The organism is Bacillus sp. AC266, from assembly GCF_979253805.1.
On sequence record NZ_CEEDEC010000002.1, the window covers coordinates 1 to 57,671 of the forward strand.

Below are 57,671 nucleotides of genomic sequence, written 5' to 3' on the forward strand. Positions count from 1 at the left end.
ATGGGGCCTTAGCTCAGCTGGGAGAGCGCCTGCCTTGCACGCAGGAGGTCAGCGGTTCGATCCCGCTAGGCTCCACTTATTTGAATATAACTTATGGCGGTGTAGCTCAGCTGGCTAGAGCGTACGGTTCATACCCGTGAGGTCGGGGGTTCGATCCCCTCCGCCGCTACCATAAAGGACCTTTAGCTCAGCTGGTTAGAGCAGACGGCTCATAACCGTCCGGTCGTAGGTTCGAGTCCTACAAGGTCCACCACTCAAAGTTCATATCTCGGAGGTATACCCAAGTTCGGCTGAAGGGATCGGTCTTGAAAACCGACAGGCGGCGAGAGTCGCGCGGGGGTTCGAATCCCTCTACCTCCTCCATTTTTTCTAAATTAAATCTTATATCATCGCGGGGTGGAGCAGTACGGTAGCTCGTCGGGCTCATAACCCGAAGGTCGCAGGTTCAAATCCTGTCCCCGCAACCAAATGGTCCCGTGGTGTAGTGGTTAACATGCCTGCCTGTCACGCAGGAGATCGCCGGTTCGACCCCGGTCGGGACCGCCATTTTTTTTACATAAAGGCTCGGTAGCTCAGTCGGTAGAGCAGAGGACTGAAAATCCTCGTGTCGGCGGTTCGATTCCGTCCCGAGCCACCATTTTGAAATCGCAAGCCGGCTTAGCTCAATTGGTAGAGCAACTGACTTGTAATCAGTAGGTTGGGGGTTCAAGTCCTCTAGCCGGCACCACTTTCAAAATGAGCCATTAGCTCAGTTGGTAGAGCATCTGACTTTTAATCAGAGGGTCGAAGGTTCGAATCCTTCATGGCTCACCATTTTTAATTTAATGCGGGTGTAGTTTAGTGGTAAAACAAGAGCCTTCCAAGCTCTGGTCGAGAGTTCGATTCTCTTCACCCGCTTTTTATGGGCCTATAGCTCAGCTGGTTAGAGCGCACGCCTGATAAGCGTGAGGTCGATGGTTCGAGTCCATTTAGGCCCACCATAATTATTCCGCAGTAGCTCAGTGGTAGAGCTATCGGCTGTTAACCGATCGGTCGTAGGTTCGAGTCCTACCTGCGGAGCCATATTATAGAGAAGTACCCAAGTGGCTCAAGGGGCTCCCCTGCTAAGGGAGTAGATCGCGAACGCGGTGCGAGGGTTCGAATCCCTTCTTCTCTGCCAGATTTTGGCCCGTTGGTCAAGTGGTTAAGACACCGCCCTTTCACGGCGGTAACACGGGTTCGAATCCCGTACGGGTCATACTAAAAGAGATAGCATAATCTGCTATCTCTTTTTTGTTGTATATATGTTATCTAAAGCGGACTTTTAGTAGTCTGCTTTAGATAACATATATAGATAGAAGAAGCTGTCTCTAAATAGGTAATCTATTGGAGACAGCTTCTTTATGGTGTTATCCTTGTCGAAACGTCGATATAACCAAAGTTGTGTTCGATATAATTTCACTTACCAAGAAAACTTTAAGAAAAAACCTTTCACAATCTAAAGAAAACGCCTCCATTGAGATGAATTTCACCCGCATTCTAACAACTTTACACTCTATGTGAAAAAGTTCACAAATAGGTCATAATTTGTGAAGGAATTCACAATAATCCGTGCTACAATATGTATGTAAAGAAGTTAAACAACATTAAATTAGTATTTTAATTAATTACTTAAACAATAATAAAAAATAGATGTAAACAATTGAAAGGGGAAATTAACATGAAAAAAGGTATCAATCGCGTAGTATTAGTAGGAACAGGAGCTGTAGGTTGCAGTTACGCTTACTCAATGATCAACCAAGGTGTAGCTGAAGAATTCGTACTAGTAGATGTTAATGAAGCAAAAGCAGAAGGAGAAGCAATGGACTTAAGCCATGCGGTACCATTCTCTCCAGCACCAACAAAAGTTTGGAGCGGTAGCTATGCAGATTGTAAAGATGCAGATTTAGTAGTTATCACTGCTGGATTACCACAAAAGCCAGGCGAAACTCGTTTAGACTTAGTTGAGAAAAATACAAAGATCTTTAAACAAATTGTTCGTGGTATTATGGATAGCGGATTCGATGGAATCTTCTTAATCGCAACTAACCCAGTTGATATTTTAACTTACGTAACTTGGAAAGAATCTGGTTTACCGAAAGAGCGCGTAATCGGTTCTGGTACTACTTTAGACTCTGCTCGTTTCCGTTACATGTTAGGTGACTACTTAGATGTAGATCCACGTAACGTTCATGCTTACATCGTTGGTGAGCATGGTGACACTGAGCTTCCAGTATGGAGCCACGCTACTGTAGGTGTACAAAAACTAGAAACAATCTTAGCGAACAACGAACAGTATAACCAAGAAGATTTAGATAAAATCTTTGAAAATGTACGCGATGCAGCTTACCACATTATTGAGCGTAAAGGCGCAACTTACTACGGAATCGGTATGTCACTACTTCGTGTAACTAAAGCGATCTTAAGCAACGAGAACAGCGTATTAACTGTATCTGCATACCTTGAAGGCCAATATGGTGAGAAAGATGCTTACGTAGGTGTTCCAGCTGTTATTAACCGCGAAGGTGTACGTGAAATCGTAGAACTTGAATTAAACGAAGAAGAAAAAGTGAAGTTCGCTCATTCTGTAAAAGTATTAAAAGAAACAATGGCACCAGTACTATAATAATTGCTAAATAATTCAGAGGCGGGAAACTGCTTCCTACCTCTGAGTTTTTATATAATTTAATATAAATTCCTTTTCCGGTTTCCCTTGTATATCCCCAATATACCCCTTTTGCTGGAGAAGGGTCGTTTATAGAAAAAGCACTCTATTTTTGAATAGAGTGCTTTTGTGCGTTATCCCACTATTTGCGAGCAGAGTTTCACCTTATTCTTTAGGAGTTAACCTTGTGGCGATTTTTCCAAAACGGCATTCATCTCCCGCATACTCATTAGATATTCCTTGAGGTGGGAGTTTTCCGTCGGGAAGTGATAAAATTTGGGACAAAAAATGTTGAGAAATATTTTTAAACAATAGATTATTTCGCATGTATTTTACGTGGAAAGAGCGTGAAATACAGAGAAAAACCAATAAAATAAATATTGAGCAACAATGAAAGGTGAGAAATAGTAAGGGGAATAAAGCGTTTGCAATGAATATTCGTCAAAATTCGATAATTTACACGGAAAATGTGAATATTTTAAGTGAAATTTAAGAAAAAAACGAATATTTTTTAAAAAATAACAAGGATATTTCAGTTTTTCGCAGAAATGATAAAGAGTAAAAAATTTCTGTCATCTTAGTGAGGTGAACATATTGGATGTAATAAATTGTGAAGAAGTGAAACGAGATGAGTTTCATACAGAAAAGTACTATGACAGTTATAACATCTTTGGCGCACATATTGTGACGGAAGATGGGATGCGAGGTGTACGATTCACAGTATGGGCTCCTCATGCGAAAGCAATGAGTGTTGTTGGGGATTTTAATGAATGGGATTATGAGCAACATAAGATGCTACAAGTGACAGAAGAGGGGATTTGGTCCTTGTTTGTACCGCATATTGAAGAGAATGATATATATAAGTATGCGATTGAAACGATGGACGGTGACGTTATTTTAAAAGCGGATCCTTATGCAGTATATGCAGAAGTAAGACCAAATACGGCATCTGTAGTTTTTGATATAGAGGGATATGAATGGAATGATAAAAACTGGATTCGTAAGAGAAAGAAAAAATCGATTTATAAAGAAGCGATGACAGTTTATGAATTACATTTCGGTTCTTGGAAAAAGAAAGAGGATGGCGCTCTGTATTCTTACAGAGAAATGGCCGAGGAGCTCATTCCGTATGTGGTGGAACATCAATTTACACATATTGAAATTATGCCGCTTGTTGAGCATCCATATGATCGTTCTTGGGGATATCAAGGAACAGGATATTATGCGGCGACAAGTAGATTCGGCACGCCACATGATTTGATGTATTTTGTCGATGAATGTCATAAATATGGAATCGGTGTCATTTTAGATTGGGTACCGGGGCATTTTTGTAAAGATGCTCACGGTTTATATTTGTTTGATGGGACACCGACTTATGAATATAAAGATAGAGACGTACAAGAAAACCTGGTATGGGGAACTGTTAATTTTGATTTAGGGAAGAGAGAAGTACGTAATTTCTTAATTTCAAATGCGTTATTTTGGATGAGGCATTTCCATATTGATGGTTTCAGGGTAGATGCAGTTGCGAATATGCTGTACTGGAATAAAGAAGGAAAAGAGCAAAGCAATGAACATGCTGTTTCTTTCTTACGAGAGTTAAATGAAGCCGTGTTTGCAGAAGATGAAGAGTTTCTTATGACAGCGGAAGATTCAACAGCTTGGCCACTTGTAACAGCTCCAACATACGAGGGTGGACTTGGATTCAATTATAAATGGAATATGGGTTGGATGAATGATGTGCTGAAATATATGGAATGTGCGCCAGAGTACCGGAAATACATTCATGAGAAAATGACATTCTCTTTAATATATGCTCACTCTGAAAACTTCATATTGCCGCTTTCTCATGATGAAGTCGTTCATGGGAAAAAGTCGTTATTAAATAAAATGCCGGGAGATTACTGGGATAAGTTTGCTCAGCTTCGTTTATTATATGGATATTTCTTTACTCATCCAGGTAAGAAATTACTCTTTATGGGTGGAGAATTCGGGCAATTTGATGAGTGGAAAGACCTTGAAGATTTAGATTGGAATTTACATGATTTTGAAATGCATCGTAATATGCATGATTACTTTAAAGAGCTCATAGCATTGTATAAGCGCTCAAAACCACTTTGGCAGTTAGATCACTCGCCTGAAGGATTTCAGTGGATTGATGCTAATAATAATGAGCAAAGTATTTTCTCGTTTATCCGCCAAGGGGATAAGCAGGAAGATGCGTTAGTTGTCGTATGTAATTTTACGAAAGCTACATATGAAAACTATAAAGTAGGTGTACCAGATTTCGAGTACTATAACGAAATTTTAAACAGTGACTCGGCGCAATATGGCGGATCGGGGCAAGTTAATAAGAAACGTCTCAAGACGATTCTAGAGCCATATCATAATCAAGCGGCACATGTAGAAATTACAATTCCACCATTTGGCGTATCCATATTACGACCAGTGAAGACGAGAAAGGGGAGCAAAAAACAAGATGGCTCAAAAACAAAAGTGCGTAGCAATGTTACTAGCAGGGGGAAAAGGTAGTCGTTTAAGTGCATTAACAAAAAATTTAGCCAAGCCAGCTGTTCCATTTGGTGGTAAATATCGCATTATTGATTTTACGTTAAGTAACTGTGCAAACTCCGGTATTGAAACGGTGGGGATTTTAACACAATATCAACCGTTAGAACTTCATAATTATATTGGAATCGGAAATGCTTGGGATCTTGATCGTGTAAACGGTGGAGTCACTGTGTTACCTCCTTATGCGGAGTCTTCAGGTGTGAAGTGGTATACAGGTACGGCAAGTGCTATTTATCAAAACTTAAACTATTTAAGTCAGTATGAACCAGAATATGTCCTTATTTTATCAGGCGATCATATTTATAAAATGGATTACAGCAAAATGCTAGATTACCATATTGAGAAAGAAGCGGACGTTTCGATTTCTGTTATTGAAGTGCCGTGGGATGAAGCAAGTCGCTTTGGCATCATGAATACAAATGAAGAGATGGAAGTTGTTGAATTTGAGGAGAAACCGCAATTTCCAAGAAGTAATCTTGCATCAATGGGAATTTATATTTTTAACTGGGCTATTTTAAAAGAATATTTAGAGATGGATGCAAGAAACCCTGAATCTAGTAATGACTTCGGAAAAGATGTACTTCCGCTTTTATTAGATGAAGGGAAGAAGTTGATGGCGTATCCGTTTGAAGGATATTGGAAAGATGTTGGAACGGTGAAAAGCTTATGGGAAGCGAATATGGATTTACTTCGCGATGAAACATCGTTGAACTTGAACGATCGTAATTGGCGCATTTATTCTGTAAATCCAAACGAGCCACCTCAATATATTGCAGAAAAGGCAAAAGTAGAAGAGTCACTTATTAATGAAGGGTGCGTCATTGAAGGGGACGTGAAGCATTCTGTTTTATTCCAAGGAGTGACGGTGGAAGAAGGTAGTATGGTAATCGATTCTGTCGTTATGCCGGGGGCAAAGATTGGTAAAAACGTTGTGATTGAAAGAGCGATCGTTGGATCGGAAATGGTTATTGAAGATGGGACAATAATTCGTCCAGAAAAAAATGTTGATGATGTAGTACTAATTGCTGAAGGAAAATAGAAAAGGGGGATGAAATGAATGGGAGAAAAAATGTTAGGAATTATTAATGCAACGGGAAGTTTTCCTTCCTTAAAGAAAGTAACAGGGCATCGTTCATTAGCGGCGTTACCGTTTGGAGGCCGTTATCGCCTCATTGATTTCATGCTTTCAAATATGGTGAATTCTAATATTCATAGCGTGGCGGTTTTTACAAGTCATAAAAATCGTTCTTTAATGGATCATGTCGGTTCAGGAAAACAGTGGGATTTAGATAGAAAGCGTGATGGACTGTTTTTATTCCCACCGAACTGCCAATGTGATCATGACGAATTTGGATCTTTTGCACATTTTAGAAGACATATTGATTATTTTCTAAGAAGCAGAGAAGAATATGTTGTTATTACGAATAGCCATCTTGTAACAGCGTTAAACTTTCAAGCGGTGTTAGGGCGACATATACATACGTCTGCAGATATTACTGAAGTTTGTCATGAAGGGGTTTCGCTTCAAACATATGTGTTAAAGAAACAATTATTGCTAGACTTATTTGAGACATATAAAGATGTAGAGCAATACAGTTTATTTGATGTAGTGAGAGAAAAGAGCGGGAAATCACTGCATATTACTACGTACGAACATACAGGATATGTAGCTATTATTGATTCTATTGAAAGTTACTATAAACATAGCCTAGAAATTTTGCAGCCTTCTATTTGGAAGCAATTATTTAAGAAAGAAGCACCAATCTTTACGAAAGTAAAAGATGAGCCACCAACTCGTTATGTGAAGGGTGCAGTAGTGAAAAATACGATGATTGCAAACGGCAGTATTATTGAGGGTGAAGTAGAAAATAGTGTTGTCTCCCGTTCTGTTAAAATTGGAAAAGGTTCAATTGTTCGTAATAGTATTATTATGCAAAAGAGCCAAATTGGAGATAATTGCATAATAGACGGTGTTATTATTGATAAAGACGTGAAAATTGGTGACGGTGTTGTACTAAAAGGAAACGCCGATGAGCCATATGTTGTAGAAAAAGGAAGCATTCAAAACAGTACGATTAATAGTTATTCTTAAAAGAATCAGTGGGGGTTTTTCCTCCACTGATTAAAGCATTCATTCAAATGAAAACTCGAAGGGAGGAAGCTGCAAGGGAAGTTGTATAAGCTTTTCGTGCAGTGGGACAACAAGTGAATATTTTATTTGCAGTATCAGAATGTGTACCATTTGTTAAATCGGGAGGATTAGCTGATGTAGCAGGTGCGCTCCCAAAAGAGCTAAAAAAATTAGGCGTGGACGTTCGCATTATACTTCCAAATTATAGTCTTATTCCGCAAAAATTAAGGGATGGATGTACGTTACATAAAGTAATTAACGTCCCGCTTGGGTGGAGAAATCAATATTGCGGAATTTTAAAAGGTGAGCAAGACGGGATTACGTATTACTTAATAGATAATGAATATTATTTTAAGAGAGATTCTCTATATGGTCATTATGATGACGGAGAGCGTTTTTCTTATTTTTCGAAAGCAGTTTTAGAGTGTATTCCGCATCTTGATTTCGAAGTGGATGTTCTTCATAGCCACGATTGGCATACAGCTATGGTGAATTTCTTACTGCGTGAAAAGTATCAAGATAATCCATTATATGAGCATATTAAAACGGTGTATACGATTCATAACTTGCAGTTCCAAGGTGTATTTCCTCCTGAAGTGATGTACGACTTGTTAGAACTTGGTGATGAATATTTTCATAGTGAGCAGCTAGAGTTTTATGGAAATGTGAACTTTATGAAGGGCGGAATTATCGCTTCTGATCAAATTACAGCAGTTAGCCCGACATACAAAGAGGAAATTCAATATGAGTTTTTCGGTGAGAAGTTAGATGGGTTGTTACGAAAAAATAATGGTAAGCTTAGCGGCATCGTAAATGGAATTGATACGAGCGTATATAATCCAGAAACAGATTCGTATATTACTGCTCAGTATGATGCAGAGTCATTAGAGGAAAAGAATGAAAATAAACGCGCCTTGCAGCGTTATTTTGGTTTGCCAGAAAAAGAAGATACACCAATTATTTCGATGGTAACGAGATTAACGAAGCAAAAAGGTCTTGATTTAGTACGTACTGTATTCCGCGAAATAATGGAGGAAGATGTGCAATGTATTATTTTAGGATCAGGTGATTCTGAATATGAACAATTCTTTGAGTGGATGGCATACGAGTATCCTGAGAAGGTAAAAGTGTATATCGGATTTAATGAAGAACTAGCCCACCAAGTGTATGCGGGAAGTGATTTATTCTTAATGCCATCACTATTTGAACCGTGTGGACTTGGACAACTTATCGCATTAGCGTACGGTACAATTCCGATTGTAAGAGAGACAGGCGGATTAAATGATACTGTACAATCTTATGACGAAGAAACTGGAGAAGGAAATGGTTTCAGTTTCACGAACTTTAATGCGCATGACATGTTGCACACGGTTCTTCGTGCGATTGAATTTTATCATGATAAACCGGTATGGGAGCAGCTTGTAAAACAAGCGATGACTGAAGATTATAGCTGGGAGAAATCAGCTCTTGCCTATAAGAAATTGTATAAAAGTCTCATGGAATAACATGTAGGTGGTGAAGAAATGTTTACTCATGTTGAAAGTTTCAAATCAGCTTTTCTAGAAAAGTTAGAGACGATGTATGGTAAAAGTTTTAAAGACTCTACAACTCGTGATCAATACAATACGCTTGGGTACATGGTACGTGAGTATATGAATAGTCAATGGATTGCAACGAACGAAAGTTATCGGTCTGGAGAGCAAAAGCAAATGTATTACTTATCCATTGAGTTTTTACTTGGGCGTTTGCTTGGAAGTAACATATTAAATTTAGGCATCAGGGATGTATGTGAACAAGGACTTTCTGAGCTTGGGATTTCTTTGCAACAATTAGAAGAGGTGGAAGCAGATGCAGGTCTTGGAAATGGTGGACTTGGACGATTAGCAGCCTGTTTCCTTGATTCACTTGCATCTTTAAACTTACCAGGTCATGGCTGTGGAATTCGTTACAAACACGGCTTATTTGATCAAAAAATTGTTGATGGTTATCAAGTTGAATTTCCAGAACAGTGGCTTCTTCATGAAAACGTATGGGAAGTAAGAAGGCATGATCAAGCTGTAGAAGTAAGTTATTTCGGCAATGTTGAACCGCTATACATTGATGGGCGTTTAGAGTTCAGGCATACGAATGCAGAAGTGATTATGGCAGTACCATATGACGTTCCAGTAGTAGGTTATGAGACGAGTACTGTAAATACACTCAGACTTTGGAATGCTGAACCAGTTCCTTTCCCGCAAAATTGCAAAGATATTTTGAAATATAAGCGTGAAACAGAGGCTGTATCGGAGTTTTTATATCCAGATGATACGCATGATGAGGGGAAAATACTTCGTTTGAAGCAACAGTATTTCCTCGTATCAGCAAGTTTGCAAAATATCGTTCGTATGCATAGAGAAAGATATGGTGACCTTCGTCAATTACATGAGAAAATTGCGATTCACATTAATGATACACATCCAGTTTTGGCGATTCCAGAACTAATGCGTATTTTATTAGATGAAGAAAAACTAGCATGGGAAGAAGCATGGCACATAACGACACAAACGATTTCTTATACGAATCATACGACGTTATCAGAAGCGCTTGAGAAGTGGCCAATTCACATTTTTAAACCGTTATTACCGAGAATTTATATGATTATTGAAGAGATTAATGAACGTTTCTGTCATGAACTTTGGGAACGTTATCCATATGAATGGCATCGTATTGAAGAGATGGCGATTATTGCGCATGATCTTGTGAAAATGGCTCATTTAGCAATTGTCGGTAGCCATAGCGTAAATGGTGTAGCAAAAATTCATACGGAAATTTTAAAGCAACGTGAAATGCGATTGTTTTATGAGTTTTATCCAGATAAGTTTAATAATAAAACGAATGGAATCGCTCATAGACGTTGGTTAATGAAGGCGAATCCGCAGCTGACAAACCTGATTTCAGAGGCGATTGGAACAGAGTGGAAGAAAGAACCGATTAAGCTTCAAGCGCTGCAAACAGTTCAACACGATGCGAGTTTCCAAGAGAAATTTGCAGAGGTAAAACAAGAGCGTAAAGAGATTTTAGCGGAGCGTATTCATAATAAAATGGGGATTATAATTGATCCTAATTCTATTTTTGATGTGCAAGTAAAAAGACTACATGCTTACAAACGACAACTATTAAACGTTCTTCATATTTTATATTTGTATAACCGTTTGAAAGAGGATGCTAGTTTTACATTTTATCCGCGTACTTTTATCTTTGGAGCGAAAGCATCACCTGGCTATTACTATGCGAAAAAAATTATTAAATTAATCAATGAACTCGCAAGGAAAGTAAATAATGATCCGTACGTAAGCCAATATATGAAAGTTATCTTTCTAGAAAACTATCGAGTGTCTTTAGCGGAAGATATATTCCCAGCTGCGGATGTGAGTGAGCAAATTTCAACTGCGAGTAAAGAAGCATCAGGAACAGGGAATATGAAATTTATGATGAATGGTGCGATTACACTCGGAACGTTAGACGGAGCTAATGTTGAAATAAAAGACCGGGTCGGTGATGATAACTGTTTCATTTTTGGTTTAACAGCGGAAGAGGTTCTTCATTACTATCAAAATGGTGGATATCGTGCAAGTGATTATTATCACCACAATATGCATATTAAAAAAGTAGTAGATCAGTTAACGAATGGTTTCTTTGCACATTCGGGAGCTGAATTTGAAGCGATTTATGATTCTCTCGTAATTCAAAATGATGAATACTTCGTTCTGCGAGATTTTGGTCCATATGCGGAAAGGCAAGAAGCTGTTGGTAGAGCGTATGAAAACCGGACGAAGTGGCTAGAAATGTCGATTTTAAATATTGCACAGTCTGGTCATTTTGCGAGTGATCGAACGATTTTACAGTATAGTAATGAGATTTGGAGTATTGGTAATGCGGTTACACAGTATTAAGTGAAAGTCCCTTTTGAAGGGACTTTTATTCATGGAGACAAAGTGTAAAAATGAATAATACGTATAGGGACGCTAAAGTGTATTCACTTTTAAAAGAGGAATATAATCACTTAAAAAACCGAGCTTAATCTCATTAAGCTCGGTTTTCTTTTTTTGCTTAAGAAAGAAATGGGATAGCGGTATATATGATACCTGTTCCATCATATTCTCCCGTCGCAAAGTATGAAAATGTAAAGAAACCTGTAAACGTAAAAATTACAATGAGAAAAAGTGCAAAGATAAATTTTAGCATGTAAGGTCCCCTCATCCAAAAATAACTTCATATATTATTATAGTATAAGGATATAGGGTTTCCAATCATTACCTGGTTAAAAATGAGAAGTCAGACATGTTTTGTATGTTGTCATGGCATGATTATTTGTAATAGATTTTGTGTTTTTTGTAAAAGTCATGTTGTGATGAACATGTGCATATTCCCAGTCTTGTTCATTAAAATGGACATTGCGCGGAGGGAGAAGAGGAACGACATCAAATAAATTAACAAAGCGAAAGCTACTAGCTACTTGTAGTTTATAATAATTACGAAATACAATATCGCCCACTTTGGGAGAGGCAAATGTATAAAGACCGTACTGTGCGAAGGCGGTGTTGATACGCGCATCGAGTATATGTAGTGTGGCGAGCGCGCCGCCTAAGCTATGGCCTGTTGCAAGAAGTTTCTTATGGGCTGGTAATGACACGAGCATATCCATAATAGAATCCCGGCAAGATTCATAAATTGAAAGAAAGCCGTTATGAACATTTCCGCTATTTAAAGCGTATGGGTATGGTCTTTGGTTGACGAGTGAATCGATAATCCAATCTGTATCTGTTTGTGTGCCTCTAAAAGCTACAATAATCGTATCTTCAGATTCTAATATGAACCCAAACCATTCCATCGTTTGAATCGCTTTTCCTTGAAAGCCTTGTACATATTGGAATCCATCAGGTATTTCAAAAATCCCATTTTGTTTATATTGTTCATACGTTAACTCACAACAAGATGCTAACAATATGGCAGTATCTTTATCAAAGGATAAAGGAGTACGCATCAAGCAAGCCCTCCTTAAGAAAAGGTATAGTTCAATATATGCAGTGAGGGACTTGATTCATTCTTTTTTGAAAAAAGGCTTGAACCTACAGTTACGTGAGGGAGTATGATTTTTGTAAACATATTGTTAGGAGGAGTGTAGGATGAGCAAAAAGGAAGGGTATTCAATTGGTGAGTTTTCAAAGAGAACAGGTATATCAATAAGGACACTACAGTATTACGATGAACTTGGCCTGCTTAAACCTGAAAAAAATATAAGTTCAGGACACCGTGTATATAAAGATAGAGATATATTAGCGCTCCAAAAAATAGTGAGTCTTAAAGTATTAGGATATAGTTTAGAAGAAATTCGTGTCATGCTCAATGTGAAAAGTTTGAATATAAGCTTAAAAGAAACATTACAAAATCAAAGAGTAGCCTTTGAAGAAAAGAAAAAACAACTTGAAGTTTCGATAAAGGCGATTGAACGAACAATGGTATACCTTGAGGAAGATGAAGAGGTAGATAGTAACATATTAATGAGCTTAATTAATAGTATCCAAAAAGAAAATGAACAACGTTTATGGCTTGAAGAATATGTATCAAAAGAAGTGGCTGATGGATTATATAATAAGCCGGAAGAAGAGGACATAGCACTTGATAAAGAGTTTATGCGTTTAGCAAAAGAAGTGAAAAGGTTATTTGGAAGACAAATTGAAGATTCAGAAGTGCAAAAATTGGTTGATGAACATATGAAAGCGACTCTTAAGTATGTCGGTGAAGAGACAATGTATTCTCTAGGTAAATTAGAGAATGTAGAAGAACAATATAATAATACGATGCCTTCTCCTTATACAGAGGAAGAAGAGTTATGGCTTAATGAAGCGATGGAATGTTATATGGTTAAAAATGGTTTGTATAGTCCACCTAAATAAAAAAGCCGATTTCAATCTCAAGGAATCGACTTTTTTAGTTATACTTAATGAACTAACGCATGCGTTAGTTCATTAAGTAAGAGGTTTGAAAAATAGCCTGTATATATTTGAACGATGAATAACTTACCTATTTTCTTGTGTTTGTTTGCACCATATACAGAAAATTAGGGAAAATGTAACGTGTTATTTATCTGTTTGTTTTTGCTTTTTTTTCAAATACTCCGCACGCAATTTTTCAAGTTGCTGCTTTTTATCAAATTTGGCAGGCGTCTGTTTTTCATGAAACTTTGCCACAGCTACCTGACTTTTGTAATCCAATTGATATTTTCCCACTTTGTTCACCTACTTTTCTTGTCTTTAAAGAGAATCTATTCAACCAATATAATATACCTTATTTTACTGAAGTAAACCTTATTAATTTTTTACTTATATCTATCTTAATCCAAATATTACCTTATTAAACTAACCTGCCCGTTAGCTTAAGGCAGATTTTATCTAAATAATGCGAGGTGAACCAAAATGGAGAAAAAACGAGGACAGCATTATGTCTGGACATATTATCTAACCTCATGGACTGATGATTTGGAAAATTCATTTCGGAATTTTTCACCTAGTATGCGTAACTCCTCAACCAACGTGTTGTTGTTTGTAGACGTAAATTAAAACACCCTTTCATGCAGTACTATGAAAGGGTGTTTTAATTTTATTCATTCTCTTAAGTTGATGGCTAAGGCCCCAGAAGGACACTATTTATTCTTTCCCATCTAAAAGGCGACCAAGTCCGCCTAAAACGCTGCCTTCACCGCTGCTTTGAGCTGCTGGGCTTGTAAGGCGTGCTGCTAAGCGGCTAAGTGTTAAGGACTGAATCCAAACCGTTCCAGGACCTTCTAGCGTTGCGAAGAATAAACCTTCGCCGCCAAATAGAGCTGTTTTTACTTTTCCAACGAATTGAACATCGTAGTTAACATCTTTCGTCATTGCAACGAGACAACCTGTATCAATGCGAAGTTTCTCGCCAGGTTTTAATTCGCGCTTATATACAGTTCCGCCTGCATGCATGAAAGCTAGACCATCACCTTCAAGTTTCTGCATGATGAAACCTTCACCACCGAAGAAACCAGTTCCTATTTTTTTAGTAAACTCAATTCCGATAGAAACACCTTTTGCGGCACAAAGAAATGCATCTTTTTGGCAGACTACTTTTCCTTGATATTCTGTTAAATCAACAGGAATAATTTTTCCAGGATAAGGAGCGGCGAATGATACGTGTCGTTTGCCATGACCTGTATTTGTAAATACAGTCATAAACATACTTTCACCCGTAACGAGACGTTTACCTGCGCCCATTAATTTACCGAATAGACCACTAGATGGTCCAGAACCATCACCGAAAATCGTTTCCATTTCGATATGATCTTCCATCATCATCATTGCGCCAGCCTCTGCGACAACGCTTTCTTCTGGATCCAATTCAATTTCAACAAACTGCATATCATCGCCATATAACTTATACTCGATTTCATGTGCTTGCATTTTTTCACCTCATCATATGTAGTAATTATATTGTACAAAAATTAAAGAAATTAGAATACTGTAGTTTTGTTAATTTTTGAATAAAAATAGAATGAGAATTTAAGGTTATACTAGGATTATAAAAAACGATGGGAAGAAAGTGTTCTCATTTGACGTTTTTGATATAGCATGATATAGTGAGAACACTATTGAGCTACATAATGTGGTACGGAAATAAAGCACGTTGTATTAAAGGCTGTAAGCTTGTTATACATTCATGTCCTTTATATCCACCTTTTCATGTGGATTCATAGTTTCATTTTTATTTAGGAGGTACATGACATGCAAACAGGTAAAGTTAAATGGTTTAACGGCGAAAAAGGTTTTGGCTTCATCGAAGTTGAAGGCGGAGAAGACGTATTCGTACATTTCTCAGCTATTCAAGGCGACGGCTTCAAAACTTTAGAAGAAGGTCAAGAAGTTTCTTTCGAAATCGTTGATGGAAACCGCGGACCACAAGCAGCTAACGTTACAAAAAACTAATTAGCTAGCGAAAAAAAGCATTCCGAATTTCGGAATGCTTTTTTTATGCTTTAGAACCAGACTCATCTGAAGATAATTCACCTTTAAAGGTTCGTTCTTCAGAGTCATCAAGCAATTGTTCATATTCTTCATGTTCTTCTGTTGCGAAAACTTGTGGGTTTTTTCCATACATATCTGTTCCAATAAAGTTTTCGAAATCCTCTACATACCCAACATTTTCTTCACTATTTACGTACATGCCATTATAGTTTTTTGAATCCTGTCTTTCTAAATCGGATGGTGTTTCTGATGTTCCGTAATTTGCGACGTCTTGCCAAGCATCTTCAGCATCGTACTCTACAGAATGATCTTCGTCGTGCTTATGAAAAGAAGAATTTAGCACCTCTTCTTCAACTGGGCGCGCCTTCATATCTAATTTATTTGTAGTGTGCTGAATACACGTTGTAGCAGTTGGCATTGCTTCTAATCTTTCAAATGGAATTTCCTCACCAGACACTTCGCAAATTCCGTACGTACCAGCTTCAATTTTTTGCAGAGCATGTTTCGTATCTTCTAACTGTTTATGCCAAAATTCGATGAGTCCGAAATCTTTCTCACGTTCGTACAATTCTGTAGCCATATCACCTGGATGGTTGTCATAGCTAGACAATTCTCCTACTGAATCACGTTCAGATGCACGGTTTTCATCTTCATGAGTTTGTATCGTTTGTTCAACTTCTTGCTGTTGTTTTTCTAGAATAGATTTAAATTGATTTATTTGTTGTGGAGTTAACATAGTCGTCCACCTTCCTACAATTCAGTTTCTTTACATAGTATGAGCGTTGAGAGTAGGAATTATGAGATGAATTTCAGCCGGGAAGTCGGTATATGAAAAAAGGAGCCGCATAAGCAGCTCCTTTCTATCCCGCTATTTGCTGGGCAGTAAAACTCCCACCTTAGAATTTGGCTGGAGCAAAGAAGTTAGGTGGGAGTCGGGCTACCCGTAAACGCCCGATTGGTGAGGGCTAATAATCAGTGGGTGATGAACAAAACCCCCACTGATTAAAGTTTCACTTTATAGGAAGTATCCAAGCAATAATCCGATTCCCATTAGGAGACCGAAAATTGTATTTGTTTTTGCTGTTGAAATCATCGCAGGTACCATTTCCATTGGAATGCTTTTGCCGATAAAGCCTTTCGTCGCTTTAAATGCTTTCGGTACACTTAAGAATACGATAAGCATCCATGGTGATACGATGTTAACGATGATTAAAGCGATTGTCCAAATGTAGGCAACGATAAACATAGAAGCAAGTACACCAACGGCTCTTTCGCGTCCAACGAGAATTGCTAACGTTTTACGACCATTTTCTTTATCACCATCTAAATCACGAATATTGTTAGATAGTAAAATTGCACCAATTAAAATGGAGCTTGGAATAGATAATAAAATCACTTCTGATGTTACTGCCCCTGTTTGGATAAAGAATGAAATACCAATAATAATGACACCCATAAATAATCCTGCTGTTAGCTCTCCAAATGGTGTGTACGCAATTGGAATGGGGCCACCAGTGTAAAGGTAAGCAACGGCCATACAAACAAGACCGATTGCAGCAAGCCACCAGCTAGAGTTCATACAAATATAAACACCTAATAGCGTTGCGATGCCTAAAAATCCGAATGCTAAGTTAAGCACGGTTTTTGGTTTAATGCCATCGCGGACGATAGCACCTCCGATTCCAACTGAACCTTCATGATCGAGTCCTCTTTTATAATCAAAGTATTCATTAAACATGTTCGTTGCTGCTTGAATGAGAAGGCAAGCAAGAAGCATCATAAAGAAAAGAGGAAGATGTATTTGATTTATACCTCCGACCTGCATTGCAAAAGCTGTTCCGATGAAAACAGGAACGAAAGCTGCTGTTAATGTATGGGGACGTAATAAACTCCACCAAATTCGCCAGCCTGTTTGTTTACTTGGCTTTGGCGCCGTAGGAGAGGAATTCGTTTCGACGTTCATTTCCATGTTGAATCCTCCTTGGTCACATATTGTACACAATTAAGTGTAGAAAAAGCATCATTTAGTGTCAACGTTTATTTTCTAGGAAGAGAAGGTGAATTTCTCAGAAATGCTAAACGTTGACAGGCCTTTCCTTTGAGGTGTATCTTAAAATCAAGCGTAATTATGACTATTTTTCGCCCATAGGGGGGAGACAATTGTGATTCAAACGAAACGAAAAGGCTTACAAGAAGTTCTTGTTACAGCTATTAAGCGTACGACTGATGAAAAAACATTAGTTAGTTTTGTAAAACAAATAGATTGGGTGGATCCACTTCTGTTTTATGCAGCAGGAAAAAGGATCGCATTCGAAAATAGATGTTATTTTGCAGACCCAGCTCAGCATGTAATATTTGCTGGAATTGGCTCTGTTTTCACTATAGCAAATTCTTCTCACAAACGCTTTCAAACTGCTCGTGACGAGTGGGATAAAGTAAAAGAGAAAGCATTCGTACAAAGAGAAGGATACGAATTTGGAACAGGTCCTCTTTTATTTGGTGGATTTTCATTTGACCAAGAAAAAGAAAAAACGAATCTTTGGAAAGAATTTGATGATACCACATTTTCACTACCAGCATTTTTATTAACTGTAAAAAATGAAAAGGCGTGGTTAACGATTAATCAGTTCGTTTCAGCTGAAGATTGTGCAGAAACTCTTTATAACGAAATTATTTCTGTAGAAGAGAGAATTTTACAAGAGAGTAAATGTGCACTAGTAGGATCAAAATTAACAGTTACTTCTAAAGTAGAAGTTGATCCGATTGGCTGGATGAACGCGATTGGAAAAGTGCAAGATGAAATGAAGCAAGGGAACGTGCAGAAGGTTGTATTAGCAAGGGAGCTAAAATTAACGATGGATCAGCATATTGATTCCGTTCTTGTTTTAGAAGCGCTTCGCATTGGGCAACCGGATTGTTACGTATTTTCTTTTGATTATAAAGGAGCATGCTTCTTAGGGGCGACACCTGAGCGATTGATTCGAAAAGAAGGCGAGAAGTTCACATCGATGTGCCTTGCTGGTTCAATTGGTCATGGCAATTCTATAGAAGAAAGTAAACAAAATGGTGAGACGCTTCTTCATGATGAAAAGAATTTGGCTGAACACGGTTATGTAGTTAACATGATTCGAGGTGTGCTAAGTGAGCATTGCGAATCTGTTAATATTCCGGAGAGCCCAGGCTTATTAACGACGAAAAATTTAATCCATTTATATACGCCAGTAGAAGCAAATGGTGATGCAAGTCTTTTAACGATGGTAGAAGAATTACATCCAACACCAGCTCTTGGTGGTACACCTCGTCATGAGGCGTTGAAATTAATTCGTGATGTAGAGCTTTTAGATAGAGGATTATATGGTGCACCAATTGGCTTTATAGATGATGAAGGAAATGGTGAATTTGCGGTTGCACTTCGCTGCGGATTATTAAATGGCGAGAAGGCATCCTTGTTTGCCGGCTGTGGTATCGTAATTGATTCAGTAGCGCAGCTTGAATATGAAGAAACAAGTTTGAAGTTTAGACCGATGCTTGGTGCTTTGGAGGAATTAATGAAATGAACAATCATATAGAAGCATTATCATATTATTTAGGCGCGTTCGTGGACGAACTGACGCGTCTAAATGTATGTGATGTTGTCATTAGTCCTGGCTCACGGTCAACGCCGATTGCCTTACTAATGGAACAACATGAGGGAATGAAAACATATTTACATGTAGACGAAAGATCAGCAGGATTTTTTGCGCTCGGTATTGCGAAAGCAAAAAAACGTCCTGTTGCGCTATTATGTACGTCAGGGACGGCAGCAGCGAACTATTATCCAGCTGTATGTGAAGCGTTTCATTCACGAGTGCCGCTTATCGTATTAACAGCGGATAGACCGCATGAATTAAGAGATGTGGGTGCACCACAGGCGATGAATCAATTTAATTTATACGGTACTTTTGTGAAGCAATTTACAGAGATGGCACTTCCTGAAGCGAGTGAAGCAATGTATCATTACGCTCGAATGACAACGCAGCGTACGATAGCAAGCGCACTTCTAGCGCCGCAAGGACCTGTTCATCTTAATTTTCCAGTTCGCGAGCCGCTTATACCGGATTTCTCATTAGAAAGTTTATGGGATAAAGGGCGTGGTGAATATACAGGAGTAGTTCAGCAAGGGAACGTGACGATGCCGAGTGAATATGTAGATTCTCTTGTAGGGCGCCTTTCACATATGGAAAAGGGGCTTATTATTTGTGGAGACGGCAGTCATCCAGAAATAACAGAAGTTGTTATGAAGGTAGCTGAGAAAACAGGGTATCCAATTTTAGCAGATCCACTTTCTAACCTCCGTAGTGGTAATCATGATAAAACGATGGTTATAGATTGTTACGATACATTTTTACGAAATGAATTGTTAAAAGAAACGTGGAAGCCGAATGTTTTAATTCGTTTCGGAGGAATGCCTGTCTCTAAAGCATTAACGCAGTTCATCAAAAAACAAACGAAAGCTGTTCATATCGTTGTCGATGAATCTGGACAATGGAGAGATCCAGCTCTAGTTGCGACAGAAGTTGTACAAGCTAGTGACAGTGAATTTTGCAGAGCATTATTAGAGAAAATGCCAGTTATGAAAAAGAATGATTGGTTCGGAACGTGGAAACATATAAACGAGAAAACGAGAGAAACGCTTCGTGAGATGGAAACATATGAAACGGCATTTGAAGGAAAAGTAATTACGGATATTGTAAGTGTATTACCAGAAGGGGCAACGTTATTTGCGAGTAATAGTATGCCAATTCGCGATACCGATTCATTTTTCTTCACATCGGATAAAAACATTCAAGTAATGGCGAACCGCGGTGTAAATGGTATTGATGGAATCATTTCAACAGCTTTAGGAGCGAGTATTATTTGTGATCCGCTCGTATTAGTAATCGGTGATTTATCATTTTATCACGATTTAAACGGACTATTAGCCGCGAAACTACATGAGTTAAATATAACGATTGTTGTTGTAAATAATGATGGTGGAGGTATTTTCTCATTCTTACCACAATACGAGAAAAAGGAACATTTCGAATCATTATTTGGAACACCAATTGGGCTTGATTATGAACATGTTGTCAAAATGTATGGTGGTTCATTTAGCCGTGTAAATGGTTGGGAAAACTTCCGAGAAGAAGTACAAACTGGAACGAAAACGAATGGATTACACGTTGTGGAAATTTGTACGAATCGCGAAGAAAACTTGAAATTACATCGTGAACTATGGGCAAAAACAATGGACGTTATTACTACATCTTTGCAAGGTGAATCAAAATGAAAGTAAAATTGCAAGGTGTATCGTATGAATATGAAGTAGCCGGAAGCGGGGAACCACTTCTACTTCTTCATGGTTTTACGGGAAGCATGGAAACGTGGGGTTCCTTTATTCCTTCTTGGAGCGAGCAGTTTCAAGTCATTCTAGTAGACATCGTTGGACACGGGAAAACGGAAAGTCCTGGAGATGTGACGCATTATGATATTCAAAATGTGGCACTGCAAATGAAAGAACTACTGGATCATCTTCATATTGAAAATGCGCACATACTTGGCTATTCAATGGGTGGTAGACTTGCGATTACGATGGCATGCTTATATCCAGAATATGTGCGTTCGCTTCTTTTAGAAAACTGTACAGCTGGACTTGAGAGTGCAAAGGAGCGAAAAGAACGCAAGGAAAAAGATGAACGACTTGCCGATAAAATTGAGCAAGAAGGTATCCGAAGTTTTGTATCGATGTGGGGAAATATTCCGCTATTTGAAACGCAAAAACGTTTAGTGCAAAGCGTAAAAGAAGCGGTGCGAAAAGAACGACTTGCTAATAATCCAAAAGGACTTGCAAATAGTCTTCGCGGCATGGGAACAGGGGCTCAGCCTTCATGGTGGAACGAATTGCAAAACCTAAAAATGCCTGTCCTTTTACTGAATGGAGAAAGCGATGAAAAGTTCTTTCGCATATTAAAAAACATCGAAAAATGCATCCCTCATGCGAAATTTGTCAAAATTGATGGGGCTGGCCATGCAATTCATGTGGAACAACCGGAAAAGTTTGATACAATAGTAAAGGGATTTCTAAAAACTATGCAGTGATACTTTTTTCAGCAAGAAGGAAGTTGCACTTATAGCGGAGATCAGAAATATAAAAGGAGGTAATAGTAATGACTATTGAATGGGTAAAAGAAGGCAATTACGAAGATATTATTTATTCAACATACAATGGCATCGCAAAGATTTCGATTAACCGCCCTGAAGTACATAATGCATTCCGTCCTAAAACGGTAATGGAGTTAATCAATGCTTTTGCACACGCTCGTGATGATGCAAATGTTGGCGTTATCATTTTAACAGGTGAAGGTGGACGTGCATTCTGTTCTGGCGGCGACCAAAAAGTTCGCGGTCATGGTGGCTATGTAGGTGACGACCAAATCCCACGTTTAAACGTATTAGACTTACAACGTCTAATTCGCGCAATCCCTAAACCGGTTATCGCAATGGTAGCAGGTTATGCAATCGGTGGTGGACACGTACTTCATATCGTATGTGACTTAACAATCGCTGCAGACAACGCTGTATTCGGACAAACAGGTCCTAAAGTAGGAAGCTTTGACGGTGGATACGGAGCTGGTTATTTAGCTCGTATGGTAGGCCATAAGAAAGCTCGTGAAATTTGGTACCTATGCCGTCAATATAGTGCACAAGAAGCACTTGATATGGGCTTAGTAAACACAGTAGTACCATTAGAAGAACTTGAAGCAGAAACAGTACAATGGTCACAAGAAATTTTAGCAAACAGCCCAATGGCACTTCGTTTCCTAAAAGCTGCATTCAACGCAGACACAGACGGTTTAGCTGGTATTCAACAACTAGCTGGAGATGCAACGTTATTGTATTACACAACTGACGAAGCAAAAGAAGGCCGCGACGCGTTCAAAGAAAAACGCAGTCCCGACTTCGGTCAATTCCCTCGTTTCCCGTGATCAAACCAAAAGCGGAAGCGGCTCGCTTAGAATGTGAGGGGGATGCAACTTCTGACAAAGAGGCGCTTTTTGCCTCGTAGGAAGAAGTGAAGCCACCGAACATTCTAGCCGCTGTAGCTGGATGAAACCAAAAGCGGAAGCGGCTCGCTTAGAACAAGAGGGCGTTGGAACTCCTGACGTAGAGGCGCTTTTTGCCTCGTAGGAAGGCGTGAAACGACCGACTGTTCTAGCCGCTGTAGCTGGATGTTTTAAAAGCGGAGCCGACTGTTTAGCCCCGTAGGCTAAGGTTCTTTCGCACAGAAAGTGTTTTTTACTTTCTCGTGCGGAAGGTTCTTAGACGGAAGGGGCTAGGAGGCGCAGCTGGATGAGATCAAAAGCGGAAGCAGCTCGCACACAATGTGAGATGCTCCCAAAAGATCACACCGGAAACAAAACAACTAAGAGACTTGATGTCATATCAGGTCTCTTTCTTTCATGAAAGGAGAATGAGTGATGGAGACGATGCCGAATTGGTTAATGCAACGTGCATTTTTAACACCTGATCGCACTGCAATTGAAATTGAAGAGGAGAAGGTTACTTTCGTGCAGCTGCATGAAAAAGTAGTATCTGTTTGTGAATACCTCACGCATGTAGGAGTGAAGCGGGCGCAAAAGGTGGCTGTTCTGATGAAAAATGGTATGGAGATGATTACAGTTATTCACGCCCTATCTTACATAGGTGCAGTAGCTGTGCTTTTAAATACGCGTCTTTCAAGAGAAGAGCTACTTTGGCAAATGGGTGATGCGGAAGTTGTTTGTTTAGTGACGGATCAAGAGTTTGAGACGGAAAATGTTCCAGTACGTTCATTTGCTGAAGTGATGCAAGGACCGAAGGCGGAAGCATTTATACAAGAAGAATTCTCTTTAGAAGAAGCGATGACAATTATTTATACGTCAGGGACGACAGGGAAACCGAAAGGCGTTATTTTAACGTACGGTAACCACTGGGCAAGTGCAGTCGGTTCTTCGTTTAATTTAGGGCTTCGTGATGATGATTGTTGGTTAGCTTGTATGCCAATGTTCCACGTTGGCGGGTTATCTCTTTTAATGAAAAATATTATGTACGGTATGCGCATTTTACTCGTTCCAAAATATGATGCTAATTTTATTCATAAAGCACTTCAAACGAGAGGCGTTACGATTATTTCTGTCGTTTCTAAAATGCTAACAGATTTATTAGAACGACTTGGCGAAGGTATATATCCATCTTCTTTACGATGCATGTTACTTGGGGGAGGACCAGCACCGAAGCCGTTATTAGAAACATGTGTGGAAAAAGGAATTCCTGTGTATCAAACGTACGGTATGACAGAAACATCATCGCAAATTTGTACGTTAACAGCAGATTACATGTTAACGAAAGTAGGATCAGCCGGAAAACCACTATTTCAGTGTCAGCTTCGTATTGAAAAAGACGGCGTAGTTGTGCCGCCACGTGCTGAAGGAGAAATTGTAGTAAAAGGACCGAACGTAACAGGTGGCTACTTTAACCGTGAAGATGCGACGAGTGAGACAATTAAAAACGGATGGCTTCATACTGGTGACCTCGGTTATTTAGATGAAGAAGGATTTTTATACGTATTAGATCGCCGCAGTGATTTAATTATTTCTGGCGGGGAAAATATATATCCAGCTCAAATTGAAGAAGTATTGCTCTCTCATCCGGCGGTAGTAGAAGCGGGTGTTGTCGGTATGGCTGACGAAAGTTGGGGACAAGTACCAGCTGCTTTTGTTGTAAAAAGTGGAGACGTAACAGAAGAAGAAATTATTCGTTTTTGCGAAGAGAAATTAGCGAAATATAAAGTGCCGAAGAAAGCATGTTTCTTAGAGGAATTACCACGAAATGCTTCGAAGAAATTGTTAAGACGAGAGTTAAGACAATTAGTGGAGGAGATGTAGGTGGAAATAAAAAAAGCGACACTTTATATAACGGAAATGCCGCTCATTATCCCGTTTGCGGCAAGTTACGGGACTTATGAAAAGCGTGAAAGTATCGTCATTGAATTAGAAGATACAGATGGATACATTGGTTTTGGTGAAGTCGTTGCATTTTCTGAACCGTGGTATACGGAAGAAACGGTGAAGACAGCGCTGCATGTACTTCAGGATTTTTTATTACTAGATTTATTGAAAGCTGAAATCTCTCATCCGAATGAAGTACCGTCTTTGTTCAAACATATAAAGAGAAACCGAATGGCAAAGGCCGGAATTGAAGGTGCTGTTTGGGATTTATATGCGAAGCGTCAAAAGCAGTCGTTAGCGATATTGCTTGGCGGAAATAGGTCTGAAATTGAAGTCGGCGTTGTGATTGGGATCAATACAATTCCCGTTATGTTAAAACAAATCGAGAAGTACGCGGAAGAAGGATACGAGCGCTTTAAAGTGAAAATAAAGCCAGAACATGATTACGAATTACTGAAAGAAATTCGCAAAGAGTTTCCGAACATCCCGTTAATGGCTGATGCAAATTCAGCTTATACATTAGCGGATACGGAGAAGTTGAAACGACTAGATGAATTTAGGCTTATGATGATTGAACAACCTTTAGCGGATTACGATTTTCTGGATCATGCACAACTGCAAAAGAAAATTGAAACACCGATTTGTTTAGATGAAAGCATCCATAGTTTAGAAGACGCACGTGTTGCGATTACGCTTGGCAGTTGCCGCGTCGTTAATATTAAACCAGGGCGAGTGGGCGGATTAACAGAGTCCGTTCAAATCCATAATTATTGTATGGAGCATAACATACCAGTTTGGTGCGGTGGAATGGTAGAAATGGGGATTTCACGAGCTCAAAATGTTGCACTCGCTTCATTGCCAAACTTTACGATTCCTGGAGATATATCTGCTTCTAGTAGACATTGGGAGAGGGATATTATTTCACCAGAAGTGATGCTTGAAGGCGGAAAAGTAAGGGTACCGCAAAGTATTGAACGTGAGTATGAAGTAGATCGAGGCAGGTTGGAAGAAATAACAAAGCAGCGGATTATTTTTGAGCGATGAATGGGAGCTTTTATTAGTACTGACTACCTGCAAATAGCGGGATGATTTTGTCGTTAATTTTCGGTAAGTCGATATATTTAAAAAATCGCCGATATAATTTCATTTATCAAGGTTACTCTTACGGGTAGCCTTTTCTTAGTGTACAAATTGGATAGACTAGTTTAAAATCGAGCGTATGAAAACAGAATAAAGTAGGGGGACTAAAATGAAGCGCATTTCAATTTTAATAGCTGATGATGAAGCGGAAATTGCTGATTTAATTGAGATACATTTAGAAAAAGAGGGTTACCACGTCGTTAAAGCAGCTGATGGAGAAGAAGCCATGCATATTATTCAAACGCAGCCAATTGACTTAGTGGTTTTAGATATTATGATGCCGAAAATGGATGGATATGAAGTGACGAGGCAGATTCGCGGCAAGCACCACATGCCAATCATTTTCTTAAGTGCGAAAACATCTGATTTTGATAAAGTGACAGGTCTTGTATTAGGCGCAGATGATTATATGACGAAACCTTTTACACCGATTGAATTAGTTGCACGTGTAAATGCACAACTGCGTAGATTTCTTACGTTAAATCAGCCAAAAGTAGCGGAGAATAAATCTGCTTTAGAAATAGGCGGAGTCGCTATTGATCCTGAGCGAAGAACAGTAAATGTGTACGGAGAGCCGATTGAATTAACACCAAAAGAATTTGATATTTTATATGTATTAGCAAGTCATCCGAAGAAAGTGTACAGTGTGGAAAATATTTTTCAGCAAGTATGGGCTGAAGGGTATTACGAAAGTGGAAATACAGTTATGGTACATATCCGTACTTTGCGAAAAAAGCTTGGGGAAGATAAAAGAAAGGATAAGTTAATAAAAACAGTGTGGGGGGTAGGTTATACTTTCAATGGCTAAAACGATGAGAAGCTTTCGCTCGAAGATGATTATGCTATTTGCGTTAAGTATGATATTAGCTGGTGGCGTAACGTATTTAATTTATGAGGGGCTACGTCTCTATTATAAATTAGCAGTTCGTTATGAGGATCCTTTAGCCCAATTTCGTTCAATGGTAAGACAAATTGGGGACATTAATTTCTTTTTAATTGTATTTATTCCTCTGTCCATTATGTTTTTCTTCTTCCTTACTAGACCGTATTTAAAATATTTTGATGAGATTTCGAACGGGATTCATCATCTTGCGAACGGAGATTTTTCAAATCAAGTTCGTGTTTCATCAAATGATGAGTTTGGATATATCGCACGCGAAATTAATGTAGCGAGTGAAAAATTAAAAGAAGCGGTTGAACGAGGAGACTTTGCGGAAAGTAGTAAAGATCAGCTCATTGTCAACTTAGCTCATGATTTAAGAACGCCGCTAACATCTGTTTTAGGGTATTTAGATTTAATTCTTAAAGATGAGAATTTGACGAAGGAACAAATTAAACATTTTTCCACAATTGCTTTTACGAAATCCGAAAGGCTTGAAATCTTAATTGATGAATTATTTGAAATAACGAGAATGAATTATGGCATGTTGCAAATTGAAAAAAGACCAATTGATATAAGTGAATTACTTATACAGTTAGATGAAGAATTATATCCGTTATTAGAAAAAAAAGGTTTAGAAGCGAGATTGAATATGGATTCGCATTTACCTATTAACGGTGACGGGAAATTGTTAGCTCGAGTATTTGAAAATCTTTTAACGAATGCGATTCGCTATGGATACGATGGAAAGTTTGTTGATGTGAACGGATATATTGAGAGTGAAGAGATAGTAGTACAAATTATAAATTACGGAGATAGTATCCCAGAAGAAGATTTACCGTATCTTTTTGATATGTTTTATACAGGTGATAAGGCAAGATCAGAGCAGCAAGGTGGTACAGGCCTTGGGTTATTTATTGCGAAAAATATTGTCGAGCAGCATGATGGGACCATCTCTGCTGAAAGTAACGTAATTAGAACGATATTTGAAGTGAGATTACCAAAAGAAGAGAGCAAAGCAATTTAATAAAAATTTAAACTTTACCCCACTTTTTATTTTAATAGTTTTTTCTATTCTATACGTAAGTTACGTTAAGGAGGAACTAGAAATGAAAAAGTGGGTATTTATTTCTCTTTTTATAGTATGTACAGCATGTGTAGGCTTTTATATATCACCAGTATTTCAAAAGGAGATTGATGTTAAAATTGCAGAAAAAGATTACAAAGTAAAAGCCGTGAACACTGAAAAGATAGAGGTTACAGAGGAACAAATTTATAAAGGTGATCTATTATTAGTTAATAAAGATTATCCGGTTAAAAAAGATAGTGTTAGGTCCGATATTGTCAATGTAAATCACAATAGTGAATTAGTAAGAGGCTATGTAATATTTGATAGAAATCTTCGCTTATCAGAGGGTGTTGTAAAAAAGTTTTTGAACGTTGTCGATGCAGCTGGGAAAGATGGAGTACAGCATTTCTTAATGAGTAGCGGTTACCGAGATTTTCAAGAACAAAGTAAATTATATAAAGAAATGGGATCGGATTATGCACTTCCAGCAGGATATAGTGAACATAATTTAGGGTTATCACTCGACGTTGGGTCTACTCAAAAGAAAATGGAGAAAGCTCCTGAAGGAAAATGGATTGAAGAGAACGTATGGAAGCACGGATTTGTTTTACGTTATCCGAAAAATAAAAGTGATATTACGGGCATTCAATATGAGCCGTGGCACATACGTTATGTCGGCTTACCACATAGCGCAATTATGCAAAAAAAGAAGATTACGTTAGAGGAATATTTGGACTTCTTAAAAGAGGAAAAAGAAGTTTCAACTGAGGTTGAAGGTAAGAAATATACGGTTTCTTATTATAAAGTTTCAGATCGTATGAACGTGAATGTTCCAGTAAATAAGCAGTATGAAATTTCCGGGAACAATATGGATGGGGTTATTGTGACTGTTCAGGAATAGAGAAAAAGGCTGGTCCGTTTTGGGTCAGTCTTTTGGCATATAAGAAATAGATTGCCGTTTTTTGTCGGTAAATCGATATTCCTTGTCGAATCATTGATATAATTTCCTGTACTATCAACATTTTGTGGATTGTTTTTTTATTTACCATTAAACATTATAACGTTATATTTACTTTTCTTTTTTTTCGTGATACTCTAAATATGTGAAAGAGATATAAAATGAAACTTTAATGTAAGCGTATTCTTATGGCTTCTTATAGAAAAGGGTGGAAATACAATGACAGAACGATTCGTGCTACGTAATGTGAAGCGTGTGAACGGGGAAGAGATTGACATTGTAGTTGAAAATAATAAAATCGCACAGGTGACGAAAGCTGGTGCTGGCGAGGGTGGAAAGGTTCTTGATTACTCAGGTACTTACGTATCGAGTGGCTGGATTGATTTGCACGTTCATGCTTTTCCAGAGTTTGATCCGTATGGCGATGAGGTAGATGAAATTGGCGTTAAGCAAGGGGTAACGACAATTGTTGATGCGGGAAGCTGCGGGGCTGATCGCATTGCGGATTTAGTATTAAGTAGAGAACAGGCAAAAACGAATTTATTTGCCTTTTTAAATATTTCTCGCATCGGTTTGAAACGAATTGATGAATTATCCAATATGGAATGGATAGATAAAGAGAAAGTAATAGATGCAGTAGAAAAGTATAAAGATGTAATCGTTGGATTAAAAGCGAGAATGAGTAAAAGTGTCGTTTGTGATAGCGGAATTGAACCGCTGCACGTAGCGCGCTCTTTATCTCGTGAAACATCATTGCCGATTATGGTACATATCGGTTCAGCTCCTCCACGTATAGAGGAAGTTGTACCTCTTTTAGAAAAAGATGATGTCATTACACATTACTTAAACGGGAAAGAAAATAATTTATTTGATGAAGAAGGAAAACCGATATCTGTGTTATTAGATGCATTGAAACGCGGTGTGCATTTAGATGTTGGTCACGGTAATGCTAGTTTTTCTTTTAAAGTAGCAGAGGCAGCGAAGCGTTACGGTATTGCCTTTAATACAATTAGTACAGATATTTACCGGAAGAATCGTATACACGGTCCAGTTTACAGTATGGCTAACGTTCTTTCGAAATTCCTTTACTTAGGGTATCCGCTAGAAGAAGTAATTGATGCAGTTACGAAAAATGCGGCAGAGTGGCTGAAGAAACCAGAGCTTGGCCGTATTCAAGTAGGGGATATTGCAAACTTAACTTTGTTTACGGTGAAAGATGAACCGATTACGTTAATTGATTCAGAAGGGGATCAGCGCATTGCTGAAAGAAGAATTGATACGAAAGGGGTTGTAATTAATGGGTCATTCATTGAATGCTAAGTACGGATTAAAAAGAGTTATTAATGCGAGCGGTAGAATGAGTATTTTAGGTGTATCCGCTCCGACAAATACAGTCATGGATGCGATGAAACATGGTGGACAAAATTATGTGGAAATTGCCGATTTAGTAGATAAAGCGGGAGACCATATTGCGAGAATTTTAGATTCAGAGGCAGCGGTCGTTGTGAACTCAGCATCGAGTGGAATTGCGCTTTCTATTGCTGGTATTGTTACAGAAGGAAATCGTCGTAAGAGTGAACGACTTCATCAAGAGGTAATCCTGAAAAACGAAGTGATTATGTTAAAAGGTCATAACGTTCAATACGGTGCTCCTGTTGAAACGATGATTTATTTAGGCGGCGGTAAGCTCGTTGAAGTAGGTTACGCAAATGAAGGGAAAGCGGAACATATTGAAGATGCAATCGGCGAAAATACAGCTGCGATTCTGTATGTAAAATCCCATCATGCAGTACAAAAAAATATGATTTCTGTTGAAGAAGCGTGGGAAGTAGCACAGCGAAATAATGTACCACTTATCGTTGATGCAGCAGCTGAAGAAGACATTCAAAAATACGTGAAGTATTCAGACCTAGCCATTTATAGCGGTTCAAAGGCAATTGAAGGACCTACTTCTGGTATTGTCGGAGGGAAACAAAAATATATTGAGTGGCTGAAAGTGCAATTACATTGCAGCGGTAGAAGTATGAAAGTTGGGAAAGAAACAACTTTCGGTTTACTTCAAGCGCTTGATGAGTACGGAGTAAAAGAAGATAAGAGTGAACAAGAAAAAGAGTTATTACAAGTACTTATGCCGCTAAAAGAATTAAACGGTATAAATGTAACGATCGTTCAAGATGAGGCAGGAAGAGCGATTTTTAGAGCGCGTATTCATATTAACGAGAAAGAGTTAAATAAATCAGCAAAAGATGTTGTGACGGCATTACGCGAAGGGGAAATCGCAATTTACACACGTGATTACGGAGTAAGACAAGGGTTCTTTGATATTGATCCACGTCCACTTCAAGATGATGACATACATGTGATTGAAGAAAAAATGAGAGGAATTATAGGGGGAAATTAAAATGACAAACATTCAAAAACGTTTTTATAAAGGCCGCGTAGCATTAAATGTATTAGCGAACAATACCCGAAATGCGAAAAACATTTTTGAAGCAGCAGAAGGTTATGTAGTCGTTGGAGTGTTATCAAAAGATTATCCAACAGTAGAAGAAGCAGTAACTGCGATGAAAGCATACGGAAAAGAAATTGATGACGCTGTATCAATCGGACTTGGAGCAGGAGATAATCGCCAAGCGGCAGTTGTAGCTGAAATTGCGAAGCATTATCCTGGTAGTCATATTAACCAAGTGTTCCCTTCAGTAGGAGCGACGCGCGCAAATCTTGGCGGCAAAGATAGCTGGATTAATAGTTTAGTATCACCAACAGGAAAAGTAGGTTACGTAAATATTTCTACTGGCCCAATTAGTGCGGCTGGGGAAGAAAAAGCAATCGTTCCAATTAAAACAGCAATCGCACTTGTACGTGATATGGGCGGGAATTCATTGAAATACTTCCCAATGAAAGGCTTGGCTCATGAAGAAGAATATCGCGCTGTTGCGAAAGCATGTGCGGAAGAAGGATTTGCATTAGAGCCAACAGGCGGAATTGATAAAGAGAACTTTGAAACAATTGTACGTATTGCATTAGAGGCAAATGTAGAGCAAGTTATCCCGCACGTGTACTCTTCTATTATTGATAAAGAAACTGGCAATACGAAAACAGAAGATGTTCGTGAATTACTAGCGGTCGTGAAGAAGTTAGTTGATCAATATGCGTAAGAAAATTGCAGCATTCGGTGAAGTAATGATGCGCCTGCAAGTGCCAGGGTATGAATTGCTGTCGCAAGCAAACTCATTAAATTACTCATTTTCAGGTACAGGTGTGAACGTTGCAGCAGCACTTTCTCATCTAGGTCATGAAGGTTTTCTTATTTCAACTTTACCGGAAAATTCGGTTGGAGATGCGGCGGTATCGCACATTCAAAAACTAGGGATTCAAGCACCGTTTATTTCAAGAGGCGGTAAATATGTGGGCATGTACTTTTTGGAAAATGGATTTGGCGCACGTGCAAGCCGCGTTACGTATTCTAACCGATTAGAAAGTAGTTTCAATACGGCGTCTGAAGAGATGTACCAGTTTGAAAAAATAGCTAAAGAAATTGATATCGTTCATTTTTGCGGAATTACCCTTGCGATGAATGATACTGTGCGCCATCATATGAAATCTTTGGCGAAGGCAGTTAAAGAAAATGGAGGCACTGTCGTTTTCGATTGCAACTATCGTCCATCGCTTTGGGGAGAAGATGGGTATGAACAGGCGAAACCTCATTATGAAGAAATGCTAGGCTTTGCCGATATTGTAATGATGAATGAAAAAGATGCGATGTTTGTTCTCGGAATGAAAACGGAAGAGACAGAGCGAGAAGCACAGCTTGTTGATCTTATTCCAAAAGTCGCTGAAATATATAATATCGCTACAATTGCTGGTACACATCGTTCTATTAATAGCGATAATACACACTCACTTCGCGGATTCATATGTAAAGATGGAACGTTCACTTTTGCCAAAACACTTACGTTTTCTGTATATGATAGAATAGGTGCTGGAGATGCTTATACGAGCGGAATTATTCATGGCGAGATAGAAGAGTTTGCACCAGAGAAAGCTGTTTCATTTGCGTCAGCAGCTGGAATGCTTGCACATACAATCGTCGGTGATACGCCAATGTCATCAGAGAAAGATATACTTCGGGCAATGACGGCATCAGTAGGTGATGTAGAAAGGTAGTGGGTGTAACGGTGAACGTAACGAGAAAAAGAGGTCCATTATATTTACAAATTAAAAATATTATTCGTGATCGAATATTACATGGTGTTTATGCCATTCATACAAATATTCCTTCTGAACCACAATTAGAAGAAGAGTTCAAAGTGAGTAAAATTACAGTGCGAAATGCAATTAAAGAACTCGTTCAAGAAGGATATTTAGAAAAGAAAAGTGGTAAAGGAACGAAAGTCATTCGAAATACTTCTGCGACAAAGCTTTCAAAGGGAAAGAAATTTACAGAAGTGTTAGTGGAAGAAGGCTATAAAGTACAAAAGAAATTGCTAAAGGCAGAAGTGGTTCATAATGAAGAAGGAACAGTACCATTTCGTTTGTTTGGTAAAGAGAGTTTTCGTATTGAGCGTCTATATGCTTTAAATGATACTCCGTACATTCATTATACGCACTATTTCTCAGCACAAATGGCAAGTACAGACTTAGCGGACTTTGACTTACAATCGCTTTATGATCTAGTCGAGGACCGTGGTATACATTTAGAAAACTTCAGAGATGAATTCGCTGTTGGATTTGCGCCTAATTTCGTTGCAGAAGTGTTAGGAGAAAAAGAGGGAACAGCGTTATTAAAACGTATGCGCTATTCTTACGATGAAGTTGGCGAAGTAATTGAATATAGTGAAGGCTACTACAATACGGAAATGCAGCATTACGTTGTAAATTATGATGTGTAAAAAATGAAGAGGGACCAATTCCCTCTTTTTTTGTAAAAAAATTTCATATCGAAGGGGAATGGGATATGGATATATACTTATTAATCGTCACGTTAATTGCGATCGCAATTGTTATTTTAGGAGTATCATGGTGGAAATGGCATGCGTTTATTAGTTTAACAGTTGCTAGTCTATTTTTAGCTATTATGTCTGGGTTGAACTTGACCAAAATTGTTACTGCCTATGAAACTGGTGTTGGTAGTGTACTAGGGCATTTAGTTGGTATTTTGGCTCTCGGAACAATTTTAGGGAAAATGATGTCTGATTCAGGGGCTGGCATGCAAGTAGCAGATTTCTTCATTCGATTCTTCGGGGTGAAAAAATTACCTTGGGCTATGTTATTCGCCGGATTTGTTATAGGTATTCCAGTGTTTTTTGAAGTGGGAATCGTCATTTTATTACCACTTGTTATTTCAATTCGAAAAACGACGAAGCAAAATATATTATTAATTGCGTTACCTGTTATTGCTGGATTATCGATTGTACATGGGCTAGTGCCACCGCATCCAGGTGCGATGACAGCAATCGGTATTTATAATGCGAATTTAGGAAAGGTACTATTGTATTCATTAATTATCGCGTTACCAACAGCAATTATCGCAGGACCGGTATTTGCAAAGTGGGTACATAAGAGGGTTATACCTGAAAATGAACCGGAGCTTGTTCGAGTTACGACAGTATCAACTGATTTACCGAGTCGTAAAGTTTCATTTTTTATTATTTTACTGCCAGTAGTTTTAATGATTTTATCAGTAGTCGCACCATATATTTCATTACCGAAAAAAATAACTGAATTTTTAGTATTTGTGGGAAGTCCGGTAATCGCTTTACTTATTTCATGTTTCGCAGCGTTTTATTTGCTTGGTATAAAACAAGGAATTAATAAAAAGATGATTAAAAAATTAACAGATGAAAGTTTACTACCTGTCGGTTCCATTATTTTAATAATTGGTGCAGGCGGTGGATTTAAACAAATATTAATTGAAAGCGGCGTTGGAACAGCCATCGCTCAAATGGCAGAACACATTTCATTATCACCAATCGTCTTAGCGTTCATGGTAGCGGGATTAATCCGAATTGCAACAGGTTCAGCTACTGTAGCATTAACGACAGCAGCTGGAATTGTTTCACCGGTTATTCAGCACATGTCTGGTGTAAATTTAGAATTACTCGTTATTGCAACCGGTGCAGGTTCATTAATGTTTTCTCACGTAAATGATGCAGGATTCTGGCTTGTAAAAGAGTATTTAGGTTTGACAGTAAAAGAAACGTTTAAAACGTGGACGGTGCTGGAGACATTGTTATCATTTATTGCATTCGGCTTTGCGCTTTTACTTAATATGTTTGTTTAGAAGAAGGGGGTGCCTATTTAAAGGTATCCTCTTTTTGTGTTGGGGCTCTTTTCATGAAACAAGCCCGTTTTTAGGAGTGCCAAGCTTCCTATTTGCCCTGAAAACATAATATAAATGGAATCCCCTCATTTAGAGCAAGACGATCTTGTTATGAATGATACTAAAGGAGGAATAGAGTAATGAGCGAAAAGTGTGAACACAGACATGATGATTGTAACCGCAGGCATGATGATTGCGACCGTAGACGTGGCTGCGGCGGCGGTTTTGCGCTTCTAATCGTATTGTTTATTTTATTAATCATTATCGGTGCTAGCTGCTTCGGCGGAGGCGGCGGCGGTTATGGTGGTTACGGCGGTTATGGCGGCGGCTATGGTGGATATTGCTGCTAATTATTTAAAAACTATTGAAAATAGCCTTGTGCAATATGCACAAGGCTATTTTATTCATATTTTTATATGCTGTGATAATTTATTAATGTACAGAGAGCGGATTAAGAAAAAGAAAATAATCTCGATAATCCCGAAAAAGGTGAGTACAATCAGTAACTCTTTTAGTAACGAGAAAGAAAACATGCTTTGTAAAAACTTAACCGCAAATAACGTGTGAACACCAGCAACGATGTAAGGAACGAAAAATAAAATTCCTAATTGAATCGTTGCGGAGCGAAACATTTCTGATTCAGTTAAGCCCAGTTTTGTAATCGTAATGTACTTTTGTTTTTCATTCGTTAAGTCGTTATACATACGGAAGTATAAAACGCTAGCCGCACCGATAAAGAAGATAAAGCCAAGAAATGCCCAAATAAAGAATTGAGCAACTGCATTTCCTTTATTATGGAGTAACTCATCAGTAGCTGTATAAATATTAAAAGGGACGGGAGATGCATGCTTATCGTCTTTATGTGCCTCATAATATTTTTCGGTGTCATTACTAATACTTTTTAATATATTTTTCGTTGGAATAATTGCATTTTCCCAATTATCCACGAAGTAATTATAAACTGTAATGGTTTCAATATGAGGAATCATAGTATCGATTGCATAATCTTGCATAATAACTAAATTTGCTAATGCAAATGGTGGTGCTATTCCTTTGTTAATAAATCCCTTTATATAAAACTCCTTTTTATTGGATTCAAGCGTAATTGTATTTTGTTTTACAAATGGATTTGATACAAGGTTTAATAGCTCTGGTGAATAGCCAGAAATAATGTAAACTTCTTTTGAATCAAGGGTGATTGTAGGTCTCTTTAACTGCTTAGCAATTTCGTTATAATCACTCATTTTCATAATTACAATCTCTTCTTTTGAAGCATTATCTTTTAAAAGCGTAAATTTATATTTTTTATATTGAAAATGAGCATTGGAAAGTTCGGATTCAATAGTATTAACGTGCTTTCGTTCAAGGGAATGATCCCCTTCTAATTTGTATGTGAAGGGAATAGGATATCGCTCTAGTATCGACGCTTTTGTATTATTATTCGCAGCAAATAGTCCGATAATAATCGTAAATGCAAGCGCAGATAGCATAGAAACGATAAAGAGTACATTAATATTACTACGGGTACGAGCAACTAAGTCTGAAATCCATAACATGTTTATTTGTTTCAAATAAAACTTTCTACGCTTCTTTAAAATATAGATAAAAAGAAGAAATGTTTGTGAAAAGAAAAAATATGTTCCGACTACTACGAGTGGCAAAATAGATAATATAATAAAGAAGACAGATCCGTTTTGCACATTTTTTTCGGTTACGTAGCCTTGTGGATAACCAGCAATATAATAACATAACCCTAAACAAGTTAAAGCAAATATCGAAATGAGTATAGACGGCCTTTTTTCGGCTGTCACTTTCTTGTTCCCTTTAATAAGATGGACTGTTTTACGAGTCCGAATAAACATAGGTGTAAATGTAGAAACGATTAAAAATAAAATGATAAACGTTACGGTTGTCACGATAATCGCTTCTGTTGGCCAATATAAATAGAGACCTTTCGCACTTGTTAATTTTGAAGTGACTAATAAGAAAAAATTAGAGAACACTAGGCCACCTTGTATACCGATAAAGATGGACAATATCCCGATTATCATGTTTTCAGTAAATAACAGTCTTTTTAATTGTTTCTGTGAGATACCGAGAATCGTGAGTATCCCGAATTGCTGCTTCCGTACATTTAAAAATGTTCCAATTGAATATAAGAGAAAGAAGAACGAGAACATAACAATCACAAGCTGTGCTGTACTAGCTAAGTTCATTAGAGGATCTCGATCTTGAAAGCTTTGTACATTTTGTAAGCGTGGATGATACGCGTATACAGTAAATGAAAAGAAAACCATGATAGAAAAAGCACTACTTACAAAATAAGCAAAATATGCTTTAGAATTACGCGAGACATTTTTAAATGCAAATTGCCAAAACGTCATCCACGCCTTCCTCCTAATAATGCTAAAACATCTAATATTTCTTGATAAAATTTCTCGCGATATAGTCCGCGGTGTAATTCATTGTAAAGCCCACCATCTTTAATGAAAATAACGCGGTTACAATAACTTGCTGCAAACGGATCGTGAGTAACCATTAAAATTGTGGCATCCTCTTCTTTATTTAATTTCGTAAATAGCTCCATTACATCAATTGCTGCTTTAGAATCTAAGTTTCCTGTCGGTTCATCCGCAAGTAGAAGTGACGGATGATGAATAACAGCGCGTGCTACCGCGGTACGCTGTGCTTGTCCTCCAGAAACTTCAAAAATACGCTTGTCCAAAATATGATCAATTCCAAGTTTCTTTGAAATGTTATCGAGTTTTTCGTCCATCTCTTTTAAAGGAACATTATCTAAAGTTAAAGGCAGTACGATATTTTCACCGATTGTTAGTGTATCTAATAGGTTAAAGTTTTGGAAAACAAACCCTAACTCTTGGCGACGGAAAATAGCTAGTTTCTCTCTACGAAATGTGTGCGGTTTTTTTCCATTAATCACGACATCACCAGAAGTAGGGGAGTCAATTGTAGAGATAACGTTTAAAAATGTAGATTTACCGCTACCAGATGGTCCCATGATAGCAACAAATTCTCCTTTATCTACATGTAAATTTATATTTTTTAAAGCAGTATGAGGGACCTTTCCTTCATACACTTTTGAGACGTTTTTTATGTGTAATACTTCTTCCATAATAATCACCTTTCTATTTTTAAAACTTAATATGTTGTGATAATTTTTGCATATAAAAGGAACGAATTAAAAGGAAAAAGATAATTTCAACCGTTCCAAAGATTACAAGTACAACTGTAATCTCAGCGAATAATGATAGATGTAATATCTCTTGTAACATCTTTGTCGCAAACATCGTATGGATCGATGCCATAATGTAAGGAACAAAGAAAAGAATCGCAAGTTGAATTGTAGCGGATTGCTTCATTTCGACTTCTGTTAAACCGATTTTTGTAATCGTTATATACTTTTCTTGCTCATTTGTTAAATCTGTATACATACGGAAGTAAAGAACACTGCCAGCTCCGATAAAGAAAATAACACCTAGGAAAGTACCAATTAAGAAAAACGAAGCAACATTTAATTTTGTTTTGTATAGAGAATCGCTTGCTTCACTTGCATGAAACGGTGGATGTTCTGCCTGAATAGCTGCATTGTCAGTATCAATTTTTGTTATAAATGCTGAACCGATATTATGTGCCTTTTCCCAATCTGGAACTTTGAAGCTATATACACTCATCTGTTTTGAAGCGGTTGATAAGGCTTCTACATTTTCATCAGATAATACGAGAAGTTGGTATATTAAGCTGTTTGGGAAGGGGTTATAACTTTTATATTCTTTCACTTGTAGTTGTAAATTGTTTTGAGTAAGTGGAAGAATATTTTTCTTTTCTTTAGTATGAATTGTTCCAATAACTTGATCGTCTAAGTCTTTCATAAGAATATAAGATTCATTCTTATTCACCGTGAGAGTTTCCCAGCTTAATGCTTTAGCAAGTACATTATAGTCACTTTGTTTAATGGCATAATAGAGCTGTGAGTTATCCTCAGCTGAAGATACTTCATATATGTCGGTTTTAAATTTTGTATAAGTAAAGTGCTCTTCGTTAAATTTTTGTTCTAACCAATTTAAATGTTCATCGGCAAGCGTATTTTCAGTATGTGATAAATAAGTAAACGGGAAAGGATTTTGCCTTATTTCATCAAACTTTGTGAATTTCCCAAACCCATATAAGAATGTAATCATTGTAAAAGCGAGTGTCGATAACATCGTCACGATAAAGAGCATGTTAATATTTGTCCGAATCCGAGTTGCTAAATCAGAAACCCAAAGCATATTAATACGTTTCATATAAAATTTTCTTCTCGTCTTTAATATACGAATGAGTAAGAAGCTAATTTGTGAGAAGAAAAAATATGTCCCAGCTGCAGCAAGTGATGGGATGACAAATATACAGGAGGCAGCGTACAAAAGCCCAGCGATATCTCCTAGTGACATAAAATATAGTGGGTTTGCTGCTAAAACATATCCAGATATTAAACATATCGCACCAAAGAGAGAGATGAGTACAGATGCTTTTCTTTCTTTTTGTTTTGTTCCTTCTTTTAAAAGACGTACAGCTTTTCTCGTACGGATTAGCATCGGTGTAAAAGATGATACGAGAATGAAGAGTCCAAGAAAGATAATTATAGTTAAAACGATAGCAGCTGTAGGCCACCAATATAAATATAAACCAGGCACATGCGTAATTTTGGCGGTAACTAATAAAAAGAACTGTGAAAAGACAAGGCCAAATTGAATGCCGAAAAATATGGATAGGCCACCAATTAGCATGTTTTCTAGAAATACGAGCCTCTTTAATTGCTTTGGAGATATGCCAAGTACTGTTAAAATCCCGAACTGTTTTTTTCGTACTTTTAAGAAAGTACCGATTGAATATAGTAAAAAGAAAAATGAAAAGAATACAATGACAACTTCTGAGATTGTCATTAATATGTTCAGAGCAGCATTCACGCCTGTCATATGCAATTTAGGATGAAATAAATAAACTGCAAACGAGAAGAAAATTGCAATGGAAAACGCACTACTTACAAAATAGGCGAAATAAGCTCTGGCGTTCCGCGTCACGTTTTTAAATGCAAACTGCCAAAATGTCATGCGCCTAAACCTCCTAATAGAGTTAATGTGAAAGGAGTATGAGGGGGTCCGCATACTCTTTTCATAAAGCTCACCTTTTGCTTATTTAAAACTTAATATGTTGCGATAATTTTTGCATATAAAGTGAACGAATTAATAGGAAAAAGATAATCTCAACTGTTCCAAAAATCACAAGTACAACCGTAATTTCAGCGAACAATGATAAGTTAATAATATCTTGCAACATCTTTGTCGCAAACATCGTATGAATAGAAGCCATAATGTATGGAACGAAAAATAAGATTCCAAGTTGAATGGTCGCTGAACGCTTCATTTCTGATTCTGTTAAGCCAATCTTCGTAATCGTTACATATTTTTCTTGCTCGTTTGTTAAATCTGTATACATACGGAAGTACAGTACACTACCAGCTCCAATAAAGAAAATGATCCCAAGGAATGTACCAATAAGGAAGTAGGAAGCACTTCCGGATTTGATTCTGTATAAAGAGTTACCTGATTCAAAAATACGAACGAGAGATCCTTCGTGCTTGATACTCGCGCGGTCTTTATCTGCTCGTTTTACAAACTCATCAGCAATAGCATATGTATTCTCCCAGTTTTCTACGTTGTAATTATAGACTGTCACATGTTTAGTGTTAGTTGGTAAATTGTTAACGGCAGAATCAGATAATACTAATGTTTCATAAGCAAAAGTAGACGGGAGGGTATTATCTATTTTGATCCCTTTTATTTGTAGCTTATAATTTGTATTAGCGAGTGTAATATGTGTTCTATTGTAATTTGGATCGAATGCACTAAACAATGGGACATATGCCGCTCCAGATAATATATATGTTTCATTCTCATTTATAAATAGTTTTTGTAATTGTAATGACGTAGCGAGTTTATTATAGTCACTTTGCTTTATGGCATATGTGTCATAATAAATTTCTGTATTATTTTTCGCTTCTACAGGCGTAGCGTATAAATCTACTTTAATTTTGTCGTAAGAGAATTGCCCATCTTCTAATTGTTTTTCTAGCCAATTTAAGTGCTGGGAAGTAAATGGATTCTCATCAAATGAGAAATATGAAAATGCGAATGGTGAATTTCGTTCAACATCAAGCTTCATAAATTTCCCGAACCCATATAAAAATGTAATCATCGTAAAAGCAATTGTAGATAGCATTGCCACAACGAAAAGCATATTAATATTTGAGCGAATGCGGCTAGCTAAATCAGAAATCCAGAGCATATTAATACGCTTCATATAAAAATTCCGTCTCTTTTTCAACAGGTGAATGAGCAAGAAACTAATTTGCGAAAAGAAGAAATATGTTCCGATTGAAACGAGTGCCGGAATGACGAAAATACTTGAAAGCATATAAACCATTCCTATTTGTGGGCTTATTGATACGAAATATATTGGTTTGCTCGCTAAAGCGTAGCCACCTATTAAACAGATAGCGCCAAATAGAGAGATAAATATGGATGGTTTTCTTTCCTTTTGTTTCCCAGCATTAGTTTTTAAAAGGTTTACCGTCTTTTTCGTACGAATTAGCAGGGGTGTAAATGAAGATACAGCGATAAAGAGACCAAGAAACACAATCGTCGTTAAAATGAAAGCATTCGTAGGGATATATAAATATATCCCTGGTAGATGTGTAATTTTCGCTGTTACTAATAAGAAAAACTGCGAAAAGACAAGTCCAAACTGCATACCGAAAAAGATAGATAAAATACCAATTAACATATTTTCAGTGAAAACGAGACGGTGTAATTGTTTTCTTGATATTCCTAAAACGGTCAAAACGCCGAATTGTTTTTTACGTACTTTTAAAAACGATCCGATTGAATATAGTAAAAAGAAAAAAGAGAACAAGACAATGACAACTTCTGAAAAAATCATTAATCCTGAAACTTCAGAGATCATACTGGAATTTTGTAATTTCGGATGAAATAAATAAACAGCAAACGAAAAGAAAACAGCAATGGAAAAGGAACTGCTTAAAAAATAGGCAAAATAAGCTCTTGAGTTGCGCGTTACATTTTTAAATGCAAACTGCCAAAATGTCATAATATATGCCTCCCGTTAGCAGGCCGATATGTAGTCTTATTGCAAAAAATGTATGAGAGTAAATTCTCATACATTTTGCTAGCATATGTTATGGTCATGCTTCGGGCACCTTCTCTGTATTTTCTGCTTGATTATTTGCAGCGTTGTGGAAGATGATTTTAATCGTCGTTCCTTTACCAACTTCAGAGTCTAGTTTCACAGAGTGACCTAAATAATCACAAATTTTACTTACAATATAAAGCCCCATACCAGTAGATTCTCCGAATGCACGACCGTTTTTTCCAGTGTAAAAAGGTTCAAATACTCTTCGAATATCTTCTTGCGGAATACCAACGCCTTCGTCACGAACTTCCAAAATAATATCTTTACCATTGCGATAAGCTGATAAGAAAACTTTCTTTCCGCGCTCACCAGAGTAGCGAACTGCATTTGTCATTAACTGATAAATGATGAACTTTAGCCACTTCGCATCAGAAGCAACCTTTAAATCTGAATGAACTTCTAAAACGGGGAAGACCCCGTTTCGAATGAATAATTCTTTCAATCCGTTAATATTTTTTGTCACAGCATCTTTTAATGAAATCGTCTCAACATGGAAGTCTTCATGGAAGTTATTTAGCCTTGCCATATATAAAGCCATATCGAGTCCTTGATTTAATCGTTCTAATTCTTTTTTGAATTTCGGGATTAAATGTTCATCTTCCATTTCAAGCACCATAAGCTGCATAACAGAAACAGGCGTTTTCATTTGATGCACCCAATGGTTAATAAATAATTGGTGTTCTTGCTGTTTTACTTCGAATGTTTGTAGGTCTTTTTGGAATAGACGATATTGCGTACGAACGAGCTCGTTTACACCGTGTGGCATAGGAGCAGTCGCTCTTTCAATAAATGCATCTTCCAGTTTCTCTGGTGGTTCACTTAATCTGTGATACATTCTACGGTTACGAACGTAACGATAAGCGAGGAAACAGATGAATAAATATAAACTTAAAACGATGAAGTAAAACTTATTATTTTGAAATCCGTCTACTGCATCATAAAGAACGAAAATGATTCCGAAGTTTAATACATATAGTAGGAAAAATGCAAAATGATCACGTAAAAATAGTTTCATGCTTATTCACTCCAAGTTGCGTTAAAACGATACCCAAGTCCACGTACTGTTTCAATAGCATTTTCAATACCAAGCTCATTGAACTTTTTACGAAGACGCGTGATGTTTACGTTTAATGTATTTTCCTCAACGAAGCTTTCGTCGTCCCAAAGAGCGGCTAGTAAATCTTCACGACTCGCTGTACGAGGAAATTTAGATAATAACATTTCTGCTAAAATTGCTTCTTTCTTCGTTAAAAGAACTTGCTCAGCGCCGAAATGAATTTCTGGACGCTCAGGGAATAGTTTTAGTCCTTCAACTTCAACGATACGCTCAGAAATATTTGGTGCATAATCACCGTAAATACGGCGTAATTGCCCTTTAATTTTTGCCATTACAACGTCGTAGTGGAACGGTTTTGTAATGTAATCATCCGCACCGCTTTCAATCGCCATAATTTGCTCCATTTCACCTGCGCGTGCCGAAATGAAAATAATTGGACAAGTAGATTCATGGCGAATTTGACGGCACCAGTAGAATCCATCGAATTTCGGTAAGTTTACATCAAGTAAAACAAGATGTGGTTTCACAGCGTTAAACGATTCCATAATATCATCGAAGTTCTCCGCAACAACAGCATCATAGCCATATTTTTGAATGTGAGATTGTAGTAATGATGAAATATTTGGATCGTCTTCAACGATTAAAATTTTATACATATGTATATTCCTCCTAAAAAAACAATTGTAGCTATAGTGTATCATGTGTTTCTCGTCTTTTCATTATGTTGAAATATAAGCTAGTAAACAATATAGGTCAAAAGTGGAAAAAGTAAAAAGGGCTAGGGATACAATTGACAATTAACTGAAAATATTTTAACATTTAGATAAATATCTAAATGTCTAATTATCGAAAGGAAGAAAGACATTGAATCAAGCATTTAAAGCATTAGCAGACCCGACAAGGCGAAAAATTTTAGATTTATTAAAAGAAGGCGATTTAACAGCTGGCGAAATTGCTGAACAGTTCAATATGACAAAGCCAAGTATTTCTCATCACCTAAATGCGCTTAAAAATGCTGAACTTATCCAAGATGAAAAAAGAGGACAATTCGTTATGTACTCTTTAAACACAACTGTATTCCAAGATTTATTGACTTGGGTGTTTACGTTTACGAATAAGGGGGAAGAGGGGAAATGAAGAAGCATATATTTCCGTTATTATTAATTGCTTTAACGATTATTGCATGGTGCATCGCGTGGCCTTATTTACCGGGAGAAGTTCCAAGTCATTGGAATATTAATGGTGAGGTAGATGGACATATGTCAAAAATGGGAATGTTGATTTTTGATGTAGCAATTATGGTTTTCATATATGCACTAGTTACTGTATTGCCTAAGATAGATCCGAAGTACGACAACTACAAAAGATTTCCTAAAGCACTTGGAATGATAAATGGAGCAATTTTATTTTTCTTATTTACTATTAATATGATGACACTAGCAAATGCTTTAGGGTATAACATTCCAATTGGAATCGTTGTGAACATAATGGTCGGTATCCTTTTCATCGTACTCGGCAATTATATGCAGCAATGTAAACCAAATTTCTTCATAGGTATTAAGACGCCATGGACGTTAAGTAGTGAAAATGTATGGAGAAAAACGCATAGGATAGGATCAAAGATCATGATGATTGGCGGTATTGTAATCATATTTTCCTCGTTTCTACCAGGAATGTGGAAGATGATTTGTTTGTTAAGTGTTGTTGTTGTACTGGTTGTTGGTACGATGGTGTATTCCTATGTTGCTTATAAGAAAGAGATAGGAGCTTAATAGAAATTTTATGGGGGAGAGAGGATGAAAAGACACGTATTACCATGGAGTTTAATTATTGCAATTGCAATGGGATGGTACATTGTATGGCCATATTTACCGGAACAAATTCCGCGTCATTATAATGCTGCGGGAATAGTAGATGGATATTTTTCTAAAGTAGAGGCAAGTTCATTTTCAATAGGTAGTATGGTGTTGCTGTATTTGATATGGCTAGCTATGGGGTATATTGATGTAACAAAAGATAAGTATAAACAGCATGCTAAAGTCCTTTCTGCAATTAACTATGCCATTCTTTTTATAGGATTCGGCTGTAACATATTTGCGTTATTAGCAGCGTCTAATTATATTGCTTCAGGCTCAATCGCCTTTAATTTCGGAATTGGAACGTTGTTTCTTGTACTAGGTAATCACATGCAACAAACGAAGCCAAATGGTTTAGTAGGCATTCGAATGGACTGGACCTTAGAAAATCCTGTAGTTTGGAGAAAAACACACAGATTTGCTTCGAAGGTATTTGTAATAGGTGCACTTTGTATATATGCGGGAGCGTTACTTCCAGATCCATTCAATATCTTTGTGGGGATTGGAATAATATTAGTATGCATCTTCATATCAACGATAAAGTCATATGTTATTTATAAAAAAGAAATGCAATTGTGAGCAATAAGGGATTGAACTGTACTAGTCAAATTTTATATTTATAGTTTCTATGTGTTAAGAAATTTTAATACTCAGTGGGGATAACGAAAAAGCTCGCTGAGTAAATTTTTTGCTTTCAGGTCTGAAAATTCAGTTAAAAAGATAGTTTGGGGGAAATCACATGTTAGAAATTATAAATTTTAGCAAGACATACAAAGGTGGCAAAAAAGCAGTAGATCAGTTAAATATTACTGTTCAAGCAGGAGATATCTTTGGATTTATTGGGCATAACGGTGCGGGGAAAAGTACAACAATTAAGTCGTTAGTTGGAGTTATAGATTTTGAAGAGGGTGAAATTTTTGTTGATGGATATTCAGTAAAAAAGGATCCGATTGTATGTAAGAGAGTAATGGCGTATATTCCCGATAATCCAGATTTATATGAGCAATTAACAGGAATTCAATATTTAAACTTTGTTGCGGATGTGTTTAAAGTGTCTGCAAAAGATCGGGAAAAGGAGATACAAAAGTATGGAGATGCTTTTGAGATTACACCGTACCTAGGTGATTTAATATCTTCTTATTCACATGGTATGAAACAAAAAGTGGCGATTATATCAGCGGTTTTGCATAAACCGAAATTATTAGTTTTAGATGAACCCTTCGTCGGTCTTGATCCAAAGGCTGCTGTAGTGTTGAAAGGTATTATGAAGGAGCTTTGTGAAAAGGGAAGTGCGATTTTCTTTTCTACGCATGTTTTAGATGTGGCGGAGAAGTTATGTAATAAAATAGCGATGATTAATAGAGGGAAATTAGCACTTTCAGGGGAAGTGAATTCTTTAATAAAGGAAGGCTCATTGGAAGAGCTCTTTATGAAGGAGCTTGCTAATGAATATTAGTAGTCTAGGTCTTTTAAAAATCCGCTTGATAACGCAGCTTGGTTTAAATACTTTTAAATACGAAAAAGATAAAAAGAAGAAGCAGAATAAGATGTTACTGTCAGCATCTATTGCCTTAGTTGGTGTCATGTTAATGCTATATTGTGGGGCCTCGGCATATGGGTTGGTGAAGCTAGGAATAAGTGAAATTATCCCAGTTTATGCACTAGTTATTAGCAGTGTATTGACGTTGTTTTTCACTATATTTAAGGCAAATGGAGAGATTTTTGCTTTTAAGGATTACGATCTTTTAATGTCATTACCGATTCGTGTAAGTACAGTTATTACAAGTAGGTTTTTGTATTTATATTTGCTGAATACGATCTTTTCAATCATAATCATGCTACCAATGGGAGTTGTTTATGGCATACATGAGAGGCCATCAGTTTCTTTTTACTTTATGTGGTCCATCAGTATGTTTATAGCATCTTTAATTCCAACAACAATAGCAGCGATTTTTGGAGCTGCGATTACGGCAATCGCTTCTAAATTTAAAAATACGAATAAAATAACTACGACTTTAAGTTTTATAGTAATTATTACATTCGGTTTCTTTATGCTAAAAAGCGGAAATGCTCAATATAGTCTTAATGATATGAACGGAATAGGTGCAATTATTTCAGAGCAACTAACTAAAGTGTATCCATTAGCTAACATGTTTCAAAAAGCAATTGTTCATGCTGATATTGTAGCTTTCATCCTGTTTGTTGGGATATCGGTTATTTGGTATTATCTTTTTGTAAAAATCCTTTCGTTAAAATATAAGCAAATAAATACAGAGATTACCACTTATCATATGCTTTCAAATTATGAGATTCATAGCATGAGAAAAGAAAGTGTATTGGCCGCATTGTATAAAAAAGAACTGAAGCGTTTCTTTTCTTCTACAGTGTATGTGGTAAATAGCGGAATGGGAGTTGTGATGGCGCTAGCTTTCGCACTAGCTATAGTTGTAGTAGGGCCAAGTCAATTAATAGCGTATCCTGGAATTGAGGCCCTGTTGCAAAAGATTGCTCCATTTGCTATTTCAGCAGCGATTTCGATGACGTGTACAACATGTGTGTCATTGTCTTTAGAAGGAAAAAATGTATGGATTATTAAGTCGTTGCCTATAGCGCCAAAGATGATTTATGACAGTAAAATTCTTATGAATCTTTCATTAAGTATACCTGCATCACTTATTAGTGCTGTATTACTGATAATAGGGTTAAAACTAGATGTTTGGAGTTCTCTTTTCATCGTAATAACACCGATAACATATTCATTATTTTCGGCAGTATGGGGGATTTTTATTAATAATCGATTTGGTTATTATGATTGGGTATCAGAAACTCAAGTAGTAAAACAAAGTATAGGATCGTTTGTCGGTATGTTCGGTGGCTTAATTATGGCTGTTATACCTGCCTTGTTAATCGGTACTGCTACGATCTCGAACTACAGAGTGTTTACTTTTGGAGTTGTTATAGTACTTACGATTGTTACTATTTTCTTGTATAAGAACGAGTCGAGAAGAAGTATAAAATAAAGTTAATGTCATATTCGTATTTTGTTTGTAAAGGAGAAGTTAAAATAAAAAAGCTACTGCTCCTTTGAAAGGAGCAGTAGCTTTTTTATTTTAGGGAAATTTGGATCTAGACATTATTTCTTCAAAACCGGTATCCAAATTTCACTTTTGAAGTTTGGAGAAGTTACATCTTTCTGTTCATTCCACAATATTTCCGGTCCTTCTGCTAGTTCATAGTTCGAAGAAGGGAACCATTCGGAATAAATACGTCCCCACACATTTTGTAATGCATCAGGAAATGGACCGACAGCTTCAAATATAGCCCATGTTGAAGCTGCGACTTCAAGTTGCGCAAATTGCTCTGGGCAATCTTTCGTTGTGGCTACTCCAATATAGTGATCGAGTTCGCCTTTTTCTTCCATTCTTCCTTCAGAAAAGTTAGTAGAGGCACTAATGATTCCATTTGGGTTCACATTTGAAAGCATCTTTAATGTTTGAATGGACTGTGGGGTTAAACTTTTCCACATAGAAGCAATTTCTTTGTTTACACCGTTAAAAACAATCGGTACTCGTTTTTGTATGCCAATGATTTGAAATGGCTCTTTTTCTTCAATTCGATAGTTCATTTCATTTCCTCCTTGAATGGATAGTTGGAAGGTCATTGGTGAATAAGCCTTCAAAGAACGAATTGTATTTCGAGCTTCTGAAGGCGTTATTCCGTGCAAATTTTGAAATGCACGTGTAAATGAATCTGGTGAGTTGTATCCATATTTTATAGCGACATCAATGACTTTTGCATTGCTATCTTTTAGTTCAAAGGCAGCAAGGGTAAGACGTCTACAGCGAATATATTCTGATAGTGATATGCCAGCTAAAAAAGAAAACATTCTTTTGAAATGATATTCGGAGCAGAAAGCTATTTTTGCGACTTCTTTAAAATCAATTTCGTGTGTAAGGTTGTCTTCAATATACTGCATTGCCGCATTCATATTTTTAAGTGAATCCATTATATGACCTCCTTTGTATATAGAATATCAGGAACGAAATAGCTCCATCCGACATTTCATGCACAACTTTGTGGGGGTATTTTTAACCTTACAAAATTGTAATGTTCCTGTAAGGAGAATGAATGGATGGCATGATATCCCAATGTTATAGTAACAAAGTACTTTAGTACATTAGGTTAAATTCTGATGTCTTTACTTATGTGCCTTACATAACTGTCATGTTTGTGTAAGAAACATCGATAGTGGCAAGAGTAGAGAGTGTATATAGTTGAAAATAGAGAATAGAAGAAATGAGGGATGTCGAGATGAAAACAGTGTTAGAAGCAAAAAATATTGAAAAAGTATATGACACAGGTGGGAATAAATTTGCAGCTTTAAAAGGTATTAACTTACAAGTAAAAGAAGGTGAGTTCGTTGGAATTATGGGACCTTCTGGTTCGGGTAAGACGACTCTTTTAAATGTTCTTTCTACAATTGATAATGCGACGAACGGTGAGATTTTAATTGATGGAAAAGACATCGTGAAGATGAACGATGATAAGCTAGCGTTATTCCGCCGTGATCATTTAGGGTTCATTTTCCAAGATTATAACTTATTAGATACGTTAACGGTGAAAGAGAATATTGCGTTACCTCTTGCGTTATCGAAGGTGAAAGCGAGTGAGATTGATCGCCGCGTTCTTGAAATCTCAAAGAAATTCGGTATTGATCATATTTTAAGTCAGTTCCCATATCAAGTATCCGGTGGACAGAAGCAGCGCTGCGCAGCATCGCGCGCGATTGTTACAAGTCCTAGTATGATATTTGGGGACGAGCCGACTGGAGCACTTGATTCTAAATCAGCGACAGATTTATTAGAAAGTATGAAGTCGTTAAATGAATATGATAACTCTACAATTTTAATGGTAACGCACGATGCATTTGCGGCGAGTTATTGTAAACGAGTTATTTTCATTAAAGATGGTGAGTTATATAAAGAATTACACCGTGGTGAATCAACACGTAAACAGTTCTTCCAAAAAGTCGTTGACGTAATGTCTTCTATTTCTGGAGGTATGGCTGATGACCTTATCTAGCATTGCCCTCCGCAACATACAGCGGAACTTTAAAGACTACTTTGTATATTTTGCATCTATGATCTTTAGCATCGTCATCTATTTTACATTTAAGGCGTTGCAGTATAATTCACAAATGGAAAAAGCTGCGGAAGGTTCTAAAAAAATTAGCGGTGCATTTCAAGTTTCAAGTGTCATGCTAATCATCTTCGTAGCGGTGTTCATTATATATTCGAACGGTTTCTTTACACGAAAACGTAAAAAAGAAGTTGGACTATATTCGTTACTAGGTATTCGTAAAAGACAAATTGGTAAAATGCTCTTTTATGAAAATATGTTAATGGGATTAATGTCTTTAATTATAGGGATTGCGATTGGTAGCGTCCTTTCAAAATTATTCCTTGAACTACTAGTAAGTATGATGGGGTTAAACTTAAATGTTCATTTTGAAGTACCGATGGCTGCAATTGTGGATACAGCAATTATTTTCTTTGTGATTATATTGTATACATCACTTCAAGGGTATCGTTTAATTTATCGATTTAAGCTAATTGAACTTTTCCGCGCAGAACGTGAAGGCGAAGCAATGCCAAAAGGATCAGTTATTATGGCATTAATTTCAGTTTTCTTAATCGGTTCAGGTTATTTCTTAGCGTTAATGTATGTGAAAGCACTTAAGTATGCCGACTTTATGGTAGTCGCACTTTACATTTTACTGGCGACAGTAGTAGGTACTTACTTACTATTTATGTTCTTTACAGTATTCGTATTGAAACGTGCAAGAAATAATAAATCATCGTTTTATAACGGTATGAATATGGTAACGACGTCACAGTTACTATATCGTATTAAAGGAAATGCAAAGTCACTTGCGACAATTTCTATTTTAAGTGCAGTGACATTAACAGCGGTTGGTACGTCAGTTACGATGTATTACAACACATTTACGCAATCAAAAGTAGCTGCGCCGTACAGTTATTCTTATGAGAAAAAAGATGAAGAGCTTGATAAGAAAGTAAATGCGATTTTTGCTGAAGAGAAGGCGAATCACCCTGTCAAAGATCAATTTGAAATTGAGACGGTTCCTGTAAAAGGGAAGTTTGAAGGGGATAAAGTGGACTTCATTCTTAATCTAAACTACACGATTTCAGAGAAATATCAGTTTATGTCTCAGTCCGAATTTAATAAACTTGCAAAAAAAATCGATGCAGAAACAGTGAATGTAGCTACTGGTGAAGCATTTATATATGATAGCTCTTATATTGAAGGGTATGAGTTTAGCCCTGGGTATAAAGGAAGTGAAGCAGTATTCCAAATTGGCAATGAAACGAAGACATTAACGATTCAAGGTGCAAATAATACAGCAATTACGAACTTAGGTGAATTAGTGATTGTCGTTTCAGATGAAATGTATGAACAGGCGAAGCAAGCATTTGGAACACGTACTGTAAAAAATATTGATGTAAAAGATGAAAGAAACAGTAAAGTATTAACAGAAAAGTTAGCAAAAGTGATGCCAGCTGGTGAATCAGAAATGGTACCACTATTTAGAGATTTCTATACTGGTTTCCAGACGGGGCTTGAAGGAACGGGACTCATGATGTTCATCGGAATGTTCTTAGGACTTGTATTCTTACTAGCAACAGGCTCTATTATTTACTTTAAGCAATTAACTGAAGCAAATGCAGATCGTGAGCGTTACGTTGTACTTCGTAAAGTTGGTGTAACGAAACAAGAAATGAAAAAAGCTATTGCAAAACAAGTAAGCTTTATCTTTGCGATTCCGTTAGTAATTGGAATCCTGCACAGCTTATTTGCACTAAAAGGTTTAGCAAACTTATTACCATTCGAAATTATGATTCCGCTTCTAATTAGTATCGGAGTATATGGCGTCATTTACATCGGATATTACTTCTTAACAGTTCGATCTTATTATAAGATTGTGAGCGCGAAGTAATAAGGAGACAGCTATCGCTACAAGTGATAGCTGTTTTTTTATTCTTCATAAACTCTTAAGAACTCTTCTCAATATTTGTTAAGTAACGATCAAACTTTGGATGTAGTAGTATATAATAATTTTAAATTTTTTTATAAAGAAGATAAAAAATAGTAAGGAGTAACAAGATGATCATGCAGGTTTCTAAGAAGAAAATATTATTATTTCTTTCAATTATTCTTTTGGCTTTATTGATGGTGTATGTACAAATAATAAGCATGTCCAAAATATTGTTCATAATGTTGAATTAGAGCCAACCGATCACCCTTTAGCGATAGAACAAAGAAATGGAATTACTTTAGAGAGAGTTAAAAAAATACAAGAAATTATACAACGACATAATTAGATTAGAAGAAAAAAACGAGTGATATCACTCGTTTTTTTCTTTACACAACATTAGGATTATAAATCATCGTAAAGTGCGCTTGTAACAACTCAATATGACACGGTGTATGTAGAGAGCTTTCACCATCTGTATCTACTTCTTTTTCTTCTTCTGTTTCAATATGAATGGATTTAGCTTTGACGTGGAAGATGTCATTTTCATTTGAGTCTTCAAATAGTTTCTTTCCGATATAATCTTTAAACGCTTGAATGCCTGTTGATTTGACTACGAAAATATCAAGTGTTCCGTCATCACATTTTACGTTCGGAATAAAGGATGGGATACCCCCGAGATATTCACCGTTTCCAACCATAACAAGGACAGCTTCATCTTCATACACTTGTCCGTCGTAAGTAATTTTTACTGGGAATGGTTCAGCATTTTTTACAGTTCGAATGGTGCTTAAATAGTAACCAATTTTACCAAGCTTTGCTTTCTCTTCTGCATCAATATTATTTGATACTTCAGATACGAGTCCAATGCCCCAGAAGTTTAAGAAGTGTTGTCCGTTTGCTTTTGCGACATCAATTGGTTTTACATGTCCTTTTGTAATGAGTTTCGCTGCTTCTGCAATATTTTGCGGAACACCAAGTGTGCGAGAGAAGTCGTTGCAAGTTCCACCTGGAATGATTGCAAGTGTAGGTCTAGTTTCAAGAGGGGCTAAGCCGTTTGTGCATTCAAATACAGTTCCATCACCACCAAAGACGATAATTAAATCTACTTTACTAGCAAACTCTTGGCAATATTTTGTTGCATCACCTTGTTTTTTCGTATGAAGGATATGTAGGTCAGGAAAAGCTGTGGCAAGTGGTGGTACGATTTTTGTTAAGTTCGTATGTAAATCGCCTTGTCCTGCTTTCGGATTTACGATGAGGAGTACTTTTTCAAATTTTGTTTTTGTCATTCTTCATCTCTCCCTTTGTTTTTATAAATTACGGTAGAAATAAAACTTCCACCAATAATGCATGGAAGCTTATTTGATCCCGCTATTTGCGGGCCAATAATCATTGGGAATGGACAAAAATCCCACTGATTAAGGTTTCACTTTATTATATTATTCCGTTACAACTGAAGCGATAAATGGTAAGTTACGATATTTTTCTGCGCAGTCGATACCGTAGCCAACGATAAATTCGTCTGGAATTTGGAAGCCAACATACTCAGCTTTTAAGTCCACTTTACGGCGTTCAGGTTTATCAAGTAACGTACAGAATTTCAATGCTTTTGGTTTATGCATGAAGAAGTGATCTTTTAAGAAGTGAAGTGTTAAACCAGAATCGATAATGTCTTCTACGACAATTACGTTTTTTCCAGTAATGTTTACATCGATATCTTTTAATAGTTTTACTTTTCCAGTTGTTTCTGTTTGATTTCCGTAGCTAGATGCAGAGATAAAGTCGATAGTTAATTCGTTTTTAATATGACGAATTAAATCAGCAGCGAATACGAAAGATCCTTTTAATACAGCGATTACAACGATTTCTTCTCCTTCAAAATCACGTTCGATTTGAAGCGCTAGTTCTTTTACTTTTTCTTGTAATTGTTCTTCAGAAATTAAAGTGTCTTTTATTTCAATTTTCATTTGAATCCTCCTACAGTGTAAAACTTGTGAACATTTCGACTGTAAAGGATAGAAAGAAAAAAGTCAAAGAAGATATAAGGTTTTTACAGAAATCCCCACAAAATAGTCAGATGATATGATATACTGATAGCATTAAGAAAACGCTTCCAAAAAGGGTGATTATGATGAAAAAGAAACAGTATACAAGTGTAACATTTATAAAAGCATTGCTTTTAACAATTGTTCTTGGTATGTTGGCTTACATAATTGATGTACCTGCAATTCGCATTTCACTAATTGGAATGACTTTAGTATTAGGCGCAATTTCCCACGGTATGATGTCGCAGCTGCAAGAGGCTAGACTTGATGATATGAAAGATTCTATAGATAAGAAATGAGAAACCTTCACGTATATAGAGTGAAGGTTTTTCTTTTCTTACAAAAATGTAAGGTGATTTGTAAGACAAATCGATAGTTGCATAGTAGTGTTTTGGATAAACTATAAGTGTAAGGTAAAAGGCAAGCATATTTTAGGTAAATTAAGTTTTAGGCACTCTATATGTGAAAAAGGAGTAGGAGGGCATGGAGAAACATTGGACGACCTTTTCTTTTTTAGCAACTAGTAACACCGTAATGCTAGCTGGAGAAATGGATTTTTTGCATACGTTTGATCGAGAAGACGATCATTCTTCTTCTAAATTTACAATGAAATGGAGTAAGTGGAGCGATAGTTGTAAATTGGAAGAAGAGGCCCCTAACGAAAGGCAAAAAATTATTTTAACAAATCCTATTAAAGCATGGGTCGTTCAATGTCGTAAGTGTAACGTCAAAAATCACTTCAAGAAAACTGAGCCGAGACAATTAGTTATCACTCCGGCCCTTTCTACTTCTCAATCACGCGAAAGTAACAAATAAATATCGAGACACACACCCGAAAAAACATCGTATATATTACGGTGTTTTTTTATTTTTCTAAAATGAAATCTTTAACAGAATTCCATTTCATCTGCATCTTATATTTACATCTCTTGTTTATTCTAATAATACATCCGGTGCGACGTGATGTGTTACTAGAATAAAGTATAAAAGGAGAGAAATAAAATGAAAAAAAAACTATTACCAATTTGTGCAATGGCACTTTTAACAGTAGGATATTCTTCAGTAGCGAGCGCTTCTACTGGAACATTAACAAAAGAAGAATCAGCGCAAATGCAGCAAGATAAAGCTAAAAAAGAAGAAGCAATTAAGGAACAGCAAAAGAGCGAAGTAGAGAAAAAAGAAGCGGCACAAGTACAAGAAAAAAGTGATATGGCTAAAAAAGAGGAAGCAATAAAAGCAGGGCAAAAGAATGATACAGCGAAAAAAGAAGTAACACCACAAGTTCAAGAAAAGGAAGCTCTTGCAAAAAAAGAAGAAGCAATTAAGGCCGGGCAAAAGAATGATGCAGCGAAAAAGGAAGTAGCAAAGCCAGCTGTACAAGGTGAAAAATTACCAAACACAGCATCAAATAATGTAGCAATGATGGCACTAAGCGCATGTCTTGTAGGGATAGGGACATTATTTGGTTTGAAGCGTCGTAATAAAGTTAAGGCGTAAATAAAATATTTTTCTATAAAGAATGGGATAATTTCATATATTAAAAATGGTAGGTTATTCCTACCATTTTTTGCATGGAGGGATGGAACATGAAGTTACTCAATTATATCGGTATCATATTGATGGCCATAGGGCTATTCATGGGATCGTATTGCGCTGTGGAATGGTATAAAGGAAAAAGCTCTGCTCGAGAATTAACGAAAGAAGAAATAAAGAGCCTTAAAAATATACAAGATAATCAACTTTCACATGAAACACCTGTAACTTCCCAAGTACCTTCTTCTCAAACCGAGCATAAAGAAGGAGAAAAGGTAGCAATGTTAAATATACCGAAAATAAAGAAGAAGTTTTCTATATATTGGGGAGCAAATGATGCAACATTGAAAAAAGGAGTCGGTATGTTTGTTAGTGATTTAACGACAACACCATCTGGAGGGGGACATACTGTACTGAGTGGGCATCGAGATACTGTATTTACAGATTTAGGAGAGTTAAAAGAAAAGGATAACCTTATTTTGGAGTATGATAATAAAATTTACACATACGAAATTCAAAAGACATGGATTACACATGCGGATGATCGCACTGTTATTGTAAAAAAAGAAGAGCCGACATTAACACTGACGACTTGCTATCCATTTGATTATATAGGGGATGCACCGGATCGATATATTATCGAGGCAAAGTTAATTACGAGCAATTCAAAATAAAATTATCAAGTACAAAATGCTAGCTACTTAAAATGAGAGGAGGAGACATAGATTATGTCAAAAAACATTTTAATTGTTGAAGATGAAGATATTTTACGCGAAATATTAAAGGATTACTTTTTGAGTGAACAATATAAAGTGCTTGAAGCGAGAGATGGAAAAGAAGCTTTAGTCTTATTTGAAGAAGAAGAGGTCGATTTAGTTATACTTGATATTATGTTGCCGGAACTTGATGGATGGTCTGTTTGCCGAAGGATCCGTAAGACGTCCGGGGTCCCAATTATTATGCTGACGGCACGTGTAGATGAAGATGATACGTTACTTGGATTTGAGCTTGGGGCAGATGATTATGTTGCGAAACCATATAGTCCGCCTATTTTATTAGCGAGAGCGAAACGATTATTAGAAAGTAGACAAGCATCAAAGAAACCTTTAGAAAATGAAGATGATACGTTATCAATTCATGGCATTCACATCCATTTTCCGTCACGTACTGTTACTGTTGATGAGGCAGACATTACTTTAACACATACAGAATTTGAAATATTAGCTTATTTCATGAAAAATCAAGGGATTGTTTTAACGAGAGAACAGTTAATTTCAAGAATTTGGGGGTACGAATTTGCTGGCGATGATCGAACGGTTAATAGTCATATTCGTAATTTGCGAAATAAATTAGGAGAGAAAGCAAAGTACATTACAACTGTAGTGCGAACCGGTTATAAATTCGAGGGGAACATATGAGAAAAGGGATTGTACTTAAATTATTTATCCTTACAACAGCTCTATGTATGTTGATTTTAGCGACGATATTTATTGGTCAAACGATATTTTTTAAACAATATTATGCGAACCGAAAAGTAGAAGATATTAAAGTGAATTTAAATTCCTTTGAGAAGAATTATTTGAATTATGTAGGAAATGCAGAAGGAATTCAGAAGCTGGAGCAAGATTTTTTAAGAGAAAATAATACGTGGATTACGATATTAGATCAGAATGGGAATTTAAAACATGTGGATGATTTTTATTTTGAAGTAACGATAGACCGTAGGCAACAAAAGAGCTTTGGACAACAAATATTCAAGATTCCCTTAGGTAATCTCGTCAATATAGAGGAGATTGATAATAAATTATCAGAGCAGTTTTTAGGACAAGAAATCTATTTTTCTGGAGTGAAAAAAGAAGAAAGTTTTATTCCATTCTCTTTCTCGTTAGGTAAGCAAAATTTAAGTGGATCTAATAAACCGTTAGAAAAAGCATTTAATGAGAAAATGATTAAATTAGATCAGGAGAAAAAGAAAGCAGCTGAGGAACAAGTTGTTAAGGAAAAGAAGCCGGCCGTTCAGGAGCAAGCTGCTCAGGAATTAGATGCTTTCATAGTAGGACGTGTT

The 57,671-nt window shown here is 37.0% G+C and carries 52 protein-coding genes, 14 tRNA genes and 2 pseudogenes (1 of these 68 running past the window's edge); 53 read left to right on the forward strand and 15 right to left on the reverse strand.

Features of this window, described 5'->3' with window-relative positions; translation table 11 throughout:
- Positions 1-2: 2 nt before the first annotated feature.
- The 20 genes from AC0IXC_RS07385 to glgP all read left to right on the forward strand — a co-directional run bounded on the left by AC0IXC_RS07385 (position 3) and on the right by glgP (position 11,317).
- Positions 3-75: transfer RNA gene (locus tag AC0IXC_RS07385), tRNA-Ala, on the forward strand.
- A gap of 20 nt (positions 76-95) precedes the next feature.
- Positions 96-172: transfer RNA gene (locus AC0IXC_RS07390), tRNA-Met, on the forward strand.
- Between the two features lie 4 nt (positions 173-176).
- Positions 177-253: transfer RNA gene (locus tag AC0IXC_RS07395), tRNA-Ile, on the forward strand.
- A gap of 17 nt (positions 254-270) precedes the next feature.
- Positions 271-363: transfer RNA gene (locus tag AC0IXC_RS07400), tRNA-Ser, on the forward strand.
- A 27-nt stretch (positions 364-390) separates the two neighbouring features.
- Positions 391-467: transfer RNA gene (locus AC0IXC_RS07405), tRNA-Met, on the forward strand.
- Between the two features lie 3 nt (positions 468-470).
- Positions 471-546 (forward strand) — tRNA-Asp (locus tag AC0IXC_RS07410).
- Between the two features lie 15 nt (positions 547-561).
- Positions 562-637 (forward strand) — tRNA-Phe (locus AC0IXC_RS07415).
- 14 nt (positions 638-651) lie between these two features.
- A tRNA-Thr gene (locus AC0IXC_RS07420) sits at positions 652-727 on the forward strand.
- A 10-nt stretch (positions 728-737) separates the two neighbouring features.
- A tRNA-Lys gene (locus AC0IXC_RS07425) sits at positions 738-813 on the forward strand.
- 13 nt (positions 814-826) lie between these two features.
- Positions 827-897 (forward strand) — tRNA-Gly (locus AC0IXC_RS07430).
- Between the two features lie 6 nt (positions 898-903).
- Positions 904-980: transfer RNA gene (locus AC0IXC_RS07435), tRNA-Ile, on the forward strand.
- 7 nt (positions 981-987) lie between these two features.
- Positions 988-1,062, forward strand: a tRNA-Asn gene (locus AC0IXC_RS07440).
- Positions 1,063-1,068: 6 nt separating this feature from the next.
- Positions 1,069-1,159 (forward strand) — tRNA-Ser (locus AC0IXC_RS07445).
- Between the two features lie 6 nt (positions 1,160-1,165).
- Positions 1,166-1,237, forward strand: a tRNA-Glu gene (locus tag AC0IXC_RS07450).
- Between the two features lie 462 nt (positions 1,238-1,699).
- The gene (locus AC0IXC_RS07455; RefSeq protein ID WP_002089250.1) at positions 1,700-2,644 is read left to right on the forward strand and encodes an L-lactate dehydrogenase; all 945 of its coding nucleotides are present in this window, start codon (positions 1,700-1,702) and stop codon (positions 2,642-2,644) included.
- 633 nt (positions 2,645-3,277) lie between these two features.
- Complete coding sequence (glgB, locus tag AC0IXC_RS07460; RefSeq protein WP_078205273.1) at positions 3,278-5,215, forward strand: 1,4-alpha-glucan branching protein GlgB; 1,938 nt, start codon at positions 3,278-3,280, stop codon at positions 5,213-5,215.
- Positions 5,163-6,293 (forward strand): glucose-1-phosphate adenylyltransferase, encoded by a 1,131-nt coding sequence (gene glgC / locus AC0IXC_RS07465; RefSeq protein WP_002129671.1) that lies wholly within the window; start codon positions 5,163-5,165, stop codon positions 6,291-6,293. Before glgB ends, glgC begins: the two co-directional genes overlap by 53 nt.
- Before the next feature lie 18 nt (positions 6,294-6,311).
- Positions 6,312-7,346 carry a glucose-1-phosphate adenylyltransferase subunit GlgD gene (gene glgD, locus AC0IXC_RS07470; protein WP_215590306.1) on the forward strand — a complete coding sequence of 345 codons (1,035 nt, stop codon included), beginning with the start codon at positions 6,312-6,314 and terminating at the stop codon, positions 7,344-7,346.
- Positions 7,347-7,459: 113 nt separating this feature from the next.
- A complete protein-coding gene (gene glgA / locus AC0IXC_RS07475) occupies positions 7,460-8,890 on the forward strand; it encodes a glycogen synthase GlgA (protein ID WP_002203738.1) in 1,431 nt (476 codons plus the stop codon).
- Positions 8,891-8,908: 18 nt separating this feature from the next.
- A complete protein-coding gene (glgP, locus tag AC0IXC_RS07480; protein WP_215590305.1) occupies positions 8,909-11,317 on the forward strand; it encodes a glycogen phosphorylase in 2,409 nt (802 codons plus the stop codon).
- 157 nt (positions 11,318-11,474) lie between these two features.
- Here glgP and AC0IXC_RS07485 read toward each other — a convergent pair whose 3' ends face one another.
- Together AC0IXC_RS07485 and AC0IXC_RS07490 are read right to left on the reverse strand one after the other, a co-directional pair.
- Positions 11,475-11,609 carry a hypothetical protein gene (locus AC0IXC_RS07485; RefSeq protein WP_000911070.1) on the reverse strand — a complete coding sequence of 45 codons (135 nt, stop codon included), beginning with the start codon at positions 11,607-11,609 and terminating at the stop codon, positions 11,475-11,477.
- 76 nt (positions 11,610-11,685) lie between these two features.
- Complete coding sequence (locus tag AC0IXC_RS07490) at positions 11,686-12,408, reverse strand: lipase family protein (protein WP_002034520.1); 723 nt, start codon at positions 12,406-12,408, stop codon at positions 11,686-11,688.
- A 142-nt stretch (positions 12,409-12,550) separates the two neighbouring features.
- Here AC0IXC_RS07490 and AC0IXC_RS07495 point away from each other — a divergent pair, with 142 nt between their 5' ends.
- Complete coding sequence (locus tag AC0IXC_RS07495) at positions 12,551-13,321, forward strand: MerR family transcriptional regulator (protein WP_002015805.1); 771 nt, start codon at positions 12,551-12,553, stop codon at positions 13,319-13,321.
- Between the two features lie 183 nt (positions 13,322-13,504).
- Here AC0IXC_RS07495 and AC0IXC_RS07500 read toward each other — a convergent pair whose 3' ends face one another.
- Together AC0IXC_RS07500 and AC0IXC_RS07505 are read right to left on the reverse strand one after the other, a co-directional pair.
- Positions 13,505-13,654 carry a hypothetical protein gene (locus AC0IXC_RS07500; protein WP_000521653.1) on the reverse strand — a complete coding sequence of 50 codons (150 nt, stop codon included), beginning with the start codon at positions 13,652-13,654 and terminating at the stop codon, positions 13,505-13,507.
- A gap of 417 nt (positions 13,655-14,071) precedes the next feature.
- Positions 14,072-14,854, reverse strand: coding sequence for a TIGR00266 family protein (locus AC0IXC_RS07505; RefSeq protein ID WP_215590304.1), 783 nt, complete (start codon positions 14,852-14,854; stop codon positions 14,072-14,074).
- Positions 14,855-15,175: 321 nt separating this feature from the next.
- Between AC0IXC_RS07505 and cspD the strand changes: the two genes are divergently transcribed.
- Positions 15,176-15,376 carry a cold-shock protein CspD gene (gene cspD / locus AC0IXC_RS07510; protein WP_001193051.1) on the forward strand — a complete coding sequence of 67 codons (201 nt, stop codon included), beginning with the start codon at positions 15,176-15,178 and terminating at the stop codon, positions 15,374-15,376.
- Positions 15,377-15,419: 43 nt separating this feature from the next.
- On the opposite strand, the gene AC0IXC_RS07515 is transcribed toward cspD, so the two are convergent.
- Both AC0IXC_RS07515 and AC0IXC_RS07520 read right to left on the reverse strand, forming a co-directional pair.
- Positions 15,420-16,151 carry a yteA family sporulation protein gene (locus tag AC0IXC_RS07515; RefSeq protein WP_002034523.1) on the reverse strand — a complete coding sequence of 244 codons (732 nt, stop codon included), beginning with the start codon at positions 16,149-16,151 and terminating at the stop codon, positions 15,420-15,422.
- Between the two features lie 279 nt (positions 16,152-16,430).
- Complete coding sequence (locus AC0IXC_RS07520) at positions 16,431-17,384, reverse strand: 1,4-dihydroxy-2-naphthoate polyprenyltransferase (RefSeq protein ID WP_002015811.1); 954 nt, start codon at positions 17,382-17,384, stop codon at positions 16,431-16,433.
- 193 nt (positions 17,385-17,577) lie between these two features.
- On the opposite strand from AC0IXC_RS07520, the gene AC0IXC_RS07525 reads away from it, so the two are divergent.
- From AC0IXC_RS07525 to AC0IXC_RS07600, 16 genes are all read left to right on the forward strand, one after another.
- The gene (locus tag AC0IXC_RS07525) at positions 17,578-18,972 is read left to right on the forward strand and encodes an isochorismate synthase (protein ID WP_471652782.1); all 1,395 of its coding nucleotides are present in this window, start codon (positions 17,578-17,580) and stop codon (positions 18,970-18,972) included.
- Positions 18,969-20,723: a 2-succinyl-5-enolpyruvyl-6-hydroxy-3-cyclohexene-1-carboxylic-acid synthase gene (gene menD, locus AC0IXC_RS07530; protein WP_193652262.1), complete on the forward strand. Its 1,755-nt coding sequence runs from the start codon at positions 18,969-18,971 to the stop codon at positions 20,721-20,723. The genes AC0IXC_RS07525 and menD overlap by 4 nt, the downstream gene beginning before the upstream one ends.
- Complete coding sequence (gene menH / locus AC0IXC_RS07535) at positions 20,720-21,532, forward strand: 2-succinyl-6-hydroxy-2,4-cyclohexadiene-1-carboxylate synthase (RefSeq protein ID WP_471652783.1); 813 nt, start codon at positions 20,720-20,722, stop codon at positions 21,530-21,532. The genes menD and menH overlap by 4 nt, the downstream gene beginning before the upstream one ends.
- A gap of 68 nt (positions 21,533-21,600) precedes the next feature.
- Positions 21,601-22,419, forward strand: a complete 819-nt coding sequence (gene menB, locus AC0IXC_RS07540; protein WP_002034513.1) for a 1,4-dihydroxy-2-naphthoyl-CoA synthase — start codon at positions 21,601-21,603, stop codon at positions 22,417-22,419.
- A gap of 492 nt (positions 22,420-22,911) precedes the next feature.
- Complete coding sequence (locus tag AC0IXC_RS07545) at positions 22,912-24,357, forward strand: o-succinylbenzoate--CoA ligase (RefSeq protein WP_215590301.1); 1,446 nt, start codon at positions 22,912-22,914, stop codon at positions 24,355-24,357.
- Positions 24,358-25,464 carry an o-succinylbenzoate synthase gene (menC, locus tag AC0IXC_RS07550; protein WP_215588568.1) on the forward strand — a complete coding sequence of 369 codons (1,107 nt, stop codon included), beginning with the start codon at positions 24,358-24,360 and terminating at the stop codon, positions 25,462-25,464.
- A gap of 205 nt (positions 25,465-25,669) precedes the next feature.
- Entirely contained in the window at positions 25,670-26,368 is a 699-nt protein-coding gene (locus tag AC0IXC_RS07555; protein WP_002015820.1) for a response regulator transcription factor, read from the forward strand.
- Positions 26,361-27,467, forward strand: coding sequence for a HAMP domain-containing sensor histidine kinase (locus AC0IXC_RS07560; RefSeq protein ID WP_088031443.1), 1,107 nt, complete (start codon positions 26,361-26,363; stop codon positions 27,465-27,467). The genes AC0IXC_RS07555 and AC0IXC_RS07560 overlap by 8 nt, the downstream gene beginning before the upstream one ends.
- Before the next feature lie 82 nt (positions 27,468-27,549).
- Positions 27,550-28,410 carry a M15 family metallopeptidase gene (locus tag AC0IXC_RS07565; RefSeq protein WP_215590300.1) on the forward strand — a complete coding sequence of 287 codons (861 nt, stop codon included), beginning with the start codon at positions 27,550-27,552 and terminating at the stop codon, positions 28,408-28,410.
- Positions 28,411-28,686: 276 nt separating this feature from the next.
- Positions 28,687-29,787 (forward strand): amidohydrolase/deacetylase family metallohydrolase, encoded by a 1,101-nt coding sequence (locus AC0IXC_RS07570; protein WP_353825581.1) that lies wholly within the window; start codon positions 28,687-28,689, stop codon positions 29,785-29,787.
- Positions 29,765-30,868: a DgaE family pyridoxal phosphate-dependent ammonia lyase gene (locus AC0IXC_RS07575; protein WP_353825580.1), complete on the forward strand. Its 1,104-nt coding sequence runs from the start codon at positions 29,765-29,767 to the stop codon at positions 30,866-30,868. Before AC0IXC_RS07570 ends, AC0IXC_RS07575 begins: the two co-directional genes overlap by 23 nt.
- A gap of 1 nt (position 30,869) precedes the next feature.
- On the forward strand, positions 30,870-31,625 hold the full coding sequence (dagF, locus tag AC0IXC_RS07580; RefSeq protein WP_002143558.1) for a 2-dehydro-3-deoxy-phosphogluconate aldolase: 756 nt from the start codon (positions 30,870-30,872) through the stop codon (positions 31,623-31,625).
- Positions 31,618-32,634, forward strand: a complete 1,017-nt coding sequence (locus AC0IXC_RS07585; protein ID WP_471652784.1) for a sugar kinase — start codon at positions 31,618-31,620, stop codon at positions 32,632-32,634. Before dagF ends, AC0IXC_RS07585 begins: the two co-directional genes overlap by 8 nt.
- Positions 32,634-33,359 (forward strand): GntR family transcriptional regulator, encoded by a 726-nt coding sequence (locus AC0IXC_RS07590; RefSeq protein WP_471652785.1) that lies wholly within the window; start codon positions 32,634-32,636, stop codon positions 33,357-33,359. Before AC0IXC_RS07585 ends, AC0IXC_RS07590 begins: the two co-directional genes overlap by 1 nt.
- Positions 33,360-33,424: 65 nt before the next feature.
- A complete protein-coding gene (gene gntP / locus AC0IXC_RS07595) occupies positions 33,425-34,750 on the forward strand; it encodes a gluconate permease GntP (protein ID WP_002167483.1) in 1,326 nt (441 codons plus the stop codon).
- 179 nt (positions 34,751-34,929) lie between these two features.
- The gene (locus AC0IXC_RS07600; RefSeq protein WP_353825578.1) at positions 34,930-35,139 is read left to right on the forward strand and encodes a YjcZ family sporulation protein; all 210 of its coding nucleotides are present in this window, start codon (positions 34,930-34,932) and stop codon (positions 35,137-35,139) included.
- 54 nt (positions 35,140-35,193) lie between these two features.
- Here the strand turns inward: AC0IXC_RS07600 and AC0IXC_RS07605 are convergent, their stop codons facing one another.
- The 6 genes from AC0IXC_RS07605 to AC0IXC_RS07630 form a co-directional block, all read right to left on the reverse strand.
- Entirely contained in the window at positions 35,194-37,173 is a 1,980-nt protein-coding gene (locus AC0IXC_RS07605; protein WP_471652786.1) for an FtsX-like permease family protein, read from the reverse strand.
- A complete protein-coding gene (locus tag AC0IXC_RS07610) occupies positions 37,170-37,922 on the reverse strand; it encodes an ABC transporter ATP-binding protein (protein WP_000393251.1) in 753 nt (250 codons plus the stop codon). The genes AC0IXC_RS07605 and AC0IXC_RS07610 overlap by 4 nt, the downstream gene beginning before the upstream one ends.
- 19 nt (positions 37,923-37,941) lie before the next feature.
- On the reverse strand, positions 37,942-39,900 hold the full coding sequence (locus tag AC0IXC_RS07615) for an FtsX-like permease family protein (protein ID WP_215590293.1): 1,959 nt from the start codon (positions 39,898-39,900) through the stop codon (positions 37,942-37,944).
- Positions 39,901-39,985: 85 nt separating this feature from the next.
- Positions 39,986-41,956 carry an FtsX-like permease family protein gene (locus AC0IXC_RS07620; protein ID WP_215590292.1) on the reverse strand — a complete coding sequence of 657 codons (1,971 nt, stop codon included), beginning with the start codon at positions 41,954-41,956 and terminating at the stop codon, positions 39,986-39,988.
- A gap of 94 nt (positions 41,957-42,050) precedes the next feature.
- Positions 42,051-43,073 carry a sensor histidine kinase gene (locus AC0IXC_RS07625; RefSeq protein ID WP_471652787.1) on the reverse strand — a complete coding sequence of 341 codons (1,023 nt, stop codon included), beginning with the start codon at positions 43,071-43,073 and terminating at the stop codon, positions 42,051-42,053.
- Positions 43,074-43,075: 2 nt separating this feature from the next.
- The gene (locus AC0IXC_RS07630; protein WP_000276730.1) at positions 43,076-43,771 is read right to left on the reverse strand and encodes a response regulator transcription factor; all 696 of its coding nucleotides are present in this window, start codon (positions 43,769-43,771) and stop codon (positions 43,076-43,078) included.
- Positions 43,772-43,979: 208 nt separating this feature from the next.
- On the opposite strand from AC0IXC_RS07630, the gene AC0IXC_RS07635 reads away from it, so the two are divergent.
- From AC0IXC_RS07635 to AC0IXC_RS07655, 5 genes are all read left to right on the forward strand, one after another.
- Positions 43,980-44,252 (forward strand): autorepressor SdpR family transcription factor, encoded by a 273-nt coding sequence (locus tag AC0IXC_RS07635; protein ID WP_002089211.1) that lies wholly within the window; start codon positions 43,980-43,982, stop codon positions 44,250-44,252.
- Entirely contained in the window at positions 44,249-44,887 is a 639-nt protein-coding gene (locus AC0IXC_RS07640) for an SdpI family protein (RefSeq protein ID WP_078421880.1), read from the forward strand. Before AC0IXC_RS07635 ends, AC0IXC_RS07640 begins: the two co-directional genes overlap by 4 nt.
- 24 nt (positions 44,888-44,911) lie before the next feature.
- Positions 44,912-45,550, forward strand: a complete 639-nt coding sequence (locus AC0IXC_RS07645) for an SdpI family protein (RefSeq protein ID WP_215590290.1) — start codon at positions 44,912-44,914, stop codon at positions 45,548-45,550.
- A 160-nt stretch (positions 45,551-45,710) separates the two neighbouring features.
- Complete coding sequence (locus tag AC0IXC_RS07650) at positions 45,711-46,427, forward strand: ABC transporter ATP-binding protein (protein ID WP_471652788.1); 717 nt, start codon at positions 45,711-45,713, stop codon at positions 46,425-46,427.
- The gene (locus AC0IXC_RS07655; RefSeq protein WP_471652789.1) at positions 46,417-47,991 is read left to right on the forward strand and encodes a putative ABC transporter permease subunit; all 1,575 of its coding nucleotides are present in this window, start codon (positions 46,417-46,419) and stop codon (positions 47,989-47,991) included. Before AC0IXC_RS07650 ends, AC0IXC_RS07655 begins: the two co-directional genes overlap by 11 nt.
- Before the next feature lie 113 nt (positions 47,992-48,104).
- Here the strand turns inward: AC0IXC_RS07655 and AC0IXC_RS07660 are convergent, their stop codons facing one another.
- Positions 48,105-48,977: an AraC family transcriptional regulator gene (locus AC0IXC_RS07660; RefSeq protein ID WP_326997221.1), complete on the reverse strand. Its 873-nt coding sequence runs from the start codon at positions 48,975-48,977 to the stop codon at positions 48,105-48,107.
- Positions 48,978-49,282: 305 nt separating this feature from the next.
- Here AC0IXC_RS07660 and AC0IXC_RS07665 point away from each other — a divergent pair, with 305 nt between their 5' ends.
- From AC0IXC_RS07665 to AC0IXC_RS07680, 4 genes and pseudogenes are all read left to right on the forward strand, one after another.
- Positions 49,283-50,053 carry an ABC transporter ATP-binding protein gene (locus AC0IXC_RS07665; protein ID WP_000859659.1) on the forward strand — a complete coding sequence of 257 codons (771 nt, stop codon included), beginning with the start codon at positions 49,283-49,285 and terminating at the stop codon, positions 50,051-50,053.
- On the forward strand, positions 50,040-51,989 hold the full coding sequence (locus tag AC0IXC_RS07670) for an ABC transporter permease (RefSeq protein ID WP_471652790.1): 1,950 nt from the start codon (positions 50,040-50,042) through the stop codon (positions 51,987-51,989). Before AC0IXC_RS07665 ends, AC0IXC_RS07670 begins: the two co-directional genes overlap by 14 nt.
- A 167-nt stretch (positions 51,990-52,156) precedes the next feature.
- A pseudogene (locus tag AC0IXC_RS07675) lies at positions 52,157-52,275 on the forward strand (rod shape-determining protein MreC); the annotation flags it as partial.
- Positions 52,267-52,374: pseudogene (locus AC0IXC_RS07680) on the forward strand (DUF2199 domain-containing protein); the annotation flags it as partial. The pseudogenes AC0IXC_RS07675 and AC0IXC_RS07680, both read left to right, overlap by 9 nt.
- A gap of 40 nt (positions 52,375-52,414) precedes the next feature.
- Here the strand turns inward: AC0IXC_RS07680 and AC0IXC_RS07685 are convergent.
- Complete coding sequence (locus AC0IXC_RS07685) at positions 52,415-53,317, reverse strand: diacylglycerol/lipid kinase family protein (RefSeq protein WP_000167914.1); 903 nt, start codon at positions 53,315-53,317, stop codon at positions 52,415-52,417.
- Positions 53,318-53,467: 150 nt separating this feature from the next.
- Complete coding sequence (gene hpt, locus AC0IXC_RS07690; RefSeq protein ID WP_000687585.1) at positions 53,468-53,995, reverse strand: hypoxanthine phosphoribosyltransferase; 528 nt, start codon at positions 53,993-53,995, stop codon at positions 53,468-53,470.
- A 161-nt stretch (positions 53,996-54,156) separates the two neighbouring features.
- Between hpt and AC0IXC_RS07695 the strand changes: the two genes are divergently transcribed.
- The 6 genes from AC0IXC_RS07695 to AC0IXC_RS07720 all read left to right on the forward strand — a co-directional run.
- Positions 54,157-54,372 (forward strand): hypothetical protein, encoded by a 216-nt coding sequence (locus AC0IXC_RS07695; protein WP_002034478.1) that lies wholly within the window; start codon positions 54,157-54,159, stop codon positions 54,370-54,372.
- A 184-nt stretch (positions 54,373-54,556) separates the two neighbouring features.
- Positions 54,557-54,889 carry a hypothetical protein gene (locus AC0IXC_RS07700; RefSeq protein ID WP_000410949.1) on the forward strand — a complete coding sequence of 111 codons (333 nt, stop codon included), beginning with the start codon at positions 54,557-54,559 and terminating at the stop codon, positions 54,887-54,889.
- Between the two features lie 186 nt (positions 54,890-55,075).
- The gene (locus AC0IXC_RS07705; protein WP_071733392.1) at positions 55,076-55,570 is read left to right on the forward strand and encodes an LPXTG cell wall anchor domain-containing protein; all 495 of its coding nucleotides are present in this window, start codon (positions 55,076-55,078) and stop codon (positions 55,568-55,570) included.
- Between the two features lie 89 nt (positions 55,571-55,659).
- Positions 55,660-56,280, forward strand: coding sequence for a class D sortase (locus AC0IXC_RS07710; RefSeq protein ID WP_471652791.1), 621 nt, complete (start codon positions 55,660-55,662; stop codon positions 56,278-56,280).
- Between the two features lie 54 nt (positions 56,281-56,334).
- The gene (locus AC0IXC_RS07715) at positions 56,335-57,024 is read left to right on the forward strand and encodes a response regulator transcription factor (RefSeq protein ID WP_353825570.1); all 690 of its coding nucleotides are present in this window, start codon (positions 56,335-56,337) and stop codon (positions 57,022-57,024) included.
- Positions 57,021-57,671: the beginning of a sensor histidine kinase gene (locus AC0IXC_RS07720; protein ID WP_471652792.1), read on the forward strand. It continues 1,203 nt past the right edge of the window; the window shows 651 of its 1,854 coding nt (coding positions 1-651); it begins with the start codon at positions 57,021-57,023; its stop codon lies beyond the right edge, outside the window. The genes AC0IXC_RS07715 and AC0IXC_RS07720 overlap by 4 nt, the downstream gene beginning before the upstream one ends.

What these genes read in the sequence shown, in the direction of transcription:
- AC0IXC_RS07625 (WP_471652787.1), bottom strand. Translation starts at nt 43,073, where the DNA reads ATGAAACTATTTTTACGTGATCATTTTGCATTTTTCCTACTATATGTA.
- AC0IXC_RS07640 (WP_078421880.1), top strand. Translation starts at nt 44,249, where the DNA reads ATGAAGAAGCATATATTTCCGTTATTATTAATTGCTTTAACGATTATT.
- AC0IXC_RS07555 (WP_002015820.1), top strand. Translation starts at nt 25,670, where the DNA reads ATGAAGCGCATTTCAATTTTAATAGCTGATGATGAAGCGGAAATTGCT.
- AC0IXC_RS07600 (WP_353825578.1), top strand. Translation starts at nt 34,930, where the DNA reads ATGAGCGAAAAGTGTGAACACAGACATGATGATTGTAACCGCAGGCAT.
- AC0IXC_RS07570 (WP_353825581.1), top strand. Translation starts at nt 28,687, where the DNA reads ATGACAGAACGATTCGTGCTACGTAATGTGAAGCGTGTGAACGGGGAA.
- AC0IXC_RS07645 (WP_215590290.1), top strand. Translation starts at nt 44,912, where the DNA reads ATGAAAAGACACGTATTACCATGGAGTTTAATTATTGCAATTGCAATG.
- AC0IXC_RS07610 (WP_000393251.1), bottom strand. Translation starts at nt 37,922, where the DNA reads ATGGAAGAAGTATTACACATAAAAAACGTCTCAAAAGTGTATGAAGGA.
- cspD (WP_001193051.1), top strand. Translation starts at nt 15,176, where the DNA reads ATGCAAACAGGTAAAGTTAAATGGTTTAACGGCGAAAAAGGTTTTGGC.
- AC0IXC_RS07515 (WP_002034523.1), bottom strand. Translation starts at nt 16,151, where the DNA reads ATGTTAACTCCACAACAAATAAATCAATTTAAATCTATTCTAGAAAAA.
- AC0IXC_RS07700 (WP_000410949.1), top strand. Translation starts at nt 54,557, where the DNA reads ATGGAGAAACATTGGACGACCTTTTCTTTTTTAGCAACTAGTAACACC.
- AC0IXC_RS07575 (WP_353825580.1), top strand. Translation starts at nt 29,765, where the DNA reads ATGGGTCATTCATTGAATGCTAAGTACGGATTAAAAAGAGTTATTAAT.
- AC0IXC_RS07650 (WP_471652788.1), top strand. Translation starts at nt 45,711, where the DNA reads ATGTTAGAAATTATAAATTTTAGCAAGACATACAAAGGTGGCAAAAAA.
- AC0IXC_RS07455 (WP_002089250.1), top strand. Translation starts at nt 1,700, where the DNA reads ATGAAAAAAGGTATCAATCGCGTAGTATTAGTAGGAACAGGAGCTGTA.
- AC0IXC_RS07670 (WP_471652790.1), top strand. Translation starts at nt 50,040, where the DNA reads ATGACCTTATCTAGCATTGCCCTCCGCAACATACAGCGGAACTTTAAA.
- gntP (WP_002167483.1), top strand. Translation starts at nt 33,425, where the DNA reads ATGGATATATACTTATTAATCGTCACGTTAATTGCGATCGCAATTGTT.
- AC0IXC_RS07585 (WP_471652784.1), top strand. Translation starts at nt 31,618, where the DNA reads ATGCGTAAGAAAATTGCAGCATTCGGTGAAGTAATGATGCGCCTGCAA.
- menB (WP_002034513.1), top strand. Translation starts at nt 21,601, where the DNA reads ATGACTATTGAATGGGTAAAAGAAGGCAATTACGAAGATATTATTTAT.
- AC0IXC_RS07685 (WP_000167914.1), bottom strand. Translation starts at nt 53,317, where the DNA reads ATGACAAAAACAAAATTTGAAAAAGTACTCCTCATCGTAAATCCGAAA.
- AC0IXC_RS07560 (WP_088031443.1), top strand. Translation starts at nt 26,361, where the DNA reads ATGGCTAAAACGATGAGAAGCTTTCGCTCGAAGATGATTATGCTATTT.
- menH (WP_471652783.1), top strand. Translation starts at nt 20,720, where the DNA reads ATGAAAGTAAAATTGCAAGGTGTATCGTATGAATATGAAGTAGCCGGA.
- AC0IXC_RS07695 (WP_002034478.1), top strand. Translation starts at nt 54,157, where the DNA reads ATGATGAAAAAGAAACAGTATACAAGTGTAACATTTATAAAAGCATTG.
- AC0IXC_RS07490 (WP_002034520.1), bottom strand. Translation starts at nt 12,408, where the DNA reads ATGCGTACTCCTTTATCCTTTGATAAAGATACTGCCATATTGTTAGCA.
- AC0IXC_RS07605 (WP_471652786.1), bottom strand. Translation starts at nt 37,173, where the DNA reads ATGACGTTTTGGCAATTTGCATTTAAAAATGTCTCGCGTAATTCTAAA.
- AC0IXC_RS07565 (WP_215590300.1), top strand. Translation starts at nt 27,550, where the DNA reads ATGAAAAAGTGGGTATTTATTTCTCTTTTTATAGTATGTACAGCATGT.
- AC0IXC_RS07495 (WP_002015805.1), top strand. Translation starts at nt 12,551, where the DNA reads ATGAGCAAAAAGGAAGGGTATTCAATTGGTGAGTTTTCAAAGAGAACA.
- AC0IXC_RS07715 (WP_353825570.1), top strand. Translation starts at nt 56,335, where the DNA reads ATGTCAAAAAACATTTTAATTGTTGAAGATGAAGATATTTTACGCGAA.
- AC0IXC_RS07620 (WP_215590292.1), bottom strand. Translation starts at nt 41,956, where the DNA reads ATGACATTTTGGCAGTTTGCATTTAAAAATGTAACGCGCAACTCAAGA.
- AC0IXC_RS07485 (WP_000911070.1), bottom strand. Translation starts at nt 11,609, where the DNA reads ATGCTAAAATTTATCTTTGCACTTTTTCTCATTGTAATTTTTACGTTT.
- menD (WP_193652262.1), top strand. Translation starts at nt 18,969, where the DNA reads ATGAACAATCATATAGAAGCATTATCATATTATTTAGGCGCGTTCGTG.
- AC0IXC_RS07520 (WP_002015811.1), bottom strand. Translation starts at nt 17,384, where the DNA reads ATGGAAATGAACGTCGAAACGAATTCCTCTCCTACGGCGCCAAAGCCA.
- AC0IXC_RS07615 (WP_215590293.1), bottom strand. Translation starts at nt 39,900, where the DNA reads ATGACATTTTGGCAGTTTGCATTTAAAAACGTGACGCGGAACGCCAGA.
- dagF (WP_002143558.1), top strand. Translation starts at nt 30,870, where the DNA reads ATGACAAACATTCAAAAACGTTTTTATAAAGGCCGCGTAGCATTAAAT.
- hpt (WP_000687585.1), bottom strand. Translation starts at nt 53,995, where the DNA reads ATGAAAATTGAAATAAAAGACACTTTAATTTCTGAAGAACAATTACAA.
- AC0IXC_RS07665 (WP_000859659.1), top strand. Translation starts at nt 49,283, where the DNA reads ATGAAAACAGTGTTAGAAGCAAAAAATATTGAAAAAGTATATGACACA.
- glgC (WP_002129671.1), top strand. Translation starts at nt 5,163, where the DNA reads ATGGCTCAAAAACAAAAGTGCGTAGCAATGTTACTAGCAGGGGGAAAA.
- AC0IXC_RS07655 (WP_471652789.1), top strand. Translation starts at nt 46,417, where the DNA reads ATGAATATTAGTAGTCTAGGTCTTTTAAAAATCCGCTTGATAACGCAG.
- AC0IXC_RS07630 (WP_000276730.1), bottom strand. Translation starts at nt 43,771, where the DNA reads ATGTATAAAATTTTAATCGTTGAAGACGATCCAAATATTTCATCATTA.
- AC0IXC_RS07660 (WP_326997221.1), bottom strand. Translation starts at nt 48,977, where the DNA reads ATGGATTCACTTAAAAATATGAATGCGGCAATGCAGTATATTGAAGAC.
- glgP (WP_215590305.1), top strand. Translation starts at nt 8,909, where the DNA reads ATGTTTACTCATGTTGAAAGTTTCAAATCAGCTTTTCTAGAAAAGTTA.
- AC0IXC_RS07705 (WP_071733392.1), top strand. Translation starts at nt 55,076, where the DNA reads ATGAAAAAAAAACTATTACCAATTTGTGCAATGGCACTTTTAACAGTA.
- AC0IXC_RS07545 (WP_215590301.1), top strand. Translation starts at nt 22,912, where the DNA reads ATGGAGACGATGCCGAATTGGTTAATGCAACGTGCATTTTTAACACCT.
- AC0IXC_RS07710 (WP_471652791.1), top strand. Translation starts at nt 55,660, where the DNA reads ATGAAGTTACTCAATTATATCGGTATCATATTGATGGCCATAGGGCTA.
- AC0IXC_RS07505 (WP_215590304.1), bottom strand. Translation starts at nt 14,854, where the DNA reads ATGCAAGCACATGAAATCGAGTATAAGTTATATGGCGATGATATGCAG.
- glgD (WP_215590306.1), top strand. Translation starts at nt 6,312, where the DNA reads ATGGGAGAAAAAATGTTAGGAATTATTAATGCAACGGGAAGTTTTCCT.